Raw genomic sequence first — 57,671 nt, forward strand, 5'->3', positions numbered from 1 at the left:
CATAAGACTCTTCAAAAGATTCTTTCACAATTTTTTCCAGAACTTTGGCAACATGAGGTGTATTTTCTGATGGCTTTAAGATCGCTGTATTTCCCGCAATTAAAGCTCCGATCAGTGGGCTGAAAGTCAGTTGAACAGGGTAGTTGAATGGCCCGATGATGTAATTCACTCCATATGGCTCATACATGATTTTACTAATGACTTCAGCTCCAGATGGATGTGGCTTTGACGGTACAGGTGTAGGTTTTGCCCATTCATCTATATTTTCCAGAAAATAATCAAGCTCACTGATGACAATTTGAATTTCTACATATTCAGCTTCTTTTCGGCTTTTCCCCAAATCTATAAACAAAGCTTCACAAAGAGCATCCGTATGATTTAAAAATACCTCACGGAATTTTCTTAGCTGGGTCTTTCTGAATTCAATATCTTTCGTTTGATTGGTTTTGAAAAAGGCTTTCTGCTGCTGAAAAACTCCTCTTATTTTCTGTTCAGATTCTTTATTCATTTTTAATTTATTTTGATGATTAAAACAAGCTAAATTCTTAGTGTTAATTTAGTTTAAAATTATAAATGCAAATGTATTTCCAAAAATTAAATTGTGTACAATTTAATTTTAAATTTATTCTAATTAGATTATTGATGTTTCCTATAATAGGGTTTTGAGTACCTTAAAATGTATATAAAGGATTTTTATGACAGATTAAACAGACTTAATTTTATAAATTGAGATAAGATTTTTTATCTTTGGAACATGAATTGGGAGAATATCGCCGGACAGGAGAACCTGAAAAAACTTCTTAGAGAAAGCATCACCGAAAACAGAGTGAGCCACGCCCAACTTTTTGTAGGAAAAGAGGGATACGGAACATTACCCATGGTGTTGGCCTATGCTAAGGAAATTTTGAACCAGGAAAATGAACATGCCGCTTCAAAAGTGGAGCACCTTAACCATCTTGATCTTCACTTCAGTTTTCCGGTTTTTACAGATAACAAAAATTCATTAAGCAAGAATAAGTTCGAAGAGTTTAGGGAAATGATTTTAGCATCTCCCTATGCAAGCTATGATGACTGGACTGCCTTTTTGGAATCTGAAAACAAGCAGCTTTTCATTTCAGCAGATGAGATTGATGACCAGAACCAAAAATTTGCCCTAAAAAGCTTTGAGGGAGGAACCAAGATGCTCATCGTCTGGAGAGCTGATAAAATGAATGTGGCTGCCTCCAACAAGTTTCTAAAGTTTCTGGAAGAGCCACCGGCAAAAACCATCATTCTTCTTACCGCAGAAAATACCAATGATATTCTTCCCACTATTCTTTCCAGAACGCAGATCGTAGAGGTCCCAAGGATTAATGATGAAGACCTTGAGAATTATTTAAAAAAGAACTTTTCTGTTTCTGAGGAAAAAATAAAAGAGATTGTTCATGAAGCCCAAGGAAATCTGAATGAAGCGATAAAACTGCTGAATTCCGGGGACAAAAGCAATGAGTTTGAAAAACTATTTGTACAATGGGTTCGCGATGCCTTTATGGTAAAAAAGAAACCCGAATACCTTAGAAGTATTATTTTCTGGGCAAGAGAAATTGCCGGCTGGAACAGGGAAAAGCAAAAGAATTTTTTAAATTACTGTTCTGAGATCTTCAGACTGGCGCTTCTTCAGAATTATCAGTCAGAAAATTTGGTATATAAAAAGATCAACGCCAATGGATTCAATTGGGCCGGTTTTTCAAAATTTATTAGTGGAGCCAATATTGAAAATATTTTGGAAGAAATCAATACTGCAGATCTACATCTTACCAGAAATGGAAACCCTAAAATAGTATGGACTGATCTTGGGATAAAGCTATCGAGATATATTCATAAAAGTACATAATAAAAACTCCGGATAATTTCCGGAGTTTTATTTTTCTGTATAGTATAATAATTTTAAGCTGTCTTTTTTTCCTTTACCGTCTTTTTATCTTTTGCCTTTGGAGTATTTTCTGCTGTTTTCATTTTGGCATCACAGCCTTTATGATGAGCGTCAGAACATGCCTTTTTATCTTTTACAGAGCATTCTTTCTTATCTTTCCCTGCACAACATCCGCTTTCCTTAGGTTTTTCCTGAGCATAAGTAAATGCAAATAAACCGATGGCTAGAATTGAGATTATTTTTTTCATGATCTAAAATTTTTAAAGTTGATAAAAATAATATTTTTTTTGAATTGTTTTAGAATATTTAAATAATCTTTAAAATTGTATTCATTATTTCTGTAAATTTATCCTTTCTATATGACTTCCTTATTCTTTCATAGAAGCTGTCTTTTATTCCCGATAAATTAAATCAATCTTAAAAAATCAATCAATCGTTTGATTCAGTTAAAAACTTGTGTAAATTTGCGCCCTGAAAAATGGACACTGACATGATTTCAAAAGAAGAAAATATATTGTTTGCAGCTGAAAAGCTCTTTGCAGAAAAGGGTTTTGACGGAACTTCCACCAGAGAAATTGCAAAAATGGCTAATGTAAACATCTCTATGATTTCGTATTATTTTGGTTCTAAGGAAAAACTCTATGAAAAATTGGTTGAATACAGGATGAATGAGGGACAGTTTTTTTCAAAGGATATTGTAGAGAGAACTGACCTTAATGAATGGCAGAAAATTGAGAAAATAATAGACCAGTTTTCCAATAGAATAAGAACCCAAAAATGCTTTTACAGGATTATGCAGAGGGAACAGCTTCATGCAGAGAATCCACAGATTTTAGAGTTTTTAAAGGAAACTAAAATGTCATTCCTTTCCATGTATTCTCAAATATTAGCACGTGGACTGGAGAAAGGAATTTTTACTAAAAATCCTCCAATTTATCTGTTTCATTCAACGATTAGCGGAACTTTATTTTATGCATTCAATGCTAAAGATATGTACAAAGAATTCCTTAATGATACCGCAGAAGATGATGTTTTTGACGAAAAATACTATACCGAACTTAATAAACATATAAAACATTTACTAAAAGACCTTTTAGGTTATGAAGAGAATAAATAACTCAGTGATTGCATTATCACTATTCCTAGGAATAGCAAATGCAAATGCTCAGGAGAAAAAAAATCTTTCTCTTGACGAAGCTGTGCAGCTGGGAATCCAGAACAGCAAGAATCTCAAGATCGATGCAGCCAAGATCGAAGAGGCTACAGCTGATCTTCTGGAGGCTAAAAACAGACAACTTCCGGAATTGAAAGTTTCAGGAAGCTATATGTACCTTCCGATAAAGCCCAATGTAGACCTTAAACTTCCGGGAGTATCAGGGGGAGCAGGAGGTCCGGAAGTCCATCAGGTACTTTATGGTTCCGCAAATCTTAGTGTACCTATTTACAGCGGAGGAAGAATCAAATATGGTATTCAGTCTGCAAAATACTTGGTAGAAGCTTCAAAATTAAGTACGGAAAATGATAAGATTGCCATTGCTTATAATGTAGCTCAGGCTTACAACAATTTGTTTAAGGCGAATCAGTCTATTAAGGTTTTTGAAGAAAATCTTACCGCTTCACAAAAGAGAGACGAAACATTCCTTAAAATGGAAAACAATGGATTAATTGCCAGAAACGACAGGTTAAAGGCGAATCTCCAGACTTCAAACATTGAACTTCAATTATTGGAAGCCAAGAATAATTATAATATTGCCAACATCAATATGGACCTGTTATTAGGACTTCCTGAAACTACAGAAATTGATGTAGACCAAAATTATATTGAAGAAGGTTCTGAGGTAAAACCGATTGACTTTTATGTGAATGAAGCCAGAGAAAACCGTAAGGATCTACAGGCTTTGGCACAGCAAAGAAAGGCTGCAGAATTGGGAATAAAGTCTGCAAAGGCAGAGAATCTTCCATCCTTGGCATTTACCGGAGGATATGTGGCAGCAGATATTCCTAAGTTTCTTACGATTTACAATGCTGTGAATGTAGGTGTTGGAATCTCTTATAATTTGTCCAATATCTGGAAAGAAAATTCATCATTAAAGCAATCTCAGGCTAGAGAAAAGCAATTAGCCGCTACAGATGAATTATTGAATGATAACATTAAGCTGGATGTAAACAGAGAATATCAAAATACAGATTATTCTAAAAAGAAAATTGCTGTTTTTGAAAAATCTGCTGAGCAGGCTAATGAAAACTTCAGAATCACAAAAAATAAATATGATAACGGTCTGGCTACCATGACGGAATTATTGGATGCAGATGCCGCTCAGATTTCAGCAAATGTAGGAGTTATCAATGCAAAAGCAGATGCCGCATTAGCCTACAGAAAACTATTACAGACTACAGGAACTTTAACAATTAAATAAACTTAAGAACGATACCAACAATGGAAAATAACGATACAAAAGCGGCTGAACCTAAAAAGAAAAAAAGTTTAGTCTTTCCAATAATTTTGGCGGTTGTTTTAATCGGTGGAGGAATCTACGGTTATAGAGCGTACTCTTACGGACAATATCACGAAGAGACTGATGATGCTCAAATCGCTTCAAATATGTCACCGGTTATTTCTAAAATTTCAGGATATATAACTGAAGTTAAAGTAAAAGATAATCAATTTGTAAAGAAAGGGGATACTTTGGTTATTTTAGATAACAGAGATCAGAAAATGGCTCTTGAACAAGCTCAAGCAGCCTTGTCTACAGCTAAAAGCAATATTTCAAATGCCGAAGCTTCTACCACTGCTACTTCAAAAAATATAAGCTCTTCTGAGGCAGCGGTAGTGACTGCTAATGCACAGATAGAAGCCGCAAAAGTAAATGTTTGGAAAACCTCCCAGGATTTGAAAAGATATGCAAATCTTGTGAAAGACCACTCAATTACAGAGCAACAATATGAGCAGGCTTTAGCTGCAAAACAAACAGCAGATAAGCAATTACAGGTTTTAGTTGATCAAAGAAATCAAATTGCACAACAAACTAATATTGCATCATCTCAAACAGCTGCCAGCTCTCAACAAATCAGTGTTGCAGGTTCTGTGGCTAAACAAAGAGAAGTAGATGTTGAAAATGCAAAATTAAACTTATCATACACCGTAATATTAGCTTCTGAAGATGGATTTGTTGGAAAAGTTCCTATTCAGGCCGGACAATATTTACAAGCAGGATCACAGTTGTTTTCTTTAGTTAAAAATGATCAGAAATGGGTGGTTGCCAATTTCAAAGAAACTCAGGTTCATAAAATGGTGGAAGGGCAAAAAGTGAAAGTTGAAATTGATGCTTTTCCTGATAAAGAATTTGATGGAGTGGTAAGTTCATTTTCTCCAGCTACAGGTTCTACATTCTCTATTCTTCCTCCAGATAATGCCAGTGGTAACTTTGTGAAAGTAGTACAAAGACTTCCTGTTAAGATTGATTTTGTAAAATTGGATCCGGGCATTGCTAAGAAATTAAGAACAGGGATGAACGTGAAAGCAGAGGTTTCACTGAAATAGTACTCTATGTATTGAGGTAAAATGAACTTATGACTGGTTTGAAATTAATGGCTTTAGCCAAACTTTAAATCATTCATACATTTTACATTGTACATTTTACAAAATTTTCACATCAATACATTGTACAAAAAATTATGCAAGATTCATTAGTAGAATATGGAGCCCGAAGAGTGATTATTACGATCACAGCTATTCTTTGTGCTTTGCTGGAAATTGTGGATTCCACGATTGTGAACGTTGCCTTGAACGAGATGAAAGGTAACCTGGGCTCTACACTTTCCGAAGTGGGATGGGTAATTACGGCTTATGCCATTGGTAACGTAATTATTGTGCCAATGACAAGCTGGCTTTCCCAGCAGTTTGGACGACGAAATTACTTTGCAGCCTCTATTATCATTTTTACCGTATTTTCATTTTTATGTGGTAATGCAGATAATATTTGGGAACTGGTATTTTTCAGATTGTGTCAGGGGATTGGAGGTGGAGCCTTATTGGTAACATCACAGACCATCATCACGGAATCATACCCGGTTGAAAAAAGAAGTATGGCTCAGGCTATTTATGGTTTGGGAGTAATTATTGGCCCTACATTAGGTCCGCCATTAGGAGGTTATATCGTAGATAATTTTAGCTGGCCCTATATTTTTTATATTAATATTCCTATCGGGATTGCAGCTACTTTAATGACCTTACAGTTTATAAAAAGTCCGAAATATGCTGAGAAACGTAAAGCCTCAGATGTAGACTGGTTAGGAATTGCGTTACTGGCTGTAACAGTGGGTTCATTGCAGTTTATTTTGGAAAGAGGGCATGAAGAAGACTGGTTTGAAAGCGGAATGATCGTAACATTTACGGCGACGGCAATATTAGGATTTATATTATTCCTCTGGCGAGAACTTACTTTCAAATATCCTATTGTAGAGCTTAGAGTTTTAAAGAACGGAAATTTACGGATCGGAACGGCGATGTCTTTCGTACTAGGATTTGGCTTGTACGGGTCAACATTTATTGTTCCTTTATATACCCAGAGTATTTTGGGATGGACGGCTTTAGAGTCGGGGGCCTTGATGATTCCGGCTGCATTGACAACCGCCTTTATGATGCCTATTATCGGTAAGTTGCTTTCGAAAGGAGTAAAACAGCAGATTCTGGTTTCTTTAGGATTATTTACATTCTTTGTTTATAGCTTCTGGGGGTACAAAATTCTGACTCCAGATACCAGTAAAGAAGCATTCTTCTGGATGTTGATGGTAAGAGGAGCAGGATTAGGATTGCTATTTATTCCGATCACATCTTTATCACTAAGTACACTGAAAGGTCAGGAAATTGGACAGGGAGCTGCATTTACGGGGATGATGAGACAGTTGGGGGGATCTTTCGGGATCGCTGCAATTACAACATTTATTGCAAATGCGAGCCAAAAATACAGAGTCAATTTGATTTCTCATTTAGATTCTAATGACTTTGATGTCCAGCAGAGATTAAATGCATTAAAAGCAAGTTTTACGGCTAAAGGGATGACTCCCGATGCTGCAATGAATGCTGCTTATAAAATGCTGGATCTTACCGTTACTAAACAGGCAACAGTGCTATCCTATATGGATGTTTTCCTTTATTTAGGAATTGCATTCTTAGTTTGTATTCCGTTTATCTTATTTATAAAAGAAAGAAAAAGTAAAGAAAAAATAGATTTGAGTGAAGCCATGCACTAAATTTTAACACAAAAAAACCTCCGAAATTTTCGGAGGTTTTTTTGTGTTAAAACTTGATGAAATAGGTTTATACTTATTTCAATGGATTGTCATTTTAATCCAACATATCTTTTTTATAAATTAATATCACTTGTTGGAGAATTTATTTATTTTTTTTAGCTTTACACTACCAAATGAAAAAATATGAATAGATTCCCACACCCTTATTGTACCTTTTCAAAAGGTAAAGATTGGAATGTAATATTCCTGCCCTATTTATAAATCAAAATCCAGATTGTACCATAGCTTTTCATAAGCTAAACTATTTGTTTTTATGTAAAAGTAAAGATGTATATTCCTCATCTCCAAATCTATACAGTGGAGTAGGAAACTGTACTTTTTTTCTATTGGCAGGATTTTATTATAAAAATTTTAATAATTGAATTTCATTAAAATGATACTGTATTTTATGATTTAAACCATTTTACATCAACTAATAACCAAAACTTTATAAAATTTAAATATGAACCGAACACAACTGCCGGAAACCTTTAGGGCTCTGTCAGATTTTAGGAAAAATGATAGTTATCTTCCCGAGATGGATCAGGCTCAGATTATATCAGACCTTTTTCCTGAAACCTTTACAGAATTGACTCAGCGTCTTTCGGACATTACAGGAGCCTTTTATGGAGGTTTGCTTAAACAAGCCGGAAGACTATACGGTTCCGAAGCTATTGAACAGCTTTCCAATACCTTTATGTATGATTTAGGATCAAGAATGACTTTGAAAAATCTGGAAACAAAACCCAATCTACAGCCAGGAATTCCTGCAGTAGCAAAAATACTTATAGGAGCAATTTTTACATCCAGTCCCGAATATAATTTTGAATTTAAAGAATTAAATGACCATAGAGTTGAAATGTTGATCAAAGGGGTTGATCGTTACCATAAAATCACACAAAGTCTTCAGATCGCAGGACTGCTGAAATGGCCGGTCATAAAACCCTTTGTACAAGGAATATGCGATACTATGGGACTGGATGTTTTACTTGAAATAAAAGTCCTGAAACTGGACCCGGATAGTTCATGTATGTATCAGGTAAGTGTGACAGAGAAATAAGATGTTTAAAAAATTAAATGATTAAAAATTAGGTCATTAAACATCGATAGGAGCGGACTTTAGTCCGCTTTTATAATTACAATATCATCCATATGGCTTTAGCCAAAGCTTAAAAAACACCCGAACATCATATCTTCTACCATTTTCTGTTGGCAAACGCAAAGACGCAATTTTTTTTCTCCAATCACTATGTACAAGACATCATTTTATCGAAGATAAATCCCTAGTGTCTCACAATAGACAATAGGTAAAAAACTTATTTTACGTCCTTGCGTATTCCCAACAAAGTATATCATCAGATTTAAATCTATTTGATATTTTCTGTCCATTCAATACCACTGATATCAATCAGTTTCAAGGCATGAATCTCTTCCTTTTGAAGAATATCATGAATACTGATGCTGATATCTGCCTTGGCTCCCAACGGAATTATAAGACTGTGTTTTCCTGGTTTTACCTTGGCTACATAATGATTCTTGATACTTTCCTTAGATAATTTCGATAGCTCTTTTTGATCCAGTTCCTTTAAAATATTTCCGTTTTTATCCAAAAAATGGATGCCGATAAGGAAAGAACCATAGACATCTGCACCTTCTGTTCTGTACACCTCAAATTTTAAATCCGAGTTATTGTGCGAAATATTGGAGATTTCAAGCTTTGGCTTTACAGACTTATTATGCAGTGTTCCCCAGACCCCACCATGAAAATACTGATTGGTGTAAAGGGTAAGGCTAAAGATAATTAAAGAACCAGCCAGCACAAGGACTTTTGGATTTGATACAGGGAGATTCCCGGAACCCAACCATTGAAACCAGTTTCTTTGAGTGAAACTCTTATTTTTCTTCATAAAATAATGATCCATAGAATAAGGACCACTTCCTGAAAGAAACAAAACAAATCCTCCTGCGACTCCCAGAACGCCAATTTGCCATTCATCAAGACACGTAGTTCCCAACCAACCTGAGCCTAACAAAATTCCCAATGCAAGACTGAAGATCCCAATGCTCATCAATCGGGTAAAAAGACCAAGAATGATTAATAATCCAACAATACCTTCGATAATGGTGAATATGATCATAGATCGCTGCAAGGCATCCGGATGAGTAACAAGATATTCTATGACAGGCTTAATTCCTAAGGCATTGGGTAAAAAATGATTGAATTTTTCCCCGATATATCCCTTTTCATCCGGAATAAGCTTGTTTTCAAGGATAAGTCTGCGCCAAAAAGCTGAAAAATAGGTCCATCCGATTACCATGCGGAGGGATAAAGTATATAATCCGGCCATATCATAAGACTGGCTGTTTGTAGTATGTTTCATTGAAATTAATATTGTATTATAAAAAACTTGAATTAATGCATTTAAAAAAAAAATAAATCATGCTTAATTTCAGTCTTTTAAATAAAATATATTTCGGAGGGCTGTTACCTGTAGTGTGCCCTGAGTATTCATTGAAAAATATTTTTTCTTCTCCGATATTGCTTGTAGTAGAATCAAAAGCGAAAAAGAATTTTTTGTAGCTAATCTTAGCTTCGGTTTTTGAAACAGAAGTTTTAGAAGAAGTGTTAGCTATATCACAATTTTGGGAAAGTCCTGAGGTCGTTTTTACCTTATTTAATCCGCTGATGTATTGTATGTCAAAAATGTCCAGAACATTTCTTTTAACAGAACATGGGGATAATGAAAACACCAGTATAAGCATCGTAATGATGGCTCTGTAGGTCTTCATATGAACTTTGGTATTTGACATTGTTACAAAACTACACTTTATTTTAATTTTAACTCAATAAATTTTAAAAATTCATCCTGCTGGTCTACAAATAAATAATGGGAACAGTTATCAATAAGTTTGAAGTTTTCTTTTCCGACAATATTGTTAAGGTTATTGAGCTGTTTATCGGAGAATATGCCGTCATTTTTCCCATATACTGCATACAAGGGAATACCTTTTCTTTTGATTGTTTTTAAAATAACGGTATTATCAAGGTTATTCAATCGTTCATTTTGGTAAAACCTGATGGGAGAGTTGGCATTTCTGATATTGTTTGTATAGAATTCACCCGCTTGATATTCTTTTCTTACATTTTCACTTTCCAGTGTTGGATTGGGCATGTCAAAGAAGCCAAGTTTGCTGGCCATTTCGTAGCATCTCTTTCGGTAGGCAGCCGAGTTTTTATCAAGATTTTCTATTTCAGAAATCTCTTTTAATTGAGTTGGATCATTTTTGAAATGTTCACTGGCTTGTTTTAAAATATGATCATAGGTTTCCTGTTGGGTAAATAAGGCTCCGGCAAGGGTAAGCGATTTCACTTTTTCAGGAAACTGACTGGTAAATAATGTTCCGATAATGCCTCCGAAGCTATGGGCAAGAATATGTGCTTTTTTAATCTTATAGGTGTTGTAAACCTGTTTTAAATCCTCAAAACTTTCCTTGAAAGTCATTGTTGCATTCTCATCTTTGGATCGACCTTCTCCGCGTCTGTCATAAGCAATAAGGTAAAATCCTTTATCAGCCAGCTTTTGAGCAGTAGTTCCTTCAAATAAAGTCGCGTTTCCACTTGGCCCGCCATGAATAAAGATTATGGGTGGATTTTTTTTGTTTCCATAAGCCTTGGAGTATATATTTTGAGCATTTACGGAACTTAGAAACAAGGAAAACAGAATAGATATGAGAAATTTCATCGTTGAAGTTTTGAAAGGCCTAAACTACTAAATATTTTCAGCAAAGTATAGAATTGAAATCAGTTTTTACCATGATAAAAAAATAAAAAGACTTCTCTACTGACTAACAGTTGTCACAATCCTGCCTTATCTTTATATCCTGAATTTTTACATAAAAAAACAAAATATGGAGACGAATAATTTTGATAAAATCATAAAACGTTCCTTGGATATCAGAGAAAAGTATCATCAACTGGAAATAAAAGGTAACAGAACCCAATGGACATTGGAAGAAGATGCTCTTGCTTATCTTACGGATGCCGGATTGGTCGGGAGAAATGTAATGTCTCATGAGAAAACATGGCTTAAAAAAGATTCGGCAGAAGAGTTGGAACATAAGTTAGCCGAAAATATATGGTGGCTGATTGTTCTGGCAGACCGTATGGATATTGATATTAAAGAAGCCCTGGAGAAATTCTTAACTAAAACAGAAAATATATTCTAATGAGTTATTGTTTAGCAATAGAGAACATGCAGCCCGAAAGCAGAAAAGAACTGCATAAAAATTATCACGACAACTATTACGGGTTCCCCATTCATGATGATAATGAATTATTTGGAAGACTGATTTTGGAAATTAATCAGGCAGGTTTGAGCTGGGAAACGGTTCTGAAAAAGGAAGAAAGCTTCAGAAAGGCATACGACAATTTTGATATCAAAAAAATAGCAGCCTACACAGAGCAAGACCGAGAAAGATTATTGAATGACACCGGTATTATCCGAAATAAACTGAAAGTGAATGCGGCTATTGAAAACGCCAAAACCATTATTGAATTACAAAAAGAAATGGGTTCATTTGAAAAATGGCTGGAGCATCATCATCCTAAAACATTACAGGAATGGATGAAGCTTTTTAAGAAAACATTCAAATTTACAGGAGGAGAAATTGTTAACGAATTTTTGATGAGTACAGGATATCTGAAAGGAGCACACCATGAAACGTGCCCTATTCATGCCAAAGTTTTAGAACAAAAACCTTTGTGGAAATAATTTGATACAATATAAACATGCCGACTGATTTCCTGTCGGCATGTTTTTTATCTTAGATTTCTTACGGAAACATCAGGTTTTTCACCTTGAGGAACAATGAAAATAGCATTGTCACTAATGCTATCACCAGGATCAAAATAATAACTTCCGGTTACAGGAATCGTGCTGGTCGTAAATTTTCCGGATTTGTCATAGGCAGAATAGGTGACATTGATGATCTGAGCTTTCATCTTCAATTCAATCTTTTTAGAAGTAAGCCTTGCTCCGGTTGCATTAATGCAGTCTAGCTCAATAAGGTTAATATTGCTTACAATCTGTGGAAATGCAGACAATCTGATATTGTATGCCTTATCCGAAGTATTTTTCACTGTTGCAGATACTTTATAGCGGTCATACTGCTTTCCTCCGGATTCAATACTTTCTTTGTTGAGAATGTTGAATGTGACATTCATTCCATTGACTTCCAGAGTCTGACCGTCGGAAATTTTTTGGGCGCTTAAGGATGTTCCCCAAAAAATAGTAGTCGTGAGGGTAATTAAAAAAGTTAAGTTTTTCATTTTGTTAATTTGTGAGTTTAATGAGTATTAAATGTACGTAAAATAACAAAATGAAGAATTATTTACTTTCTTTTGTAAGTTCTTTATGTTCTTTCCCCCATTTTTCAAATTCAAGGATAATGGGTTTTAGTTTATAGCCAATGTCTGTCAGTTCATATTCTACCCGTGGCGGTACTTCTGCATATACCGTTCTTGTAATGATTTTGTCTTCCTCTAATCTGCGGAGTTGAAGAGTCAGCATACGTTCTGTAATGTTTTGAAGACGTTTCTTTAATTCTCCAAATCTCATTTTACCATTAATCAGATAGCAGCAGATGGCAAGTGCCCATTGTCCACCGATAATATTGGAGGCATAGATCTCCGGACATTCATCAGCAAGAGCTTTTTTATTCGCGAAATTGGTTGAGGTTTCCTTTATTTTAGTCATTACTTACATTTTTTATAGTACCATACAATAGGTTGCTAATGTACAAAATGTACGTTACGTATTGTAATTTTGCAATAGAAATTTAAACATAATGAAAACATTAGTTATTGTCACACATCCTGATATTGAAAAATCAATCATTAATAAAAGATGGATCGAGGAATTAGCCAAATATCCTGAAAAATATACCGTTCATCAATTATACAAAGTTTATCCAGATGGTAAAATTAATGTGGCCAGAGAACAGGAGTTGATGGAATCCTATGATAAAATTGTATTTCAGTTTCCTTTCTATTGGTTCAGCAGTCCGCCCATGTTAAAACAATGGCTGGATGAGGTTGTTTTATATGGCTGGGCTTATGGAAGTAACAGTGGATTTAAACTGGAGGGAAAAAAAATGTCATTGGCTGTCACTGCCGGAATTGATAAAGAAGGCTACAGCGAGTCAGGAGAATATAAGTACACGATGAATGAGCTTTTCCGTCCCTATGAACTAACCTTTGATTATATTAAAGCGAAATACGAAGAACCTTTTGTATACTACGGTATAGAGCGTGATTCTTCTGAAGAGTGGATTGAAAATAGCATTCCGATGTATCTGGAGTTTCTGGATCAGTTATAAAAAATAAAAGTAAAGTTGGACCTCTGGGTTCAACTTACTTTTGAATGTATTCAAATGGTTCAACATCCCAATTTTGAGCATATTTTTTCTTTTCAATTAATGTACTTTTCATTAAATTTCTGTAGATCTAATGCTTGTTCTAGAAAATAATCTTTAAACTTATCAGAAATTTTTTTGTCTTTAAACTTGACAATAGTGTATCCACTGTCAATAGCAATAATTTCCAGAATGGATTCCGGGACTGAAAAATGATTGACGTTCCAAACGTTAGTATCCTCAACGGATAAATTAGAAAGCAGTGCTATATCAGGATTAGTATTATTGGGAACAGCAGCAACTATACCCCAGATGACCTGAGGATTACTTTTATATAACTGCTCAAATTGTTGATGATCTAACAAAAAAAAATCTTCATCAAAATTAATTGGAATTAGTTGTTCATTAGAAACAAAATCCAGATCGGTCAAGATCTAGCTATAAGCAGAGAGATCTTCCCAAATAGGTTTGAGAACTTCTTGAAGATTTGTGTGAAATTTTACCTTTTTTGTACTTCTAATAACCCAGTTCATTGATTATTTTTTTCAGCTAAAATAATTAAAAATCGTTATCCCACAGTTGGGGTATCTTCTTCTTTCAGTATTTTTTTCTCCTTCATGGTAAGCATCATCCTCTCGTATTTGTATTTTTCCCAGTCAAATAGGTTAAGGAAGTCAAGGGCAGCCTGAAACCCTCTGTTGAAGAGATCTTCTTTCTCTTCCTTTTTCATAAAGAAGTTCAGCCAGCTGTTTGTACCACAGTTTACAGATTGTATGCTGTATAAACGGTAGAAAGTATGTTTGGTAAGAAAGGTCTTATCATTAAATCCTTTTAGTGTGCTGATGATATTTCCTGCATAGCTGAAAGGTGTTTTAAGAATTTCCGCACTTGTTTTTCCCTTTTCGGAAAGAATATCAGAATCACTCGTCAGTTGAACCCCGAAAAGAGGCATTCTCGGATAAAAAACTTCATCAGCATGAAACAGATCAATAGGAAAATTAGAAATACTGCCTCCATCTATGAAAACACCAACGGGATTAATGTCTTCCTGTTTAGTATTCATCCAGTATCTCCATGCATATTTTATGGAGCTCTCCGTTTTATCAATTCTTTTTTGAAAAGGTTCAAAAAAGAAAGGAACAGACATAGAAGCCCTTATAAACTCTGCAGGACTGGCATGTTTCAATTCCTCTTCAGACCAGTATAAATTGGCCATTGTGGGAAGTTCAACCTTTATTTTAGCATTAATGTCTGTGGTAATGACAACATACTCAGACTGAAGCAGGTAAAACGGATTGTTTTTATAATAATCATTATTGACAACACTGTCATAGAAAATCTTATATCTTGTCAGATCAATATGTTCCTGGTTCTTGGTTTTAATCTTTTCAATACTGTTTAAAGCCATTGTATAATATTCCTGACCGTTCCCGTAACGATAGCTGAGGTTAAGATCCCACTCCTTTTGAATGAATTTTTCATTGAGATGAGCCACGGTTTTTATTCCAAAATCATCCAGAGCTCTTTCCATGGTATTCATGAAAATATTTCCCGGATTAAGTCCGCTGTTTTCCTTTCTGAAGTTGTTGTACAATTTTTTGACACAAAAAAATAGAATAACAGCCGGAACAAGAGGAATCAGAAACATAAGCTTGGCATTCAGTATGGTTTCTGAGGATACTGCAAAAGGAATACTCACCAGAATAATGAAGAAAACTGCCGCAATAAGAGCATTGATTTTGAAAAAGTCCTTATTATTCAGCATGGCATGGAGGGTTGTTTTTACATACGTTTTCCCATCCATAAAATCGGCGAAGTTCCAACTAAAAAGAATATCCTTAATGAGTCTGCTCTTAGGCTCTTCCTTAGTTTTACAAGCCGCAATAAGCATTGTGTTGATTGCTCCGGCGCTGGTTCCTGCTACTTTCAAAAAACGGATCCCGAAAGTTTCGAGACCATAAAGGTAACCTACCAGCGCACTTCCCCAAACACCACCTCCTTCTTGTACAAATTCTATATACTGGTTCCCATGCCGATCCAGAAGATCAGAAAATTCCTTGGCAGAAATATTCTCATGCAAGGCAATAAGCTTATCCTTGGATGCCTGTGAAAGAGAGCCATCTCCCAGAATGGTATTGAGATCTTCCGTTTTCATGTATTTTGTTTTTGGTGGTGCTGAAAAATTGAGCTTTTCTATCTTTCAACGATGGTGGAAGTTTATTCCATACTGATTCCAGGATGTTACCATTGTTTACGTCTTACATAAATAAATGTACTGACAACAACCGTTAACATTACACCCATCGTGATGAAATAACCGTATTTATGATGAAGCTCGGGCATATTATCAAAGTTCATCCCATATACTCCGGCAATAAAGGTGATCGGTAAAAAATAGACGGAGTAAATCGCTAAAACTTTCATTACCTGATTGGCTTTCTGATCAGAAAGAGCTAAAAACATTGAAATAAGGTTGGTTATCTGTATATTCAAATGATCAAAATCTGCGACTACATCCTTGTGTTTATCCTTTAAATCCACAATTTCTGAATCCTGTAAATTCAAAAGCTTGAATTTGTCAATAGCATCTGTAGAGATCACCAGCACACGAGAGTTCAGCCCTGATTTTCGCTTCAGCTTATACAATCTTCGGATCTGACTTGTATGATTGGTATTTTTAAGGAAAATTTCATTTTCAATATTGTCCATAGTCTCCAGCAGGCTTATGGACTCGTCATCAAAGCTCTTCATGATGAGTATGGCAATCATCAGGGCAATTTTTTGAGGGGTTGCCTCTTCTTGTACTACTGAAAGTTTTTTTTTCGTTTCAGAAATACTTCTGGTTTTCATCCTATGGATGGTAATAATGGTTTTATCCAGTATGAAAATTGCAATCTTTGTACTGATATCACTTATCGTATTCAGGTTTTTCCTTTCCAGCTCTGTGCTTTCGCGGAGAAGGAAGAACTTTACATTTCCGTCTTCTTCATATTTTGGGAGGTGATTAGGGTCTATAGTATCTTCCAGAAGAAGATTGTTGATTTCGTATCGTTCATGAAGAAATTTTAGGTCTTCTGCAGTAGGAGCCTCTACATCTACCCATTCGCAGTGGGTGCTTCTGTATATCGTATCAATTGGCATAAAGTAAAAATACTAATATTTTGAAAAAGTATGTGTTAAATAAGTTTTATCTTTGCCAAAATTAAAAAACTATATGATTAAAAGTACAATAAAAGGAGTTGGATTTTATGTTCCAGATAATGTTGTTACAAATGATGATTTAGCAAAATTAATGACCACCAATGATGAATGGATTACGGAGAGGACAGGCATCAAGGAACGAAGACACAGAAAAAATAGAAACGATTCTCAGGAAACAGCAGCTTACCTGGGATTCAAAGCTTCTGAAAAGGCCCTTGAAAAAGCAGGTTTAACAGCTAAAGATATCGACTACATTGTTTTTGCAACGCTTTCTCCGGATTATTATTTTCCTGGATGTGGAGTCTTGCTTCAGGATATGCTGGGATGTGATACCATTGGAGCCTTAGACGTGAGAAACCAGTGTTCAGGATTTGTATACTCTATGAGTGTTGCCAATGCGTTTATAAAGTCTGGAACCTATAAAAATATCCTTGTTGTAGGAGCAGAAGTTCATTCATTTGGATTGGATTTTTCTGATGAGGGAAGAGGGGTTTCTGTTATTTTCGGAGATGGAGCAGGAGCGGTTGTACTTTCTGCAACAGAAGATGAAAATGCAGGAGATATTTTAGCCGTAAATATGCATTCTGAGGGTAAATATGCTGATGAACTTTGTACTCAGTTCCCTGGTTCTAAGTTTGGATGGAGTGATAGAATGAGAAAAGAACCTGAAAATGTAACGAATAAGGAAGTATACCCAATCATGAACGGAAACTTCGTATTTAAACATGCGGTAACAAGATTTCCGGAGACGATGATGGAAGCTTTAAATAAGGCTGGAAAAACTGTTGAGGATCTTGACATGTTTATCCCACATCAGGCGAACCTTAGAATTGCTCAGTTTGTACAGCAGAAATTTGGTCTTCCGGATGATAAAGTCTTTAATAATATTCAAAAATACGGAAATACAACGGCAGCTTCCATTCCCATTGCATTAAGTGAAGCCATTGAGCTAGGCAAAATTAAAAGAGGAGATTTAGTCCTTCTTTCTGCCTTTGGAAGTGGATTTACCTGGGGAAGTGTTCTTTTTGAATACTAATGGGAGCAGAAAAGAGCTATCAACAGGATACAACATAAAAAAAACCGCAGAACAATCTGCGGTTTTTTTCATTTTATAGATTACCAATTAAAGGCTTTTTAATAATTTCTCTGTATCAGAAGAATCCTCTCCTGAACTTTTTGCCAGTTCAATGGATTTTTCGGCCCACATTTTAGCATTTTTTTTGTCACCCATTTTATTGTAAAGATTAGCAAGAGTATCTGTATTGGCAAAGTTCTGATCTTTCTTTACAGACTCCTGTGCCCAAGCTACTGCTTTTTCTAATGAAGACTTATTAGTGATGTTTTCAAAAAAGTTCCAGGCCAGTGAATTGAGCTCGCCAGAGCTTGCCGAAGAATAATCCTGATAGATTTCCAGAGCCAATTTTTCATAAGTAGGAATATCTTTGTTTTTTAAAGCTCTGCTGGCTTTTGCTCTTTTTAGAGCCTTTTCAGCATCTTCCTTACTCATCAGTTTTTGAGTTTCTGTTATGAAATAATTGTCATTCCAGGTTTTTGTATCTGCATTGTAAGCCTTTTTAGAAATAGTATTCAGTTTAATACTTTTGTCAAACTTTTCATACTTATCTTCCGGGAAAAATTTTACAATCTCATTCTTTTTTTGCTGAAAGATTTTATACAAAGGACTTTCTGTACTTTGCGTTCCTGCAAGAAGTATTTGAACGTCATCCTGATCAAGCTCCTTTTTTTGTGCAAAATAACGGTCCAGTACTTTGCCTGCAAACTCAGCATCATTGTACATCGTAAGTCCGGCAAGGTTTTTTAAGAATTCAGGATCTTTCTCCCCCTTTTCAAACTGCAGTTTCAGAGAAGTAAGTCTTTTGTTTGGGTCCTCAGCATCTTTTGCAAACTGAATGAAGTCTTTTTCTTCAACATAGCCCAGTGTTCTGTGTACAGCTTCACCATTACCATCAATGAATAAATAGGTAGGGAAAGCCTTTACATTATATTTTTTTGCAATATCTACTCCCTCACCTTTTTCCATATCAATTTTAGCATTGATGAAGTGAGCGTTGTAGTAGTCACCTACATTCTTAAGTGGGAAAACATTTTTCACCATAAGTTTACAAGGTCCACACCATGAAGCATAGGCATCTATAAAGACCAATTTGTTTTCTTTTTTAGCCTTGGCAAGGATAGAGGCAAAGTTGCCCTCCTCGAATTTGATTCCCTGCGCCCACGCAAGAGCACCTATAAATAGAGAAGAAAGTATCGCTAATTTTTTCATAAAAACTTTTTATTCCCTGCAAATGTAATAAATATGATGACATTTAAGCAGTTCATATTGAAAATAATTATCAACGAACTTTGTTTTTAATATAGGTATAGGCTCATATGAAAGAAAATCATCTATTGTTTTAGACTTATTGTTAAAATTAATGTAAAATGAGATTTTAGTTAAATGATTAAATTTCAGAAGAATATTTCATTCAAAAGCAAAATATTGCTAATTTTGTAAAAAACAAAAAGACACCTCGTGAAAAAATGATGAATTATTATAGAATAATAATTTGTTTTTTTATGTCTAATAATCTACTGAGAATCTTGTTTTTGCTGATTACAGCAATCCCCATATTTGCCCAAAAACAGAACAGCTTCGACCAAGCTTGTGAAAGAGCTTCCTCCATCACTGCCTATAAAGATTTAAGCAAGGCGATCAAGACGGCTGATTCGCTCTATATGGCTGCCCAAAAACCGGAAGAGAAAGTAAAGAGTCTTTTTCTTTCCTCAGAGCTTTATCACCATGCAGGAGAAATTAAAAAGGCAATATGCTATAGTGAAAATGCCCATTCACTAATCAATCAGATGAATGATGCCGAATGGATGGCCCGTGTAAGCAGATTATTGTCGAGACAATATAGACAGGTAGGGTTATACGAAAGAGCGAAAAAATACATTTCTAAAGGACTGGATGCGTCCAGGCAAATTTCTGATTTTCAAAAAAGCAATGAAGTGGAAGGACTGTTGAATCAGGAGATGGCTTTCTATGAAATGGAAGTTGGAAACTATGTAAATGCTATAGAACATATTGAGTTTTCCTTAAAGAATTTTGAGAAAATAAACAGTCAGAATGAAGACCGTACCTTAGCCGCTTCCTATCAGTTATTAGGAGATATTTATTTTAAGCTTAACGATTATGATGTTTCTGAAAGCTATTATAAAAAGGCTGAAGAATTACTTAAAGAGGGGAGCTGTACCCTGGGGTTGGTCTATAACGGGTTGGGTGGGATTCGTCTGAAACAGAAAAATTGGAAAGATGCAGAACTCTATCTGAAAAAAGCAGAAAAAATAGCAGATACTTCCAGAAGCCTAAAGCTTAAAAAAGCTGTATATTCTAATATCAATGATTATTATGAAGGGACAGGAGATAACTTTAAAGCTTCCTTATATGCCGTTAAATATGTAAGGGCATATGATAGTATTGCTGCCCGTAATCAAGAATTTGTAGGGAAAAGTAATGTGTTGGCAGGTAAAACAAATAAAGGGAACAGGCAAATGAGTATAGCCAAAAATGTTGCAATTATTATCTTGTTTGTTTCTTTGGTTGGTTTGATTATATTTTTCAGAACAAAGCAAAAAAAGCAACGTTCAAAACTTAGGAATATCATAAGAAGCCAGGTGAATATGATTAGCGGTACCAGAACTAAGATTATAAGGCAGCCTGAGGATGCTGAATTTTCAAATATATCTGTAGAAGAAATTGAAGAAAAGGACAGCGAAGCAGACAGAAAAAGAAATGATTCTCTGATGACCTCCGAAACAGAGGCCAAGCTACTTGAACTGCTTGAAGGATTTGAAAAAGGAAATCTTTATAACAATAAGGGAATGTCTCTTTCTTTTCTGGCAGGTGAACTTAATACCAATACAAAATATCTTTCTTATGTAATTAATCAGCACAAAAGTGCCGATTTCAAAACTTATATCAACCGATTAAGGATTAATTATATTGTAGACAAGCTGATTAATGATGAAAAGTACAGGCAGTATAAAATCAGTATTCTGGCTGATGAGTGTGGTTTCTCTTCACACAGTAAGTTTGCTGCTATATTCAAGGCGGTTACTGATTTTTCTCCATCATCCTATATTAAATATCTTGATGCTGAAAATCAAACAAGTAAAGGTGTTCATTTTCGCGAAAATGATTAAAAAAGAATGTTTTTTTTCATTCTACCTTACCGCTTTTCGTGAAAATGGATAACCTATTATTTTATGTAACCCTGCTGCTATCCTATCTTTGCGACAGTTTTACGGGAATGAATACAATCATCATGCAACTCATTAATCTTATTTTCGAAGCCATTCTGTTTCTTCTGAAATAAAAGCTAAGATAAATTCTCATACGCTACAAGCCAAACCATAAAACTTTAGATAGGGAATACATGTATATTTCGTTGTTATGAGATCATCACTATTCCTCTTTTATCTGCTAAAAATTTCCTATTCTGACAAGGAGTAGGGATCATACAATATAATCGGGGTTGATTGCCCGGTTTTTTTCAGTCAAGTTTTTTTAAGTGCAAATCCACAGATCATCTGTGGATTTGCGATTTATTTAGCTTTTGTACTGTCGGTTTTTGCTTTTGAAGTATCTATGGGGGCTGGCTCAGAATTTGCCACAGCAGAATCTCCCATTCTGTTTCTCAGAGAATCCTTATCATGGGCATCCTTGAATTCCTCTCTTTTTTCTTTGTTTTGAGCACAGCTTCCAAGGAAAAGAAGTCCAAGAATTGCTCCGATCCATAATTTTTTCATACAAATACTTTTTAATGTTTGATGTTAATCAAATATAGTGATTTTTGTAAAAGATTAAAAGATCTTAATATTAAATTTCACTAGGAGTGGACTTTAGCCGCTTTCATTGTAAATACAATGGTCATTTGGCTTTCATCAAAAGTTAAGATCAAAAAAAATCTGCAGCCATTTTATCTACAGATTTTCAATTTTAAATTAAACACGTACCGTCCTATTTGACAGGAGATGTTGTTGCTGAATCCATTTTCACTTTGATACTGTCCGGATTCGTCTTTTTTGTAGCCATGGTATCAGTAGTAGCGGATGATGCTTTTTGAGCCTTATCGGCTGCTAGTGAATCACTGTTACTTGTTGGCATGGACGACTCCTTGGTTCCACAGCTCACTGCAAATAATCCTACGCCGATAGCTGTTAGCAATAACTTTTTCATACTATTTTATTTTGGGGTGTAATCGTAAAAAATCAATAACTATTCCTAACAGGGGGTATGAAGTGGTAAAATATAGGTAAAGTTTGTTAAAAGATGTTAGATAAGTAGGGAATAGGTAATGGGACGGTTTTGAGTGTTAGAGTATTAGGGTATGGTAGAAGCAAAGTTCTTTTCTGATTGTAGTTAACTTTAAACTTTGAACCTTGAACCTTGAATTTTTAAGGTATTTTCATAAAAAAGCCCCGAAACCGAAATTCCGAGGCTGTATGTAAAAAACAGACAATCATTAGTTATTGCCTATTATTCATTATTTATAAATTATCCTAAGTATGGATATTTGTAATCCTTTGGAGAAACAAAAGTTTCTTTTACGCTTCTTACAGACGTCCATCTTAGAAGATTCATTTTAGAACCAGCTTTATCGTTAGTTCCTGAAGCTCTACCACCACCGAAAGGTTGTTGTCCTACTACAGCACCTGTTGGTTTATCATTGATATAGAAGTTTCCTGAAGCATTTTCTAAAGCCTTGTAAGCTTCATTGATGGCGTAACGGTCTTGAGAGAATACAGAACCCGTTAATGAATAAGGAGAAGAAGAATCAACTACCTTAAGAGTCTCTTTCCAGTCCTTATCTTCATAAACAAATACAGATAAGATTGGTCCGAAGATTTCCTCTACCATACTTTCATATTGAGAGTTTGTAGTTTCAATTACAGTTGGGTGTACAAACCATCCTTTAGAATCATCACATGTTCCACCAATAGCTACAGTAGCTTCTGATGATGCATTCGCTCTATCGATATATCCTTTACATTTTTCGAAAGAATTTTTGTCGATTACAGCATTCACAAAGTTAGAAGTATCTTCCGGAGTACCTACTTTAATAGTACTCATCTGAGCCTCCATTACCTTTTTCACATCAGCCCAAAGAGACTTAGGAACATAAGCTCTAGAAGCAGCAGAACATTTTTGTCCTTGGTATTCAAAAGCTCCTCTTACCAAAGCAGTAGCTACAGCTTCTACGTTAGCAGATGGGTGGGCAATGACAAAGTCTTTACCACCAGTTTCTCCAACAATTCTTGGGTATGTTCTGTAGTTATGGATATTGTCACCGATCATTTTCCACATTCCCTGGAATACTTTTGTAGATCCTGTGAAGTGAAGACCTGCGAAATCTCTGTGAGCCAATACCTTTTCAGCAGTATCTTTTCCATCCGTGAAGATCATGTTGATTACCCCTGCAGGAAGACCAGCTTCAGTTAATACATCCATGATTACTTTAGCAGAATAAACCTGCTTGTCAGACGGTTTCCAAACCACTACGTTTCCTAACATTGCCATACAAGTAGGAAGGTTTCCAGAGATTGCTGTAAAGTTGAAAGGAGTTACTGCAAAGCAGAATCCTTCCAATGGTCTGTATTCTACACGGTTCCAGATTCCGTTGTCAGAAACTGGTTGCTCAGAATACATTTCTGTCATGAACTCTACGTTGAATCTTAAGAAGTCGATGAACTCACAAGCCGCATCAATTTCAGCCTGGTGTACGTTTTTAGACTGCCCAATCATCGTTGCTGCGTTGATAACATCTCTGTAAGGACCAGCTAATAGATCAGCTGCCTTTAAGAAAATAGCTGCACGTTGTTCCCAACCTAGCGCGTTCCATTCTTCTTTAGCTGCCAATGCCGCGTTGATAGCGTCATCCACATGCTGCATACCACCTTTGTAATAAAATCCGAAGTCATGAGCATGATCTTGTGGAGACTGAAGCTGTACTTTTTCGTCAGTTTTTACTTCTTTTCCGTTGATGATCATTGGAATTTCAACCTTTTCAGCCCACATTTTCTTGTAGGTATTGATAAGGCTTTTAACTTCTGGAGATCCCGGTACATAAGAATTTACCGGCTCATTTACCGCTAATGGTACTTGCGAAATTGCTTTTGACATATTACGTTTTATTATTTTTATTAAAATTAAATAAGTAAGTTGTATACAAATTTACGATAATTATAAGGAAAGAAAAAAATACCGTATGTTTTTATGAAATAAACTTTTTTGTTAATCAATAAGCAGTAAATATTATGTATTTGAAAATAAAAGATAGTAATGTTTTATAATTTCATTGAATGTTTTGAAGAGAATAAAATAACAGTAAAAATGTTGTAATTATATGAATAGTGACAAATAAATATTTGTCATAGTTGTTTTTTTATTCTTAATTATTGTAATAAAGGTAGTTATGAGTAAATGTGGATTTTCATTAAAATTGTATTTGTTGCGATTTTGAACATTTTAAATAAATTTTTAGATAGCCTGCCTTTTAAGATTACTCTAATTTTACATCATTATTAACAGGTATGAAAAAAAGAGTCATATTTTTCTCTTTTGTAATGTTTTTCTCAGCTTTATGTGTAAGTCTTTTTGCACATAAAGGGAAAACTCAACCATACTCTGATGTCTTATCAAAAATCCATCTTCTCCAACAAAAATCGGATCAGCAGACCCAGACTGAAATCTATAATTTTTCAGATGCACAGGATCTACAGGATTCCAATGATTGGGAGAAAGTAAAATTTGATTATTCAATACTTGCAGAACAATGGCTTAATTATTTTTTTGCAGATTATTCTTATAATACTCAGGTTGCGGCTGTTCAAAGCGGGACCTATATTACAGCACCCAGATACATTCTGTATCATGCCCTGCAGATAGCAGGCTGCTAATCCTTTTTTAATTTAATGATGAATTATGGTTTGTATTAATGTACAGATCTATAGAAGTCATTTCTCAATTTTAATTTTCTGAACACTTCTTATTTGCCTTTACAACAAGGCAGACCAGATACTGTTTGCCCAATTTTAAATAAAAAATACTATGCACTTAACACCGAGAGAAACGGAGAAGCTTATGCTATTTCTGGCAGGAGAGCTTGCTCTAAAAAGAAAGGCAAGAGGCCTTAAACTAAACTATCCAGAATCAATAGCATTGATCAGCCATTTTTTGCTTGAAGGCGCAAGAGACGGAAAAAGAGTAGCTGAACTGATGCAGGAAGGAGCCAACCTTCTTACTAAAGATGATGTGATGCCGGGCGTGGCAGAAATGATCCACGATGTTCAGATAGAAGCCACATTTCCTGATGGAACAAAGCTGGTAACCGTACACAATCCAATCCGTTAATCCCTATTGATCATGATACCAGGAGAAATTTTTGTAAAAGAAGGTACAATTATCTGCAACGAAGGCAGAGAAACTGTAAAAATAAAAGTAACAAATACTGGAGACCGTCCTATTCAGGTAGGTTCACACTTTCATTTTTTTGAAGTCAATAAAGCTATGAGTTTTGCCCGCGAAAAAGCTTTCGGAAAGAGACTGAATATTGTAGCAAGTACTGCAGTTCGTTTCGAACCGGGAGAGGTAAAGGAAGTAGAACTGGTAGAAATAGGAGGAACCAAAAAAGCAATGGGCTTCAATAACCTTGTTGACGGGCAGGTAGATTCTGAAGAACAGAAAAAAACAAGCCTTGCAAAAGTTGAAGAGTTAAACTTTAAAAATCACTAAGATGAGCTTACACGTAGACAGAAAACAATACGCCAATATATTAGGTCCAACAGCAGGAGATAAAATCAGGCTTGGTGACACTGAAATTATCATAGAAATTGAAAAAGATTTCACCCATTACGGAGACGAAGCCGTTTTCGGAGGTGGAAAAACCGTGCGTGACGGAATGGGACAAAATGTAACGGCAAAAAGAGATGAAGGGGTTTTGGACCTTTGTATCACTGGGGCAGTAATCATTGACCATTGGGGAATTGTAAAAGGAGATATCGGAATAAAAAATGGTAAAATTGTAGGAATCGGAAAAGCAGGGAATCCTGATACGATGGACGGTGTATCTCCTAATATGATTATCGGAGCCTCAACCGAAGTTCACGGAGGAAAAGGGTATATTGTAACAGCAGGAGGTATTGATACCCATATTCACTATATCTGTCCACAACAAATCGAAACCTCTTTGTATAGTGGAATCACCACAATGATAGGAGGAGGAACAGGTCCTAATGACGGAACTAATGCTACTACCGTTACTCCGGGTAAATTCAATATGCAGAAAATGCTTGAAGCAGCAGAAGAATATCCAATGAATCTTGGGTTTTTCGGGAAAGGAAACTGTTCTGCAGAAGGGCCCATTGAAGAGCAGGTGGAAGCAGGTGCTTTGGGAGTAAAGATTCATGAAGACTGGGGTGCAACTCCAGCAACGATAGATGCAGCCTTAAAAGTAGCAGATAAATATGACGTTCAGGTGGCTATCCACACTGATACTCTAAACGAGGGAGGTTTCCTGGAAGATACTATGAGAGCAATCAACGGAAGAGTAATCCACACATTCCATACGGAAGGTGCTGGTGGAGGACATGCTCCTGATATCATTAAAGCAGCAATGTATCCCAATGTACTACCGGCTTCTACAAACCCTACACGACCTTACACAATCAATACAATTGATGAACATTTAGATATGTTGATGGTATGCCACCACCTGAGCAAGAATATTCCTGAAGATGTGGCATTTGCAGATTCACGTATTCGTCCTGAAACGATTGCTGCTGAGGATATTCTTCACGATATGGGAGTTTTCAGTATTATGAGTTCTGATTCTCAGGCAATGGGAAGACCGGGTGAAGTTATCACAAGAACCTGGCAGACGGCCAGTAAAATGAAAGAGCAGAGAGGTGATTTAGCGGAAGATAAAGATAGCGGGAATGACAACTATCGTGCAAAAAGATATGTTGCAAAATATACGATTAACCCGGCAATTGCACACGGTATTTCAGAATATGTAGGATCTCTTGAAGAGGGAAAATTAGCAGATTTGGTTATTTGGAAACCTGCATTATTTGGAGTGAAACCTGAAATGATTGTAAAAGGAGGATTTGTAATTGCTGCTAAAATGGGAGACCCGAATGCATCTATCCCGACACCGCAGCCAATTATCTACAGAAATATGTTTGGGGCCCACGGAAAAGCTAAGTTTGGTATTTGTGCCAACTTCGTTTCTAAGGTATCTATCGATAATGGAACCATTGCTTCTTACAAATTGGAAAAAATGATTCTTCCGGTAAAAAACTGTAGAAATATTTCCAAGGCAGACCTTATCCATAATGATAAAACTCCATTAATTGAAGTGAATCCTGAAAACTATAAAGTAACGGTAGATGGTGAATATATCACTTGTGAACCGGCAGAGAAACTTCCTTTAACACAGTTGTATTACTTGTTCTAGAATAAACCTGACTGATCTTATAGGCTTCCAATGCCTATAAGATTTATTCAAGCAGAATTTAAAATAATTATAGAACTAAGTTTAGAATGAAATATTTAAATAAAACAGTTTTTTCTCTTGCAATAGCCGGATTGTCTATCCTTTCAGGGAATATAAATGCTCAGTTTTTGGGCGGACATAGGCTTAAAAGTGATGAAGAAGGGCCAAAAGGACAGTTTATGGTCTACGGTTCATTGGATTATTCTAAAGTTACTACCCCATCCAGCAGCAGCAGTACTGTTTCCAGCGCGCCACTTGGAGTAGGGTACTTCATCAATAATAATGACCTTGTCGGAATCAATTATGCCTATTCTCAAAACTCTGTTAATCATGATGTGGTTTATAAACAAAATGAAGCAGGAATCTGGTATAGTCCCTCATTAATGCTTGGGAAATATTTTGTATTGATAGGGCAGGTGGATGCTCATTATGTTTGGGGACAGCAGGGAGCAGGAACAGCAGACTCTATGCAGAATTTTACAGGATTTCGTCTCCGTGCCTATCCTTTAATCGGGATATTGCTTGGAAGTGGATGGGCCTTGAAATTCAAATTTGCTGAGCTTTCCATGCTTCAGACCAAAGTAAAAGAGGTAGGCTGGACCAAAAGCTATGTGGCAGGAATCAGTGGTTCAACATTCGGAGTAGGCATTTCTAAAAACTTTGACTTCAGAAAAAAATCGAAAAAAGATGATAATTAATCAAACCATAGGCAATCTAACTGAAAACCCTACAGAAAAAATTATAGATTATCTGGATCTGGAATGGTTTGAAACCACCAAAAGGATTCAACGTAAAAAAACAAGACAAGGAACGGATGTTGCCATCAAGTTTCTTAAGGAGGGACAACGTCTGCGTGAGGGTGATATTCTTTTCGAGAATACAGAAAAAGTAATAGCCATCAATGTTTTGGAGACAGATGCTATTGTAATGGAGCCGGGTTCTCTATTAGAAATGGGAACCGTATGTTATGAAATAGGGAACAAGCATATTCCACTTTTTATTCAGGATGATAAAGTGCTGCTTCCTTTTGAAATGCCCATGTTCAGATGGCTGGAGGCAAGTGGCTTTAAACCGGAAAAACAAACCGTAAAGCTGTTGAATCTTCTTAAATCCAATGTAGAACCTCACGGACATGGAAGTCTTGGTTCAACCATCTTCACCAAAATCCTAAAAATGGCAGCCCCAAAAGATGAATAATACTATGAATATCAATTTTTTGTCAAGTCTGCTTCATCTTGCAGATCCGACACTTCCGATTGGAGGATATACCCACTCCAACGGTCTGGAAACTTATGTACAGGAAAGAATTGTACATAATCTGGAAACTGCAAAGGAATTTGTGCAGAACATGCTTCAGTACAATCTTAAATTCAATGACGGAGCTTTTGTAAAACTGGCCTATAAAGCAGCAGAAAACAATGATCTACACTTATTGTTAAAGCTGGATAATGAATGTAATGCCATAAAATGCCCAAAGGAAATCCGCCAGGCCAGTCAAAAACTGGGTTTAAGGCTGATCAAAATATTCAAAAGAAGGGATACTTTTCCTTTTATGGAGGCTTTTGAAAAAGCAGTGCAAAACAAGGAAGCCAATTCTCATTACTGTATCGTATTCGGGGTATATGCTTATTTAATGAAAATTCCTTTATACGAAGCATTATTGGGCTTCTATCATACCTCTGTTGCTGGAATGATCACGAATGCCGTAAAACTGGTTCCTCTGGGGCAGCTTGACGGGCAGGATATTCTGTTTTCCCTATATCCTGTAATGGAAAAAACAGTCTGGGAAACGATGGAACTCGATAGGGATATGGTAGGACTTTGTAATACCGCTTTTGATATCAGATGTATGCAGCATGAAAGACTTTATTCCAGACTTTATATGTCGTAAAGAAGCGAATAGATGAAAGGTTTTTTACCAAGTAAAATATTTTAAAAACCTTAAAGTAGCCTTAATTAAAGAAAACCTTAGCACTTCTGGCGTTAAAAAATAAAATAAAATTTAGAAAAAATGGAAAATAGAAAATATATAAAAGTAGGGGTAGCAGGACCTGTAGGATCAGGAAAAACTGCATTACTAGAACGTTTAAGCAGAAAATTATTCGGGAAATATGATCTTGGAGTCATTACCAATGATATTTATACCAAGGAAGATGCCGAATTTATGGCTAAAAACAGTCTTCTTCCACATGACAGAATTATCGGAGTAGAAACAGGAGGCTGCCCTCACACTGCCATTCGTGAAGATGCAAGTATGAACCTTGAAGCAGTAGATGAGCTGGCTGAACGTTTTCCGGATATTGAACTGGTTCTTATTGAAAGCGGCGGTGATAATCTTTCTGCAACATTCAGTCCTGACCTTGCAGACGTTACCATCTTTATCATTGACGTTGCAGAGGGAGAAAAAATTCCTAGAAAAGGAGGCCCGGGTATTACAAGATCAGACTTATTGATCATTAACAAGATTGACCTTGCCCCTTATGTGGGGGCGAGTCTGGAAGTAATGGAAAATGATGCCAGAAGAATGAGAAAAGGAAATCCATTTGTATTTACCAATCTTAAAACAGATGAAGGGCTGGATAAAGTAATTGGCTGGATTAAAAAATATGCCCTTTTAGAAGAAATTGAAGAACCGAACCTCGTAAGATAAATGGATAGTCGTTTACATATTATCGCAGGATTCAAGGGAGGAGAGTCATATGTGAAAGATCTGTATGTTTCACTTCCTTTCAGAGTTGTTTCTGTTGGACAACGAAAAAGCGATAAAAAACTGTATCAGATGATCATGAGTTCTTCTCCCGGTATTTTGGATGGAGACCATTATCACCTTGATGTAGTCCTTGAAAAAGGAGCATCTCTTCAGCTGCAGTCACAATCGTATCAGAGGCTTTTCAATATGAGAGATAAGGCACTTCAGGAGCTGAATGTTAGCATGGAGGATGAAACTTCCTTTGCCTATGTTCCGCATCCCATTGTTCCTCATGAAGATTCCAATTTTAAAAGTAAAACAAATGTTCAGATCTGGAAAAACAGCCAGGTCATTATGAGTGAGATTATTACCTGTGGAAGAAAACATTATGGAGAGGTTTTCAAGCTGAAACGTTTTCAAAATCTTATGGAAATCTACCATCAAAATAAACTGGTAGTGAAAGATAATGTGGTGATTCAGCCTGAAATAATTCCTATCAGCAGTATTGGAAATCTGGAACAATATACCCATCAGGGAACTTTGATATTCTACAGCACAAAGGAAAATGTAGACAAGAATGGCTTAATAGAAAACATTGTAGAGGCGGCTGCAGTGCACCTTGAAGAAATGGAGGTTGGCGTTTCTGCTATGGAAGATAATGGCTTTGTAGTAAGAGCTTTGGGACATGGAGGAGAATTGATGTACAATTTCTTTCTTCATATTCAGGAAATGCTCTGGTCTTTGGAATAAAAAAATTAAAATGATTCTTATGTAGGTTGAGAGTATCGTTGAATATTAAAAAAAACTGTAGGTTGATCAGATTAAGCAGACAAAGCATTGAATTCAAGCATAGTCATCTGCGAAACCTCCAAAATCTGCGAGAAAAATATTCAATGGAAAAAAGATTTACCCAAAACTTAAAAAAGAATCAGTAATAACAGAATAAATAGAAAATGGATAGTACAGTTTGGGCACTTCTTCTGAGTGCCGTTTCAATAAGTTTTATACATACAGCATCAGGACCGGACCATTACCTGCCGTTCATTGTGATCTCAAAATCCAAAAAATGGAGTGGGGTGAAAACCGCAGTCTTAACTGTTGTTTGCGGGTTAGGACATGTATTAAGCTCTTTGGTTTTAGGCTTTATTGGTGTGTTTCTGGGATGGCAGCTGAATAAAATATCATGGTTTCAGGATATCAGGGGGAATTTTTCAGGATGGGCACTGCTTATCTTCGGGGGAGTTTATCTGGTTTATGGGCTGATTCAGGCTATCAGAAATAAACCTCATAAACACTTTGATGTAATGGGAGATGACGTGTATGTGTATGAGCATAATCACAGTGAAGTGGTAATGCCGCAGAAAAGAATAAAAGTAACGCCACTTGTCCTTTTTATGATCTTTGTAATGGGACCCAGTGAACCTTTGATTCCTTTATTATTCTATTCCGGAGTAAAACACTCCATGTCTGAAATAGCAGTACTAGTTACTTCATTTACAGCCACTACGGTACTCACCATGCTTGGAATGGTTCTTTTAGGACGTTATGGCTACTCAACACTATTCAATACCGAAAAACTTGAAAGATATATGGGAGTAGTTAGTGGAGCCGTAGTAACGGTTTGCGGAGTCGGAATGGTATTTCTGGGCTGGTAAGTGAGTTGGAGTGTTTGAGAGTAGAAGCATGGTAGAGTGTGTGAGTTGTGGAGTGATCGTAATTAAGAACAATCATTTATACCTATAAATTACAACCTCCAACCTGAAATCTAACTTCTAATATCTAACCTCTTATTATACAAAATAGATTATACAAAAAAACTATGGACGAATTTTTTAAAAAAATACCTTTTATAGACAATGTTTTAAAAGGAATCGGGCAGATTATGCTTCAGGAGAACAGATGGACCGGGCTTTTGTTTCTCATAGGAATTTTTATGGGAAGCTGGCAGGGAGGTGTTGCGGTATTGCTTTCAACGGCAGCCGGAACTTTTACAGCCATGAAGCTTAGATATGATCAATCCCAAATCAATGCCGGATTATACGGTTTCAGTGCAGCGCTTGTAGGAGTAGCATTGTCCTTTGTATTTCAAACCACCTTGTTGATCTGGGTACTTATTGTATTGGGGGGAGCCTTGGCAGCCATTATTCAGCATTTCTTTATTCAAAAGAAGATTCCGGTATTTACTTTTCCTTTTATCATCATTACCTGGGTATGTGTTTTTGCATTACATCAATTGACACAGATTCCGCCTTCAGCAGCAGTTGCTGCTAGCATAGAACCTGTTGATTATGATGATTTCCTTACCTGTACCAATGCCTTTGGTGAAGTTATATTTCAGGGGGGTGTACTTTCGGGAGTCATTTTCTTTATTGCTGTTTTTATCAGTTCGCCGGTTGCTGCTTTGTACGGTTTTTTAGGAGCTATTTTGGGATCTTATGTCTCTCATATGCATGGTGAGCCTATTGATAAAATCCACATGGGACTTTTTGGTTTCAATGCCGTGCTTTCGGCCATCGTTTTTTCAGGGTTCAAAAAGATAGACGGAATTTGGGTTTTCATGGCTGTGGTATTAACGGTACTCATTGATGATTATCTGGTGGATAATAATACGTTGAATGCAGTAGGCGGGGTGCTTACCTTCCCATTTGTTGCAGGAACATGGATTACACTTTTACTCCAAAAGGTTTTTATAAAGGTAAAAGGATGATGCCCGATTTGTGACTTATTAGACGGAGACTTTACTAATACAGCCCAATAAGAACTGTCTAAGAAGACATTCATAAATGAAAAGATTAAAATTATATAAAAAATTAACAAACTTAATGTACAATAGCTCTAAAGTGTGTTTAGAATCATAAATACATTCTACATTGTACATTTTCAAAAAAAGATTAAAATGAAGATAACTAAAATAGCAGCCGTATTTCTGGTCATGGCATTCAGTGGTAAAACAATGGCTCAGGAAACAGAAAAACAACTGTTAATAAAAGATGCAGATGACAAATTTCCCATTGCAGATGCCCTGGTAAAATACGACCACGGAAATAGCCATACCCATACAGGAACAGACGGTACCTTCGCTATTCCTGTTAAATCTCTACCCGATACGCTGGTGATTAGCCATCAGGGATACGATGAGGTGAAATGGGTAGTTACCAAAGATGAAGATAGAAGTAAGGTTATTTTTTTACAGCATAAGCCATTTCAGATCTCAGAAGTAGCCATTAATCACAGCTCATTTCTGTCGGCTATCACCAAGGTTGATCTGAATAAATTTCCGGTTAATTCAGCACAGGATTTGTTGAGAAAAGTACCGGGATTATTCATTGCACAGCATGCCGGAGGTGGAAAGGCGGAACAGCTTTTTTTAAGAGGATTTGACGCAGATCATGGTACAGACGTAAGTGTGAATGTAGACGGAATGCCTGTAAATATCGTTTCTCACGCCCATGGACAAGGATATTCTGACCTACACTTTGTGATCCCGGAAACCGTAAATAATATTGACTTCGGAAAAGGAGCTTATTATATGGACCGTGGAGATTTTAATACGGCAGGATATGTCGATTTTCAGACCTATAACGGATTGAAAAATAGCATGATCAAGCTGGAGGGAGGTTCATTTAATTCCAAAAGAGTATTAGGAATGTTCAATATTCTGCATGATGATCTTGGGAGAAAGAATGCTTATATCGCTGCAGAATACAATTATACAGACGGACCTTTTGATGTAAAACAGAATTTTAACAGAGTCAATATTTTTGGAAAGTATAACCAATGGCTTACCGATAATGATTATTTCAATATTCAGTTTTCAACATTCAATTCTTCATGGAATGCATCAGGACAGATTCCTGAACGTGCCGTAGACGAGGGAATCATTGGCAGATGGGGAAGCATAGATCCTACCGAGGGTGGTAAAACTTCCAGAACAAACCTTCAAATGAATTTTAAGCATATCATTTCTCCCTCTGAGCAGATAGATGCCATGGCTTTTTATTCAAAATATAACTTCAACCTCTATTCCGATTTTACCTTTTACTTAAAAGATAAAGATCATGGAGATGAAATTCAGCAGACAGACGGAAGAAATATCTATGGGGCAGAAGTGAAATATACCAAAAGCTTCTCACTTCCCAATAGCTCACTGAACTGGACCTCAGGAATAGGATTAAGAAATGATGACATCAATACATTACAGCTTAATCATGTTTACCACAGAGATCTATTGCTCAACAGAATGTCAGACGTAAACGGAACGGAAACCAATCTTCATGCCTACACAGGGTTAGTCTGGAAAACAGGAAAATGGACAATCAATCCTGCATTGAGAGTAGATCATTTTATTTTCAATATGCATAACCTTTTGGATGCAGAACAATTACCGTCCGGACAGTCAAAAGAAGCAACAAGGCTAAGCCCTAAATTAAACTTCTCCTATGCACAGAATGATAACGTAATGTGGTTCCTGAAAACAGGAATGGGCTTCCACTCCAATGATCTGAGAGTAGTGGTGCCCAATAAAAATGAAAATACCCTTCCTTATTCTATTGGTGCCGATTTTGGGGTAAGATTACATCCTTTCAAATCGCTTATTATTACTCCTGCCGTTTGGTATATGGATCTGCAGCAGGAATTTGTATATGTAGGAGATGATGCCGTAGTAGAACCATCCGGAAAATCAAGACGTTTTGGAGCAGATCTGGGAATTCGTTTTCAACCATTGGAAAACTTTTATTTGAATGCCGATATCAATTACTCTCACGGAAGATTCCTCGAAGAAGAAAAAGGTCAGGATTATATTCCATTAGCACCGGTAGTGACCAGTACAGGATCTGTAAACTGGGACTTCCTGAACGGTTTTTCTTTAGGACTTCAATACCGTTACCTTGGAGAAAGACCAGCAGTGGAAGACAATAGTATCAAGACAAAAGCTTACTTCGTAAATGATCTGATGCTTTCCTATAACCGTCAGAAGTGGGGAGCGAATATTCAGGTTAATAACCTTTTCAATGTAAAATGGAATGAAGCCCAATTTGCAACAGAAACTCAATTGAAAGGAGAGGCAGAGCCTATCACAGATCTTACTTACACACCAGGAAGCCCGTTTGGGGTGAGAGTAGGCGTGTACTATAAGTTTTAAGCAGAATGTCGGATGTATACTTTTTACATCCGACATTACACAAAACAATCAACATATTCAATTTCAGCATTAAATTTGTAATAATCAATTCATCATGGAAGTATTATCCAATTTTCAATACAAAAAACTGTTTCTCCCGAATATCGCAGAGAAAATATTAGTCAATAATGCGGATATACAGCTCTATCGGATAGAGGATTACCTTAAAGGGATTCTGATGCCGGTAATTCCGTACCGCACAACTTTTAACTTTATTATTTTCGTTACCAAAGGAAAAATTAAACAGTATCTTGAAAACAAGGAATATCATGCTGAAAAAGGAGGAGTAATCTTTATTAAACAAGGAACAATAACTGCAACTGTAGAATTGTCAGATGACATTGAAGGATTTTTTCTTGCCTATGAAAATAATATTCTATCCGAACAGGAACTCCCCAAGCATAAAAGCAGTATTTTCTTTATGACGCCTTTCCTGAACCTGGATAGCCTTACTTATGGCACCATAACGCAGCTTCTCCTCATTATGGAACAGGAATTATGGCTCAGTAATCTTAACGTAAATGATGTGGTAGTCACCATGCTTCACCTTATTCTGATCAAAATGCTGAGTACAGACTCAGATACCCACCACAAGTCTGCTACACGTCCCATGGAATTGTCTCTTCAGTTTCGGGATCTTTTGTTCAAATATCATGTGGGAGAAAAGCGGGTGGCATACTATGCTGATAAACTATCCGTAACGGAAAGCTATCTGAATAAATGTGTAAAAAGCGTGACGCAGAAATCACCGAAACAATGGATCAATGAGATTGATATCAATTACAGTAAGGCACTCCTTCATTCCAGTAAAGATATTGCAGAGATTGCTTATGAACTGAATTTTCATACCGCCTCCCATTTTACTCAGCTATTCAAAAAAATTGCAGGCATTACCCCTAAAGAATATAGAACTCAGTTTTTGACAAATAGAGTTCCTAAGTAAATATAATGTTAAACGATCTTTTCATTTTCCAGAATCTTAAGAACAAGCTTTTCTACTTTTGTCAGGTTGGCTTTTCCGTCGTTTTCTTCAATAATTTCTAATTCGTCAAGATATTTTTGGATCCTATTGTTTTCATAAAGGTTAATAACTAAGGGATGTACATAATATTTCCTGCAAACGGCAGTCGTGTTTCCGAGATGTTCTGCAACAATATCCAATGCCTCCTTTACATTTTTTTTATATTGAGTATCATTTTCTGCATATCCAATCTCCTTAAAGGCCATCAATGCACTTACAGTTCCGGACCATGTCCTGAAATCCTTGGCCGTAAAATCATCGCCACTTATTTCCCTGATGTAGTCATTTACCATTCCGGAATCTATAGAGTTTCTGTTTCCCTCTTCATCAAAATATTGAAAAAGCTCCTTTCCGGGAATATCTTTGCATTTTTGTACCAGCCTCGCCAATCTTTTACTTCTCATATCCACCTCATGTATGACACCTTTCTTTCCTTTAAATGAAAATGTTATTTTTTGTCCCTTGATTTTTACATGCTTATTCTTTAGTGTAGTAAGGCCAAAAGAACCATATAGTTTTTCATAGACATTATTGCCAATACGAATATTGGTTCTTTGCAATAGGCTCACAATTAGCGCAAGGGTTTTTCGTTTTTCAAAGGACCTCAATGCTAGATCCTGCTCTATATGAAGTCGGATATCAGGCAGTGTATATCCGAAGTGCAGCATTCTATAGAATTTTGTATGATTTCTCAGGGCACTCCATAAAGGGTGATAGCGATATTGTTTTCTTTGCTTAGCATCAAAACCTGTTGCCTGCAGATGACCATTTTCCAACGCACAAATCCAGACGTTTTCCCAGGCTGGGGGAATCACCAGTTTATTAATTCTGGTGATCTCATCTTTCTCCTTTATTTTTTTACCATCCTTGTAATAAGAAAATTTTGTACCGTTTTTTTTACGTGTAATTCCGGTATTTTCTGCATCGGTGGTATATACGAGATGTACCGCCTTTGCAGAAGCTTCCGGATCCTTCATGATTTTCACAATCTTTGATGGCTTCAGGTGAGAGATCTTCTCTAAATCTGTATTCTCCTCCATAGAAAATGGTTAAGAGTTTTTACCCTTCGAAAAAATCAGTAAAAGAATCACTACTATTACACAGACTAAGAGGATTCCCCACCACATTCCAGCCTTAAAAATTGTTTCAACCGCTCCACAGCTTGTTAAAGTCAACAAACTGAATATCGTTATACTGTAAAAGATCCACTTTTTCATAGCTATATATTTTACGGGTGTATTACACTCTGAGTTGATCGGCTTTCCAGTTTTTAATGGACCTTTTGATCTCATCCCCGGAAATGTTTTCATGGAGTGCCTTGTATAAAAGGTCCTTAAATTCCTCATCATACGTAAATCTTAGGGCAGCAATCTGGTCAAATCTCAATTTTTCAACCGTTTCATCAGATCTTTTATTGAAAATCTCAAAATATCGTTGCCTGAACTCAAGAATAACCATACGATTCTGCAGTCCTAGCGCATAATGCTGCCTAGTCATAAACGCAAGATAAAAAAGCAGAAAGATCACTATGGAAAACAGGCTCCAGATCAGTTTATTATCAGGATCATTCCCTATTTTGTAGATTCCAAATATTTCCAATATGATCAATAAAGGAAGATAGATAAAATGATGAGGTGGATAAAACTTCCTGTGATTTTTATAATTCTGCTGTTTCATATCGTAGAATACAGCAATAATCTTTCCAAAAGCTTATTGTTTTAATAATTAATTAGGTTTTATTTCATGAAATATGTTTAGTTATTTGTTTAATTTGCTGAAAATTTTAAAGTTTTAAAAGAAAAATAAAGAAATAACATGCAATAGAATATACTGGTTGCCATTTGTCATAAAACGCGTAGCATTTATATGAAAATTAGATCTGTGAGCCTCAAATTTTTTCAAATTCAATGATGAGACCTATCAATGAATGTCGTCGACCAGGATTAATTAAAAAATAATAGATTATTAAGGAAAATAGGAGATTGATTTCACGCTCTGACTTCAAATTTTTCGTAACTTTCGGTGTTTAAAAATGAAAAGAATGACTTCAAAGGAAAAAGTTGCTGCGCTTCGTGAAGAAATGCAGAAAAATAATGTTGATGCATTTATAGTATATTCTGCAGATCCTCATATGAGTGAGTATCTTCCTGAAGAATGGCAGGAGAGATCTTGGCTTTCAGGATTTTTAGGTTCTGCCGGTTTTGTGGTAATTACCAAAAATAAAGGTGGACTTTGGACAGACGGAAGATACTTTACACAGGCTGCCATTGAATTGGATGGTTCAGGAATCGACCTTTTCAAGGACGGACTAGAGGGAACTCCCAATTATATCGATTGGATCATTTCTGAAATTCCTGCCGGTGGTAAAGTGGCTGTAAATGCCTTAGCTGCTTCTAATGCCAATTGGGAACTGCTTTCTCAAAAATTTAATTCAAAAAATATTACCCTTGCTGATATCCCTCTTTTAAAGGAGGTTTGGAAAGAAAGAGGAACGCCATCCACTAACCCGATCTTTGTACATCCTGTAGAAAGAGCCGGTAAATCTGTGGCGGATAAACTTTCTGCTATCCGTCAGAAGATGGAAGAGCAGGAAGCAACCGTTCATATCATCTCCAGTCTGGATGATGTAGCATGGACCTCTAACCTCAGAGGAAGCGATGTACAAAGCAATCCTGTATTTTTAGGGTACATGGTCATCACTAAAAATGATGCGGTCCTATTCACAGGTTTAGAAAAACTTGAGGTAGCAGCCAGAAAACAAATGGATGATTCTTTCGTGAAAATGATGCCTTACGAAGAATTTTATAACTATCTGAAAGAATTCAAAAATAAAAAAGTATTGGTTTCTCCAAACAGTAACCAGCAGATTTTTGAAACATTAAAGGCCGATAATCAGTTTATCAAGGCTCCGGTTCCTGGAAACCTGATGAAAGCTCAGAAAAATGAAGCAGAACTGGAAGGTTTTAGAAAAGTAATGGTAAGAGATGGGGTAGCCATGGTAAAATTCCTTTACTGGTTAACGCACAATGCCGGAAAAGAAGCCATGAATGAATATTCCATCGGTGAAAAGCTGAGAAGCTTCCGTGCTGCTGGAGAGAACTTTGTAGGAGAAAGCTTCGGTTCCATTATAGGATATAAGGATAATGGTGCTATCATGCACTATTCTGCAAAGAAAGAAGGAAGTAAAGAGGTAACCAACGAGGAAACGATCCTTGTAGATTCAGGAGGTCAGTATCTTGAGGGAACTACAGATATTACAAGAACTTTTGCATTAGGAAGACCATCTGAAGAGTTCAAAAGAAACTCTACATTGGTATTGCAGGGCTTAATCCGTTTATCAATGGTGAAATTCCCGAAAGGCACAAAAGGAGTACACCTTGATGCCATTGCAAGACTTCCGTTATGGATGGAAGGGAAAGACTTCAACCACGGAACAGGACATGGAGTAGGAAGCTTCATGAATGTTCACGAGGGACCACAAAACATCAGAAAAGATCTGAACCCGCAGGATCTTCTTCCAGGAATGGTTTGTTCTAACGAACCTGGATATTATCTTGAAGGACAATACGGAATTCGTCATGAAAACCTTATTGCGGTGAAAGAAGCAGAGAAAACGATTCACGGAACATTCTATGAATTTGAAACATTAACATTCTGCCCATTCTTTAAAGATACTGTTGTTAAAGAAATCCTTTCAGAAACAGAAATTGAATGGTTGAATAGCTACCACAAAACTTGTGAGGAAAAAATAGGTCCTCATTTGGATGGAGAAGTTAAAGAATGGTTCTTACAATTGGTAAGCCCGCTTTAATAATAAGGCATAAAATCAGAATTAAACATTAGATTCTGATATTCAGCCTTAAGCTCTCAATTTTAAACAAGATAATTGTTAGATAAGAAAAGTCCTGTAAGTATTTCTTGCAGGGCTTTTTCATTTATACAACCGTATTTTTACGGATAAAACTTTAGGGATTCCCCTGATGGAAGAAAATTAGACTGTATTTATCTTTGTGACAACAAAAACATCATTCATATCTTCATACAATAACTTAGTAAATTCAAAACGGTTGATCATCCCACTCTGGGATGATTTTTTTTATTTATTTTCGCCGTATAAGAAACTTGAAACAATGGTACATGATTTTTTTCGAAGCTTTAATCTATTTTCAGAAAGCGAGATTGAGGAGTTTTTACAACTTTTTGAGCTTAGAAAAGTAAATAAGAATGATTATTTCATCCACGAGGGCGAAAGATGCAGGGAAGTAGCCTTTATTAAGTCCGGTATCTTCCGTTCTTTTTATCTTTCAGACGACGGTAAGGATATGACCTACTGCTTCAGGTTTCCTAATACGCTTATGGCGGCGTATTCATCATTTATTTCCGGATCTCTCAGTAAAGAAAATATGCAGGCCATTACTGATGCAGAGCTGTTGGTTCTCAAAAAAGAATCAATGGATACAATTGTACAGGATAATCTTAACTGGGCTAAGTTTTTAAAAATTATTGCGGAACAGGAATATCTTGAGCTCGAAAATAGATTTTTCCAGCTTCAGAGGGACAGTGCCTCCCGACGTTATGCAGCCCTTCTGGAAAATTATCCGGACTATATTCAAAAAATTCCGTTACAGTATCTTGCATCCTATTTGGGAATTACCCAGCGGCATTTAAGCCGTATCAGAAAGGAAGTTTCTTTTTAGACATTTGTCCTGTTTATTGGTTTCCCAGCTCTATAATTTTGTAAAAAAAAGATATGGAGCACAATATTCTCATCATTGGAGGAAACGGACTGGTAGGCAGGACAATTGCACGGATATTACAATCAAGAAATCCTCATTCGATTATTTTTATCGGAGGAAGAAAAGGAGGGAAGACAGAGTGGGATTTGAAAATTGACGTAACCGATCCTGCTTCTTTTCAGGTTATTTCTGATAAAAAAATAAAACTGATTATTCTGTCAGTGAATGATAAGTCTGATCAGGTCCTGCGATATGCGATCAAGAATGCTATTGATTATTTAGATATTACAAAACCAACTCCCGATCTGGCAAAGGCCTATGACATTGCAGGGAAATCAGACGTAAACAGCAGAATTGTCTTCAGTTCCGGCTGGATGGGAGGCATTGTACCAGGGCTGGTTAATACCATTTCACAGGATGCGGATACCATTCAGCAGGTGAAGCTTTTCGTATATTATTCTGCTAAAGATCTGGCAGGGGAAAGTTCTGCTCATTTTATGGCAGAAAATGTAGCGGTTCCTTTCCATGATTATAAAAACGATCAACCTGTTTCTATCAGACACTTTTTAAATACCGAAACTTTTGATTTCTCCTTTGGAATCGGGAAAAGAAATGCCTATAATTTTGATGTTCCGGATCTTTATATCCTCAACAAAATAGAAAGAGTACCTAATGTAAGTGTTAAGATGACTTATAACTCTAAGTTTATTACCTGGCTGCTCGGGAGTTTTCAGTATCTAAGGATCTTTAATATTTTATCTTTAAAGGAAAGAAAAATGATTTTCGGATCCAGTGGAAATGGAGATCAGGCCGTCTTTGAAATTATTGTAAAAGACAAAAAAGGGAATAAGAAATTAAGCCTGCAAAGTACAAAGGGACAGGCGGAACTTACTGCATTATCTGCGGTTCTGCATGCGGAAGAGCTAGCACGAAATCCTCATGAAAATAAAGTGTACTTCAGCCATCAATTGCATGAGCCATTGTCATTATTGGCACAGCTTAATGCCTATGAAACGATTAACATCAATTTAGCACAATGAAAAAAATAGCCATTATCAACGGCCATCCCAATAAAGAGTCTTTCAATGTTGGAATAGCCTCAGCCTACAAAGCAGGAGCCATGGAATCAGGTGTAGAAATAAAGGAAATTATCATTGCGGATCTCAATTTTAATCCTAATCTACAGTTTGGATATCAAAAAAGAATGGAGCTGGAACCTGATTTAATAAAAGCCTGGGAAATTATCAAATGGGCAGATCATTTAGTTTGGATACATCCAGTGTGGTGGGGAGGTCTGCCTGCGCTTATGAAAGGTTTTATAGATCGGCTTTTTCTCCCCGGATTTGCTTATAAATACAGAGAAAACTCGGTGTGGTGGGATAAACTTTTAAAAGGAAAAACAGCACATATCATTACAACCCTAGATCAGCCGGGTTGGTATTATTGGCTTATGTATGGAAAACCTAGTGTCAATCAGTTGAAAAAATCAACCTTAGAATTCTGTGGGGTAAAACCGGTAAAGGTGACTTATCTAGGAATTATCAGGGATTCTAAAGAAGAGCAACGGACAAAATGGCTGGAAAGGGTGAGAGGATTGGGAAGAGGCTTAAAATAAAGCTTTTTACAGAGGAGATTGAGCTAAAAATAGTCTGCGATTCCTACATCCTTACCTTGATAAGTTGTAGGAATCGGACTTGTTTTTTATAATCCTTTCTTTCCTTCTATCCAGTAAGCCTGTGATTTAATGCACTTCGGAGACACCTCCTTAGCCTTAAGGAACTTTCGGATCAATGACATTCTTTCTCCATTTCCGGTAAGATAGAAAATAACATCATTGTTGTATACCGCCAGTTTTTCTTCCCTTAGAAAGTCGCTTAAGGCCTCTATAATACCCATTGTATTATTTTTAGGAGCATGGTAGCCATATAAACTGAGTGCCTCCAAGGCTGTTGGTTCCTCAAGCTCATGAAGACATATGTAGGAACAGGTAGATTTCTCTGCAGCCTCTTTAATGGAAAGAGAGCTGCCCAATGAAGTTTCATCACCTATGGAGAAATGAATTTTAGCATTAGAATCAAAAAAATGTTTACCTCTGGGCATCAATATTTTGATAGGATCTCCAATGGATAATCCGGTGATAAAATTACTTCCTACTGCATTGGTATCATGAAGATGAAAAACAACATCGAAAGTACCCGTTTCCCTGTTAAAGTTGAAAGGGGAATAGTTACGGAAATCCCGATCGTTAATTCTTATTCCTATGGCATAGGCCGGCTCGAAGTGAACATCCTCTAAGTCTGTTGCAAAACGCATTCTACGAAGATTATGGGAAATATTTTCTATATGGATAACGGTGCAGGTTTTAAATTTTGAGGACCAGACATTTTCTATTGTGTCATTGATCCATTTTGGTAAACTTGACATAAATATTTTTATTGCAAAGGACGTTGCAAAATTGAAATATACCGATAGCCGTTTCAGGGAATTGGTTGGACTATTCGTGGTTTATTGTTTATGTTGTGTTTTTGCTCTGAATTCTGATGGTGAGATGTTTTCCAGTTTTGAAAATAAGCGGCTGAAATAAGTATGATCACTGTATCCCAATTCATAGGCTATTTCTTTTACCGTAAGATGGGTAAAAGCCAATAGTCGTTTTGCTTCCATTAAAAGTTCCTGATGAATCCAGTGTTGTGCTGGTTTTCCTGTCACTTCACGAATAACCTCTGTAAGATAACCTCTTGAGATATTTAAAGTCTCCGCATATTCTGATGGACTTTTCAGGGTTTTGAATTCTTTTCTTACTAATATTTTAAAGGCTCTTGTCAGTTGTAAGGCTCTACTTTCACCGGATACCTCCGAATAGCTTTCACAAGAATAAATAAAAGAAAACATTCCGGTAAGGGCATTAAGCAACGACTGGATAATTAAAGATCCCTCCTTGGAAGTAGTTAATGCTTCATCGGTATAAGAAGCATACAGCAGATTGGCAATGCTATTCAGTTTTTCAATCCAGCTTGTATCAACTGAGAGTGGCTGAATGATCTCCAGAGATTCCTCAAAGACAGAACGTACTGCATCCGGAATAAGATCTGCGTTAATCGCTATAAACCACCCATAAACATTCTCCATTAAAAGTCCCTGATGCACCTGTCCGGGTAATACACAGAAAATGGTAGGATCCTGGGCTTCCATAGTATTAAAATCCACCATCATTCTTACATGTCCGCTTTCCATACAGGTGAAAATATAATGATTATCGCGATGTATTCCTTTATCCAAAAGCTTATCTTCCGAACTGTTGCTGCGCTTTTCCATTCTTTCAATAAGAAAGGAGTGTTGGGAAATATCACTTAAATCGTAGGTGGGAATAGACTGCTTCATCTTTTTGAATGGATGTTGTAAAATTTAAAGTATTATTACTTAGCCTTTGAAAATGCCATTTTCACCGCCAGATAAGTCAGTATACTGGCCATAAACCACTTTTGTACTTTAATCCAGATCGGGTTATGGGAAAAGAATAGTGCTGCTCTTGCTGCCGTAAGAACAATCACAAAATTAATACTAAAGCTTACAAATACCTGAACGATACCAAGCTCCAGACTTTGAGTGAATACAGAGCCATATTCGGGCTTGATAAATTGCGGGAAAAATGATAAATAAAAAACAGCGACTTTTGGATTGAGTACATTCGTTAAAAAGCCTACTGTAAAAAGCTTTTTAGGACTGTCATGTGAATTGCTTTGCTCAACATCAAAAATATTTTTACTATTGGGCTTAATGGCCTGATAAGCCAGATATAAAAGATAAACCGTTCCTAATACTTTAAGAACTGTATATGCAAACGGAACAGCCAAGAGAACAGCAGTTAAACCAAATGATACCATAACAATGTGAAACAAAAAACCACAGACTACTCCTGCCAGCGAAATAAAACCGGACTTCTTTCCCTGAGTAATTGATTTTGAAATCAGGTAAATCATATTAGGTCCCGGGCTAATTACTAAGACAAGTGCGGCCAGAACAAAAAAGAAGAGTTCATGAAGAGGTATCATTTCAATTAATTTTTATACAAAGGTCTTATTAATTAAAACAAGGAGCAATACTCTCATCAATATTTAATGAAAATGATACATGTTTATGGCTGAGGGAAAAACGTTTACAAACATTATTATTATCATTGATTAATAGAATAGAGTTCTTTCCATTATCCTGTGTTTTTAATTTTTGAAAAAGCTGTAAATTAGCCGTCAGAAATTAATTAAGAATACCTCTTTTTTAGAATATATTAAACTATGTCCAAGCTAAAAACGGCAAGAGAACAGAAGAATCTTACCCAGGAAGAATTGTCAGAGAAATCCAAGATTTCTGTAAGGACCATTCAGCGGATAGAAGCAGGAACAGAACCCAAGGGACATACCTTAAGGGCCCTTGCGCAGGCATTGGATATAGAAGAAAATTTGTTACAGGATATAGCAGCAACTTCTGAAATGGGTGAAGTAATAGATGATCAGGTAATCGCCGAAGTAAAAGAAGAACAATCTGATATCAATTATTCCCAGATTAAAATAATTAATCTTTCGTCATTGCCATTCATTCTTTTGCCACCATTGAATATTCTCGTTCCGTTTCTTCTGATGTTTACAATGAAGCAGAGAAATACCTTGGCCAGACAAATTATTTCAGTTCAGATGATATGGACGGTTATGGCGCCTATTGTATTTATGTTGGGGATCTTTTTAAAGCTTGGAAGACAGTTTACATTGGTATTGATGATCCTTATTGTGCTTTCCAATGTATTTATTATCCTTCGCAATGCTGCAGAGATCGACCGAAATAAGAAATTATATTATAGATTGAAATTCAGTATGATATAGTTCTTGTCAGGGTATTGTCGGGTTTTTGTCGGGTTCATTTTGAGTCAAAAAATACTTGAAAATATAATCTTTGTCAAAAAAAACAATGACAAAGTCTGCTCAGTGTATTCTCTTTTTCTTTATTCTGTTTTTTGGCAGTATTCATGCACAAATCGAAAAAGCAGATCCTCTTTACAGAACAATTATCTCGAAAGATAGTTTACTTTTTTCAGTAGGATTCAATACCTGTAATATAAAACAGACCGAAGCCGTGCTAAGTGATCGGCTTGAATTTTATCACGATAAAGATGGCTTTTCCGATAAAATAAAATTCATGACTGATTTTAAAAATGGATTATGTAAAGATCCGGATACCTATCGAGCCAAAAGAGTTCTGGTGGATAAAAGCACTCAAATTTATCCGTTGTATAAAGATGGAAAAGTCTATGCTGCCATTCAGAATGGAGACCACATCTTTTATGAAAAAGAAAAAAATCAAGCTGAAAAATTAGTGGGAGGAGCCAAGTTCACCAATCTTTGGACCTTGGAAAATGGAGACTGGAAGCTGACTCGATCGCTGAGCTTTGATCACCATGCCAAGGAGGCTAATGATCAGCAAACAGTTTTTGATAACGACCAGGAAATTGAAAACTGGCTAATTGAAAATAAAATCCCAACACTTGGATTAGGAATTATTGATGGGGGAGAATTGAAGCAGGTAAAAGTTTTTGGTGAAATAAAAAAGAACGTTCCAGCACCTTATAATACCTATTTCAATGTGGCTTCCCTTACCAAGCCTGTAACCGCAATGGTTGCATTACGTCTGATAAGTCTGGGAAAATGGAAACTGGATGAGCCTCTCGATATCTATTGGATAGATCCGGATATTGCCAATGACCCGAGACATAAAAAGCTGACGACCCGACTTATTCTGACCCATCAGACAGGATTTTCCAACTGGAGATGGATGAATGCCGACAAAAAACTGAATTTCCAGTTTGATCCGGGAATAAAATATCAATATTCAGGAGAGGGTTTTGAATACCTTAAAAAAGCTCTGGAAAAGAAGTTCAAAAAACCATTGGAACAACTTGCTCAGGAACTTATTTTTCAACCGATGAGAATGAATGATACCCATTATATCTGGGATCAGAATACTGATGAATCAAGGTTTGCTATTGGATATAACGAAAAGGGAGAACCTTACCCGACAGAAAAGAATAAAACAGCCAATGCTGCCGATGATCTTCATACAACGATAGAGGATTATGGAAATTTCATGGTCAATGTTATGAAAGGAAAAGATCTGAAGCCGGACGTATTTCAGGAAATGATCAAAAAACAGTCGAAAATAAAGGAAGATCTCTATTTCGGATTGGGACTTTCAGTATACGATCTTGGAAATAGAGATTATGCGCTGTCTCATGGAGGGGCTGATAAGGGAACAAGATGTATTGCCTTTGTATTGCCAACAAACGGAAAAGGGATTCTGATATTTACCAATGTGGATGATGGCTATAAAGTATATGAAAAGCTGGTTCTTCATTATCTGGGAGCGCAGGGAAAGAAAATTATTGATATAGAAAACAGATAATGGTAAGATTGATAAAAAAATGTCTGCTCCTCAAAACGAGAAGCAGACAATTTTTTTATATTTTATTTCAAGGCAGAGGTTTCTACTTCACCTTTTCCAAAAGATATAACTTGGCACCGGAAAAAGCCATTTTAGGCATCAGATTTCCCTCCAGAACCATAGTTTTGCTATTTACATCAATAACTGAAATATAATTATTGGAGTTGTATTCAATATAATTCTCCTTTTCCTTGGTTATAGGATTTTTTCCAAATTCCAGAGAATATTTTACCCAGTCTTCCTTGTCAGAACTGCAATGTACAGGCTTGAATTTGGATTTATTAGCCTTAAAAATAATCTGATCAAAACTCTCTGTACAGTCTGATGTAAAAGAACCGTCAGGGTTCTGATCTTTAGAAAAATCTTCAAATGAACCACGATAAACGCCTACCACTTTCCAGGTTCCATCCAATCGGTCTTCATCTATTTTCCCTTTGGCTTTGCTTACAGCCCAGCTGATTCCGTTTACCGTCCCTTTTACCGCTTTATATCCTATACTTACTGCCCCTGAAACTACTTTTGTAGCAGTTCTTACCACACAAGAATGTAAAGTAAGAAGAGCAAAAGCCAGAAATATTATTTTTTTCATTTTGTCAAATTTTTTACGAAGATAATATTTTAAGATGAGTCTTATCCATAATACTGCTTTGTTGTACAAATTGAAAGATAAAATATAATAGGCTTAAAGATCTGATCAAAGCATACATGGAAATGATATAGATGTTTGTAGTTAAGAGATTTTGACTTAAAAATACTAGGAAGTTTCAAAAAGTACGGAAATAACAATTTTTTTTAATAGGTTCGCCTTTCAGGAAATTGAAATACATTCACCAGCCAATTATTAGTATTTAAAAGAATGATATGTATATAGCACTTATTTTTTTCATCATTATCGTTGTCTCCGCAATATTCTTCTTTGTATTTATTTCCAGATCGGGGCAAAGAGGAGAATTTACCGGATCAGATTCCTCAAATCAAATGTTGGATCAGATCACTATTCAGAAACGGGAAGATTATTTCATACGTATGAAAGCGCGGCAGCGTGCAGTAAATATTATTTTCTTAGTCTTTATTGCTATTGTATTTTCCTTTCCCTTTTTTTTGACTCTCTTTGATACATTGAGTTTCCAAGGCAAATTGGATGCAGAACGTTATGATGCCCGAATGAAAGACAGTTATCTCTTGTTGGGAGGGATGGCAGGATTGGGAATGTTATTTTTTTTCCTGGTTTCCTGGCTGATGAATAAAATGACACAGAATTACCGAAGGGTTATATTGAGTCTGGATCAGGCACATTTCGAGAAAATGATTGATGTAAACCAGTCTATGAATATGGTGGACGGTTTTATGCTGGCTCCGCCTTTTATCATTGGCCAATCCTCTATATATGTATTTAAACTGGGTAGGGTATTGGCATTTCCATGGACGGATATTACAAATATTAAAATTACAAGTGCTCCCCGCAGCGGCTTTTTTGTAAGAATGAAAGTTTGGGAGAAGATTTATTTCTTTTCAATAGGGGACCGCACCATGATGAATATCCTTGAAGCAGAATGTGTACATCGTGGAATACCAAGATCCTAACCAATTGGGCTTTATTATGAATCTATTGTACCCAACTGCGAACTTTCTCAAAGAAGAAATCATACAGTTTCTTATCGATGTTATTGTGATCGTAGAGTGAAATGTTTTGTTCAGAAATATTTAATAACAGGGAAATTTCATGTTTTTTGGAGATTATTCCTGATTGAAAAATACTACTTTGAGACATGGTCTCTACATATTCCCGGAACTGCTCTTTGGTAAGCTTCTTATTTTTAATGTGGGCCATTGTATGCTGAGATTTGTCAGAGGAGTACAATACATAGCGAACAGTACCATCTTTTTTTACCGTTATTTCTTCACTTTCCCAGGTATCAGAATTCACACGCCGAATGTATAGGGAGTCTGCTTTTTCAAAATTAATTTTATGGTATTTCGCTTTATTATCCTGTCGGGTAAGATAATCCATACCATGATCAGCATGTTCTTTTCTAAACGTTGCCTCTGAAAGATCAAAATGAGTATTAATGGAGTCCGGCTTCAGGGAAACCACACCCTGTGCCAGCTGAAACGTTCCCGTTGCAAAATCCTCGGTAGTATAATCTCCCTGATCATTTTGATGATACATACTGAAAGTTTGATCTTCGTTTAACCGCATTATTTCCGTATTGGCACAACATCCATTGACCTTTGGAAGCATTTCCGACTGAATAATATAGGTTCCTGAAACCTGCTTGGCCTTGTTGCAGCTACTGAAAATTATAGCTGATAAAAGGGTAATGGCTGCTAGTACTTTCATTGGATTTTGTTCTGGTTATATTTAATTCGTCGTCGGAGGGGTCTCTATTTTTTCAAAGGTATAGGTAAGTTGGTAATAGATCTTACCCTCTTGATAGGTTTTTCCTAAGGGATTTACCTCTTCACCCATTAATAACCTCTTCTTCTCAACCTGGTTTTTCCGATACTTTTTTAAGGTAGGCAGAAGATAAGATACCTGTGTGGTCTTTCCCTGGTCATTATCATTAATAAACAACCATTCATCAAATTTTTTGTTGACATAACAGGCTAAGTTACCACCCATTTTTTTCGGTCCGGAATACTTGAGTTTAAATCCTTTTTGGATTAAAAGACTGTCTGCTTTCGCTCCATTAGACATTATATCATACCAAATGTTGGACGATGTTAGCGTTTGTGCCGATGACAGGAAAATTCCTGTGGTAATGGCTATAAGAATTAGTATTTTTTGTCTCATTTCATTTCTTCCTTTCTCAGCAGTTTTCCTTCCTGACTGAAGTAATAGTAGGCGTCGTCTTTCAATAACTGTATTTCCTCACCGGTAAAGAGCTGTTCAGAATATTCGGCTGGGATAATTGTTTTGAGCTTAAAATCAGAGACTCCATATAATCCGTTTTTTTGAATAATAACGGAAGTGTCAGTAAGCGTGACAAGTTCTGTATTGCTTAATTCTATACGATATTTTCCGTTTTCATCAATCATGCCCCACTGATCTCCAACTCTGACGAGAGCGTGATATTGATTCTTACTTTTTACAAGATGGAAACTATAAACTTCATCATACCGAAACGGAACAAGGATCTTGTTATGAATGTCTATTATCCCTTTCTTACCATTCTTTTTAGCAGCAATAAGGTTGCTGTACATCGGGTCAAGGATTTCATATTCTATGGGGATTAATATTTCATTTTTGTCATTGACAATTCCACTCAGATCATTTTTAGAAACCATTATAAAACCATTTGTAAGCCCTATCATGCTGTAATTATTATCAAAACCAATGATCCATTCTCCCTTTCTGTTCAGAATCCCATACTTTTCCGTGTTGGAAATATGCTCTTCCTTTCTTCTTCCTGATTCATCATATTCATGTTCAGCCTTGGAAACAAGATAATAGCCATCTGTATTATTGGAAGCACTACAAAACTGTGGCGGAACCACAAGGGTGCCATCTGCAAGATAATAGCCAATATAGCCTTTCTTTTTGTCACTTACAGGAAATAATTCAGGATACTTTTGTGCAAATATCAAAAGGCAGGGAAAAGATAAAAGTATTGAAATTATCGTTTTCTTCATCATATTATTAAGTATTTGTCACTCCTTAAATGTACATAATATTGTTTTGACTCTGTTCATCCTATTTTTTGTACTTTTAAAAATAAGATTAATAATAATGAAAACCATACTCAGCTGCATCCTTTTTACGTGTACTGTACAAACTGTATTTTCACAGGCTGATAAAACTCTAAAGAAAGCAGACAGCGTTGCACTTGCCCATCCGTTGTACCATAATTTTAGGGTAGATGACCTTCGGATAGGCCTAAGATATCTGATAAAGGATGAGCCTTATAAGTCTGACCCGACTCTGATACAATATACATCTAACCTTAAGGATAAACTGGAAAGAACCAACATTGCCCATTATATTGAGGAACTGCGCTATTTTGCAGACCTGAAGATTGATGAAAAGTACAAAGATAATTATGATGAGGAAATCGTGAATATCAATCATACGGCATCACATGCTTTGGCAGATGTATTTCTTGGAAAAAAGGATTATGAATAGGCAGAAAAATATTTTCATAAGGCACTTGTAGAACATCAGTTATTCAGTGTGAGCGGAACTACCATAGAAAAAGATTCTCACAGAATTGAGTATGATCTGGTAAAAGTATATCAGAATCTGGGGCGGAAAGATGAGGCTTATGGCTATCTTTTGGCTCTGATTAACTCGCAATGGAACTATTCATTAGGAGAAAAGGGGATTATAGCCATGGCGGAGAATGATGATAAAAAGAAACTGAAGAAAGATATTGATAAGGCATTGAAAACCTTTGTGGTACGCCCTGATTATTTCCTAGAGTTTACTTTTAGGGGAAAGAAAATCCTTTTTTGGAATGCATTGCCTTTGAATAAAGAGTATTTTTCGAAAAATATTATGAAAACAGAATTTTATAAATCATTGAATCTCTATATTTTAGATGGGAATTTAAAATAATAAAACCAAACACCTGATGAAAATATTCTCTTTTGCAATCCTGTTATTGCTTGTATGCTCCTGCTCCCCAATCATTGTAATGAAAAAACATTATAACCTGAAAAACAATCATTCATGATGAAAAAGTACTGTTTACTTTTCTGGATATTTTATATGCCTGTTCATTTTTCTGCGCAGGCAAAAACCATTTATTTTGATTCTCACTGGAAGGAAACCAAAAAATCCACTGCCATCTATTACCGTCCGCTTCCTTTTCCAAAATCTGGAAATGTAGAATTGCTTCGGGATTATTACATGAAGGGAAATGCACTTCAGATGCAGGGGTATTTTGCGGATGGAGATGAAAAAAATAGAATTGGGGAAGTTTTTTGGTTTGATTCAGATGAAGAAGACAGACCAGGACATTCCTATCTCAATAAAACCAAACAGAAAAAACTTACCTACTATTTTGATGATGGTAAAGTCTGGAAAACCGTGGAATATGGCGACAGCCTGAAATCCGGAAAAACTATTGAATATAAACCCGATGGAAGCATTTTGGGAGAAGCCATTTATAAAAACGGATATCTTGAGTCAGGAATCGAAGGATATGGCTATTCCAAAAATGAATATCACAAATACCACAAGAAAGATAAATCTGAAGAACGGGTAAATCTTCCGAAAAAAGAAGAGAAAATAAGAGAATACAAGCATGTATACTACTGGAAGAAAAGTCTGAAGACGGCTGTAGAATATTCATATCAAAATGACAACCTTATTTTGGAAAAGAATTTTGATGAAGACGGCAATCTTATTCAGCAGTTGGATAGTACCTCTTATTTTTATCCTGAAGAAGAAATGAAAAACGGGAAATACTTCTATTACCGAACGCAAAAGAGTGCCATTGCCCAGCCACCTCCTTATATGGAATACAAAAGCTTTCCGTTTTCAGAAGTGAATATGGAGAATGTAAATTTTATGATTCTTTATCGGGGGACAGTTCATTTTCTGGAAAAACATCCAACAGATGATTTGTACAGAGAAATAAGCTATCGTTTTTTTCAGGAGAAAGGAATTCCGTTTATGAGATTGAAGCGAGATTACTCTCATAACAAAATCTGGGAACCGCTAGATGTATATAAGGATGTGGAAGCTACTTTTATTCCGGTTTCAGAGATTGAAGCCTTATCCAAAGAAAAGATTTTTCAGAGGTTTTCCAAAAGAAAATGGAACAATTTATATCTTAAAAACAAGCCGGTTTCAGAACAATTGTATTTTTCATCCCCTGACTTTATGGGAAAAACGATACGGTATTTATCGTCAGGAAAAATAGAAACCAATGACAAGGAATCTGCATTAATCTACATCAGCCTGGTTCCCGGAAAATATATAATTCTTAGGAGAAATGGAGGATATTTCATTCCGAAAAAATCCGTTGACCTGATTGAAATTCCAAACTTTGTTCAGGAATAACGTCCTATTTTAAAACTTAATTATCATGAAATTTTCATTCAAAATATTTCTCACGTTATTATTATGGGTTTCAGTCCATATATTTTCACAGATTCCGGTGCATAAAGAGACTAAGCCTTTAAAAACCAGAATATCAAAACAAAAAATAGATCGTTCAGTCCCTAAAATGTCTTCAAGGGATTCTATTCAGAAAGAGGTTCTGGAAGTCGTAAATGTCTACTATGATTCTGATGATGAGAATATAAGACCGGATAGCGATCAGATCCTGATCCTCCGAAAAAAAGTAAATGAATCAAAAGGGTTGCGTAAGGCCCTTTATCAATATTATCTGGCGAACAAATATGTTTCCTATATCGGGAAGTATGGTTACAGAGCAAAGAAAAAAGACATTACTCCTCTTCATGAGCTTCCCGATGACTATAAAACATGGGCTGTCAATGATTTTTACAGGGAAGCAGACCAATTGTACAGTCAGTCACTTTCCAACAGAGAAATACTGCAGCAGGAAAAAACACAACTTTGGAATCGGCTGATAGATCAATTGGAATTCATAAAATATATGCCCACACTATATGATCTTGTTGCAACAGATTATTTAAAATTTCTACAGGGATTGCCATTTGATTATGATAATACTGCAAAGAAAAAAATAGCAGAGATTAAAAACAATTTACATCAGTTTCATGTCAATGATGATGATAAAACAGCATTGCTTTATTTTAAAAGTACTGAAATAGAGGGTGACGTGAAGAAGCAGTTACAACAGCTGGAAGCTTTAGCAGATGCCTATCCTAAGGAACCATTTTCTGCTTATCTTCTGTTTCAGGCAGCCAATCTGGCAAAACAGGAAATTTCTGAAAACAATTTTCTGAATGCTCATCAATTCTGTCAAAAAGCAATTGATCATATCCCGCCTTCAGATTGGAGCAACCACTGTAAAAGACTGATTAATGGGCTTGAAAGCTCAGAAATGGCGATCGAAATACCCAAGAGAAATCTGCCTGGGGAGTACATTTCATTAGAGACCATTTATAAAAATACAGACGAAGTAAAAATAGAGTTGAATAAAATATCGGGGCGGATAGATTTTGATAAAGAGCCCATTTGGAACAAATACTCTGTGAGAGAAAAATATGCTTATTTTATTAATCCTCAGTTTGCAGATCAGAATTTCCGTTCCGAGACATTTCCACTGCAAAAATTTAATGATTACAAATTACATAAGACCCTGCTTGCTATTCCGCCTCTGGAAGAAGGAATGTATGATATCACTACGCTGTCGAAAGAGGTGAGAAGAACCGACAGAATTGTAGTTTCAGATTTATTTTACGTGAAAAGATTTGAAAATGATGCAAAAGTAACCTTTCAGGCCATGAATACCAGGACCGGAAAAAGTATTGATAATACAGAGTATATGATGTATCAGAATATCAATGAATATGAACATAAATTCAATAACAGAAAGGAAAATAAGCTGATCCAAACCGGGAAAGGCAGTACAGATCGACTAGGAATGTTTTCTTTACCCAAATCAAAAGAGAGAAGGTATTATGGCAGTATTATTTACTTTCCTCAACTGAAAAAATATTTTATCATTGACAGAAATTATGATGAGATCAAGGATATAAAAGAGAATGAAGAGCAATTTCGGGAACCTGTTAATAAGGGCTTTATCATTTTTACAGACCGTGCCATCTATCGTCCCGGCCAAAAGATGTTTTACAAGGGAATTCTGAAGCAGGAGTACTATGACAAAACCATGATTCTTCCCAAGCAAAAAGTAATGGTGAGGATTGTGAACTCAAACTATGAGGAAATGTCCAAGGCTGAAGCTGTAACAAACGAATTCGGAAGTATTACAGGAGCATTCACCCTTCCGTCTTCCGGAACTACGGGAAATTATTCTATCATCATGGAGGCTGATCTTGGAGAAATTCCAGGACAAAAGGAGCATTCTTATGCTAATGAGAGCAAGTCTTTCAAGGTGGAAGAATACAAAAGACCAAAGTTTCGTGTAGCTATCAATCCGGTGAAGGAGGCTTATAAACTGGGAGAAAACGTAAAAGTGAGTGGAAAGGCTGAGGCTTTTTCCGGAGCAGATATTTCCGGAGCCACCGTAAAATATGAAGTTAAGAGACAACGAGTTTATTTCTGGAGAAGCTATTTTGATAATTATTACTCTCCAAATTACAAGGAAAAAGAAACTGATATTGCCCATGGCGAGACTACCACAGACGGTAATGGGAATTTCAATATTTCGTTTAATGCAGAAGCAGAGGAAAAGTCTGATAAAAGTAAAACTAACTACCGCTATTTTGTTTCATTTTATGTAACTGATGTTAACGGAGAATCCCAAAGCAGCCAGGCCGTCATTAATATCGGGGATGTAAAGGCTAAAATCAGTATTGAAAGTTCAGAACAGATGCTTCAGAACGAATGGGAATCCCTGAAAATATCGGTGAGTAATCTCAATGATCAGAAAATAACAGCCAAAGGAAATCTTACCATTAGTAAACTGGAGGAGGAAAACAAGATTCTTCTTCCGAAGTTCATTAGAAAAAACTCAGATAATGGATATAGAGCTGAATATATTCCTGCAAAGCCTTTATCTTACCCATACTATAATAAGGAACTTTTTGATATTTATTTTCCCTATATCAGCTATAATCAAAACGCTAAACCTCAAAAGGGTAAAGCTGTTTTTTCAAAACAATTCAATACTTCAGAAACTGAAAATATTACACTGAATAAAAATCCTGAGCCGGGAAAATATCTTGTGGAAGCAGAATCTATAGTAGATCATGATACCATCAAGACCTTTAAGGTTATTGAAGTTCTTGATAACGTAACCTTTAGAAACGGAAAACCTGCTTATTTTGGAATTCGTACAGATAAAGAATCTTATAAGGTAGGCGAAACAGCTACGGTAACTTTCTATTCCGATTTTGAAGAGGGTTCTGTGAATTACCGCTTTACCAGAAATAACATGAAAGAAGACTACCAAGAGATTAGCCTGAAAAATGGAAGTGCCGATATCTCTTTTATGGTTACTGATACTGATCTGAAAAGAATGCTTTATCTGGATTACGATTTTGTTCATGATAACGATTACGCAAAAGGAACCATCAAGTTTGATATTAAGGAAAATGTTAACAGGAATCTGGAGATTATCACTCAGGTGTTCCGAGATAAAATTCAACCGGGCGTTCCGGAAAAGTGGATTCTCACCATCAAAGGAAAAGATAAAGAGAAGATCAATGCTGAGGTGTTGGCTTCCATGTACGATGCATCGCTGGATCAGTTTGCAAAAAATGAGTATAGTTTCAGTCACTATGTCCCTTATTCCAATGATCACTACAGAGATTATGATTATTATAGCTGGGGAAGAGATAACTTCTTTGATGAATTGGTTTCTTTTGAGACCGTGGGTTTTAGCGCTGGCCGTAGCCGATATTCTATAAAATCAGAGCAATATCCTATACCACAACTTCCTTATTTCCAGTATACCACTATACTGATTTTTGACAGGACTTATTCTAAAGTTTCGGCCATGGAAGTGATGAGCCCAGTAGCCGATGAACCAACGTTACAGGCATATAAAAGAAAGAAACTTAATCCCATGTATGTTGTTGATGGAAAATTAATGGATAAAAATCTTCCTGAAGACGAAATAGCAGCCATCAAAAAACTTAGTCCCACTGAAGCGGCAGCTTTATATGAAGATACTGCTTCAAGAGAAGTTTTTATAGTAACATCTAAAAAAGCAATGAAGGAGGAATTGCTTAACAGTATAAAGGCAAGAACCAATCTGGATGAAACTGCATTTTTCTTACCCAATCTTTACACCGATTCAGAAGGAAGTGTAAAGCTGGAATTTACCTCTCCGGAAGCACTTACCCAGTGGAAACTTATCTTATTCGCTCATACCAAGGATCTGAAAACAGGGTCAGCAGAATTTTTGACCAAAACCCAAAAGGAACTGATGGTAACCCCGAACCCGCCAAGATTTCTGAGACAAGGGGATGAGGTTCAGATTTCAGCAAAAATTGATAATCTGTCAGATAAGGATTTGAAAGGAGATCTCATACTTTACCTTTTCGATCCTGAAACCTCAAAACCTTTAGACTCAGCATTTTTAAATACCAATTCTCTGAAAAAAATGAGTGTGGCTTCCA

The 57,671-nt window shown here is 36.2% G+C and carries 58 protein-coding genes (2 of these 58 cut by a window edge); 35 read left to right on the top strand and 23 right to left on the bottom strand.

Going from position 1 to position 57,671, the window contains the following annotated elements:
- Positions 1-556, bottom strand: the 5' portion of a protein-coding gene (gene mdlD, locus SCA31_RS08700; RefSeq protein ID WP_410696608.1) for an NAD(P)-dependent benzaldehyde dehydrogenase MdlD. Its footprint begins 812 nt before the window's first position; the window shows 556 of its 1,368 coding nt (coding positions 1-556); its start codon is at positions 554-556; the stop codon falls past the left edge of the window.
- A gap of 198 nt (positions 557-754) precedes the next feature.
- On the opposite strand from mdlD, the gene SCA31_RS08705 reads away from it, so the two are divergent.
- Entirely contained in the window at positions 755-1,873 is a 1,119-nt protein-coding gene (locus SCA31_RS08705; RefSeq protein WP_410696550.1) for an ATP-binding protein, read from the top strand.
- Positions 1,874-1,926: 53 nt separating this feature from the next.
- On the opposite strand, the gene SCA31_RS08710 is transcribed toward SCA31_RS08705, so the two are convergent.
- Entirely contained in the window at positions 1,927-2,160 is a 234-nt protein-coding gene (locus SCA31_RS08710; RefSeq protein ID WP_410696551.1) for a hypothetical protein, read from the bottom strand.
- Positions 2,161-2,390: 230 nt separating this feature from the next.
- Between SCA31_RS08710 and SCA31_RS08715 the strand changes: the two genes are divergently transcribed.
- From SCA31_RS08715 to SCA31_RS08735, 5 genes are all read left to right on the top strand, one after another.
- Complete coding sequence (locus SCA31_RS08715; protein WP_410696552.1) at positions 2,391-3,029, top strand: TetR/AcrR family transcriptional regulator; 639 nt, start codon at positions 2,391-2,393, stop codon at positions 3,027-3,029.
- Positions 3,013-4,329: a TolC family protein gene (locus SCA31_RS08720; RefSeq protein ID WP_410696553.1), complete on the top strand. Its 1,317-nt coding sequence runs from the start codon at positions 3,013-3,015 to the stop codon at positions 4,327-4,329. The genes SCA31_RS08715 and SCA31_RS08720 overlap by 17 nt, the downstream gene beginning before the upstream one ends.
- Before the next feature lie 20 nt (positions 4,330-4,349).
- Positions 4,350-5,453, top strand: a complete 1,104-nt coding sequence (locus SCA31_RS08725) for an HlyD family secretion protein (RefSeq protein WP_410696554.1) — start codon at positions 4,350-4,352, stop codon at positions 5,451-5,453.
- Positions 5,454-5,587: 134 nt separating this feature from the next.
- The gene (locus tag SCA31_RS08730; RefSeq protein ID WP_109618596.1) at positions 5,588-7,165 is read left to right on the top strand and encodes a DHA2 family efflux MFS transporter permease subunit; all 1,578 of its coding nucleotides are present in this window, start codon (positions 5,588-5,590) and stop codon (positions 7,163-7,165) included.
- Positions 7,166-7,667: 502 nt separating this feature from the next.
- A complete protein-coding gene (locus SCA31_RS08735; protein ID WP_410696555.1) occupies positions 7,668-8,264 on the top strand; it encodes a hypothetical protein in 597 nt (198 codons plus the stop codon).
- Positions 8,265-8,571: 307 nt separating this feature from the next.
- On the opposite strand, the gene SCA31_RS08740 is transcribed toward SCA31_RS08735, so the two are convergent.
- The 3 genes from SCA31_RS08740 to SCA31_RS08750 are packed head-to-tail and all read right to left on the bottom strand — an operon-like array spanning position 8,572 to position 10,947.
- On the bottom strand, positions 8,572-9,585 hold the full coding sequence (locus tag SCA31_RS08740) for a TQO small subunit DoxD (protein WP_410696556.1): 1,014 nt from the start codon (positions 9,583-9,585) through the stop codon (positions 8,572-8,574).
- Between the two features lie 16 nt (positions 9,586-9,601).
- Positions 9,602-10,015 (bottom strand): hypothetical protein, encoded by a 414-nt coding sequence (locus SCA31_RS08745; protein ID WP_410696557.1) that lies wholly within the window; start codon positions 10,013-10,015, stop codon positions 9,602-9,604.
- Positions 10,016-10,032: 17 nt separating this feature from the next.
- The gene (locus SCA31_RS08750; RefSeq protein ID WP_410696558.1) at positions 10,033-10,947 is read right to left on the bottom strand and encodes an alpha/beta hydrolase; all 915 of its coding nucleotides are present in this window, start codon (positions 10,945-10,947) and stop codon (positions 10,033-10,035) included.
- A 166-nt stretch (positions 10,948-11,113) separates the two neighbouring features.
- On the opposite strand from SCA31_RS08750, the gene SCA31_RS08755 reads away from it, so the two are divergent.
- Positions 11,114-11,431, top strand: a complete 318-nt coding sequence (locus tag SCA31_RS08755) for a MazG-like protein (protein ID WP_410696559.1) — start codon at positions 11,114-11,116, stop codon at positions 11,429-11,431.
- A complete protein-coding gene (locus SCA31_RS08760; RefSeq protein ID WP_106915166.1) occupies positions 11,431-11,976 on the top strand; it encodes a DNA-3-methyladenine glycosylase I in 546 nt (181 codons plus the stop codon). Before SCA31_RS08755 ends, SCA31_RS08760 begins: the two co-directional genes overlap by 1 nt.
- 47 nt (positions 11,977-12,023) lie before the next feature.
- Here the strand turns inward: SCA31_RS08760 and SCA31_RS08765 are convergent, their stop codons facing one another.
- A complete protein-coding gene (locus tag SCA31_RS08765; protein WP_410696560.1) occupies positions 12,024-12,533 on the bottom strand; it encodes a hypothetical protein in 510 nt (169 codons plus the stop codon).
- Between the two features lie 58 nt (positions 12,534-12,591).
- On the bottom strand, positions 12,592-12,960 hold the full coding sequence (locus tag SCA31_RS08770) for a helix-turn-helix domain-containing protein (RefSeq protein WP_332560960.1): 369 nt from the start codon (positions 12,958-12,960) through the stop codon (positions 12,592-12,594).
- 91 nt (positions 12,961-13,051) lie between these two features.
- Between SCA31_RS08770 and SCA31_RS08775 the strand changes: the two genes are divergently transcribed.
- Positions 13,052-13,582 carry an NAD(P)H-dependent oxidoreductase gene (locus SCA31_RS08775; protein WP_410696561.1) on the top strand — a complete coding sequence of 177 codons (531 nt, stop codon included), beginning with the start codon at positions 13,052-13,054 and terminating at the stop codon, positions 13,580-13,582.
- Positions 13,583-13,674: 92 nt separating this feature from the next.
- Here the strand turns inward: SCA31_RS08775 and SCA31_RS08780 are convergent, their stop codons facing one another.
- From SCA31_RS08780 to SCA31_RS08790, 3 genes are all read right to left on the bottom strand, one after another.
- Complete coding sequence (locus tag SCA31_RS08780) at positions 13,675-14,049, bottom strand: hypothetical protein (RefSeq protein ID WP_410696562.1); 375 nt, start codon at positions 14,047-14,049, stop codon at positions 13,675-13,677.
- 137 nt (positions 14,050-14,186) lie between these two features.
- Positions 14,187-15,773 (bottom strand): patatin-like phospholipase family protein, encoded by a 1,587-nt coding sequence (locus tag SCA31_RS08785; protein WP_410696563.1) that lies wholly within the window; start codon positions 15,771-15,773, stop codon positions 14,187-14,189.
- 86 nt (positions 15,774-15,859) lie between these two features.
- Entirely contained in the window at positions 15,860-16,759 is a 900-nt protein-coding gene (locus SCA31_RS08790) for a CorA family divalent cation transporter (protein WP_410696564.1), read from the bottom strand.
- 73 nt (positions 16,760-16,832) lie between these two features.
- Between SCA31_RS08790 and SCA31_RS08795 the strand changes: the two genes are divergently transcribed.
- The gene (locus SCA31_RS08795) at positions 16,833-17,855 is read left to right on the top strand and encodes a 3-oxoacyl-ACP synthase III family protein (RefSeq protein ID WP_410696565.1); all 1,023 of its coding nucleotides are present in this window, start codon (positions 16,833-16,835) and stop codon (positions 17,853-17,855) included.
- A gap of 87 nt (positions 17,856-17,942) precedes the next feature.
- Here the strand turns inward: SCA31_RS08795 and SCA31_RS08800 are convergent, their stop codons facing one another.
- Complete coding sequence (locus SCA31_RS08800) at positions 17,943-19,103, bottom strand: thioredoxin family protein (RefSeq protein WP_410696566.1); 1,161 nt, start codon at positions 19,101-19,103, stop codon at positions 17,943-17,945.
- A gap of 293 nt (positions 19,104-19,396) precedes the next feature.
- Between SCA31_RS08800 and SCA31_RS08805 the strand changes: the two genes are divergently transcribed.
- Positions 19,397-21,022: a tetratricopeptide repeat protein gene (locus SCA31_RS08805; RefSeq protein ID WP_410696567.1), complete on the top strand. Its 1,626-nt coding sequence runs from the start codon at positions 19,397-19,399 to the stop codon at positions 21,020-21,022.
- Between the two features lie 402 nt (positions 21,023-21,424).
- On the opposite strand, the gene SCA31_RS08810 is transcribed toward SCA31_RS08805, so the two are convergent.
- From SCA31_RS08810 to pruA, 3 genes are all read right to left on the bottom strand, one after another.
- Complete coding sequence (locus tag SCA31_RS08810; protein ID WP_410696568.1) at positions 21,425-21,628, bottom strand: hypothetical protein; 204 nt, start codon at positions 21,626-21,628, stop codon at positions 21,425-21,427.
- 211 nt (positions 21,629-21,839) lie between these two features.
- Positions 21,840-22,058, bottom strand: coding sequence for a cytochrome C551 (locus tag SCA31_RS08815; protein WP_410696569.1), 219 nt, complete (start codon positions 22,056-22,058; stop codon positions 21,840-21,842).
- A 318-nt stretch (positions 22,059-22,376) separates the two neighbouring features.
- Positions 22,377-24,002, bottom strand: coding sequence for an L-glutamate gamma-semialdehyde dehydrogenase (gene pruA / locus SCA31_RS08820; RefSeq protein ID WP_410696570.1), 1,626 nt, complete (start codon positions 24,000-24,002; stop codon positions 22,377-22,379).
- A gap of 410 nt (positions 24,003-24,412) precedes the next feature.
- On the opposite strand from pruA, the gene SCA31_RS08825 reads away from it, so the two are divergent.
- The 13 genes from SCA31_RS08825 to SCA31_RS08885 all read left to right on the top strand — a co-directional run bounded on the left by SCA31_RS08825 (position 24,413) and on the right by SCA31_RS08885 (position 36,189).
- Entirely contained in the window at positions 24,413-24,778 is a 366-nt protein-coding gene (locus tag SCA31_RS08825) for a hypothetical protein (RefSeq protein ID WP_410696571.1), read from the top strand.
- Between the two features lie 151 nt (positions 24,779-24,929).
- A complete protein-coding gene (gene ureA / locus SCA31_RS08830) occupies positions 24,930-25,232 on the top strand; it encodes an urease subunit gamma (RefSeq protein ID WP_076352294.1) in 303 nt (100 codons plus the stop codon).
- A 12-nt stretch (positions 25,233-25,244) separates the two neighbouring features.
- Positions 25,245-25,613 (top strand): urease subunit beta, encoded by a 369-nt coding sequence (gene ureB / locus SCA31_RS08835; RefSeq protein WP_410696572.1) that lies wholly within the window; start codon positions 25,245-25,247, stop codon positions 25,611-25,613.
- A 1-nt stretch (position 25,614) separates the two neighbouring features.
- A complete protein-coding gene (gene ureC / locus SCA31_RS08840; protein ID WP_410696573.1) occupies positions 25,615-27,336 on the top strand; it encodes an urease subunit alpha in 1,722 nt (573 codons plus the stop codon).
- A gap of 86 nt (positions 27,337-27,422) precedes the next feature.
- Complete coding sequence (locus SCA31_RS08845; protein WP_410696574.1) at positions 27,423-28,073, top strand: hypothetical protein; 651 nt, start codon at positions 27,423-27,425, stop codon at positions 28,071-28,073.
- The gene (gene ureE / locus SCA31_RS08850; RefSeq protein WP_410696575.1) at positions 28,063-28,572 is read left to right on the top strand and encodes an urease accessory protein UreE; all 510 of its coding nucleotides are present in this window, start codon (positions 28,063-28,065) and stop codon (positions 28,570-28,572) included. The genes SCA31_RS08845 and ureE overlap by 11 nt, the downstream gene beginning before the upstream one ends.
- A 4-nt stretch (positions 28,573-28,576) precedes the next feature.
- Entirely contained in the window at positions 28,577-29,266 is a 690-nt protein-coding gene (locus SCA31_RS08855; RefSeq protein ID WP_410696609.1) for an urease accessory protein UreF, read from the top strand.
- Positions 29,267-29,386: 120 nt separating this feature from the next.
- Complete coding sequence (ureG, locus tag SCA31_RS08860) at positions 29,387-30,025, top strand: urease accessory protein UreG (protein WP_106915183.1); 639 nt, start codon at positions 29,387-29,389, stop codon at positions 30,023-30,025.
- The gene (locus SCA31_RS08865) at positions 30,026-30,814 is read left to right on the top strand and encodes an urease accessory protein UreD (RefSeq protein WP_410696576.1); all 789 of its coding nucleotides are present in this window, start codon (positions 30,026-30,028) and stop codon (positions 30,812-30,814) included.
- Positions 30,815-31,017: 203 nt separating this feature from the next.
- Positions 31,018-31,719, top strand: a complete 702-nt coding sequence (locus SCA31_RS08870) for a hypothetical protein (RefSeq protein WP_410696577.1) — start codon at positions 31,018-31,020, stop codon at positions 31,717-31,719.
- A gap of 164 nt (positions 31,720-31,883) precedes the next feature.
- Complete coding sequence (locus SCA31_RS08875) at positions 31,884-32,771, top strand: urea transporter (protein ID WP_410696578.1); 888 nt, start codon at positions 31,884-31,886, stop codon at positions 32,769-32,771.
- Positions 32,772-32,960: 189 nt separating this feature from the next.
- Positions 32,961-35,207 carry a TonB-dependent receptor gene (locus SCA31_RS08880; protein ID WP_410696579.1) on the top strand — a complete coding sequence of 749 codons (2,247 nt, stop codon included), beginning with the start codon at positions 32,961-32,963 and terminating at the stop codon, positions 35,205-35,207.
- A gap of 94 nt (positions 35,208-35,301) precedes the next feature.
- Positions 35,302-36,189 carry a helix-turn-helix domain-containing protein gene (locus SCA31_RS08885; RefSeq protein WP_410696580.1) on the top strand — a complete coding sequence of 296 codons (888 nt, stop codon included), beginning with the start codon at positions 35,302-35,304 and terminating at the stop codon, positions 36,187-36,189.
- A gap of 8 nt (positions 36,190-36,197) precedes the next feature.
- Here SCA31_RS08885 and SCA31_RS08890 read toward each other — a convergent pair whose 3' ends face one another.
- Positions 36,198-37,307, bottom strand: a complete 1,110-nt coding sequence (locus tag SCA31_RS08890; protein WP_410696581.1) for a DNA topoisomerase IB — start codon at positions 37,305-37,307, stop codon at positions 36,198-36,200.
- Between the two features lie 199 nt (positions 37,308-37,506).
- Positions 37,507-37,944, bottom strand: a complete 438-nt coding sequence (locus SCA31_RS08895; protein WP_410696582.1) for a DUF6526 family protein — start codon at positions 37,942-37,944, stop codon at positions 37,507-37,509.
- 364 nt (positions 37,945-38,308) lie between these two features.
- Here SCA31_RS08895 and SCA31_RS08900 point away from each other — a divergent pair, with 364 nt between their 5' ends.
- The 4 genes from SCA31_RS08900 (at position 38,309) to SCA31_RS08915 (ending at position 42,618) form a co-directional block, all read left to right on the top strand.
- Positions 38,309-40,078 (top strand): aminopeptidase P family protein, encoded by a 1,770-nt coding sequence (locus tag SCA31_RS08900; RefSeq protein WP_410696583.1) that lies wholly within the window; start codon positions 38,309-38,311, stop codon positions 40,076-40,078.
- Between the two features lie 319 nt (positions 40,079-40,397).
- Positions 40,398-40,964: a Crp/Fnr family transcriptional regulator gene (locus SCA31_RS08905; protein ID WP_410696584.1), complete on the top strand. Its 567-nt coding sequence runs from the start codon at positions 40,398-40,400 to the stop codon at positions 40,962-40,964.
- A 53-nt stretch (positions 40,965-41,017) separates the two neighbouring features.
- Positions 41,018-42,043, top strand: a complete 1,026-nt coding sequence (locus tag SCA31_RS08910; RefSeq protein WP_410696585.1) for a saccharopine dehydrogenase — start codon at positions 41,018-41,020, stop codon at positions 42,041-42,043.
- The gene (locus tag SCA31_RS08915; protein WP_410696586.1) at positions 42,040-42,618 is read left to right on the top strand and encodes an NAD(P)H-dependent oxidoreductase; all 579 of its coding nucleotides are present in this window, start codon (positions 42,040-42,042) and stop codon (positions 42,616-42,618) included. The genes SCA31_RS08910 and SCA31_RS08915 overlap by 4 nt, the downstream gene beginning before the upstream one ends.
- A gap of 86 nt (positions 42,619-42,704) precedes the next feature.
- On the opposite strand, the gene SCA31_RS08920 is transcribed toward SCA31_RS08915, so the two are convergent.
- From SCA31_RS08920 to SCA31_RS08930, 3 genes are all read right to left on the bottom strand, one after another.
- A complete protein-coding gene (locus SCA31_RS08920) occupies positions 42,705-43,427 on the bottom strand; it encodes a siderophore-interacting protein (RefSeq protein ID WP_410696587.1) in 723 nt (240 codons plus the stop codon).
- Between the two features lie 81 nt (positions 43,428-43,508).
- Positions 43,509-44,384: an AraC family transcriptional regulator gene (locus SCA31_RS08925; protein ID WP_410696588.1), complete on the bottom strand. Its 876-nt coding sequence runs from the start codon at positions 44,382-44,384 to the stop codon at positions 43,509-43,511.
- 35 nt (positions 44,385-44,419) lie between these two features.
- Positions 44,420-45,055: a LysE family translocator gene (locus tag SCA31_RS08930; RefSeq protein WP_410696589.1), complete on the bottom strand. Its 636-nt coding sequence runs from the start codon at positions 45,053-45,055 to the stop codon at positions 44,420-44,422.
- A gap of 240 nt (positions 45,056-45,295) precedes the next feature.
- Here SCA31_RS08930 and SCA31_RS08935 point away from each other — a divergent pair, with 240 nt between their 5' ends.
- Both SCA31_RS08935 and SCA31_RS08940 read left to right on the top strand, forming a co-directional pair.
- Positions 45,296-45,877 (top strand): helix-turn-helix domain-containing protein, encoded by a 582-nt coding sequence (locus SCA31_RS08935; RefSeq protein ID WP_410696590.1) that lies wholly within the window; start codon positions 45,296-45,298, stop codon positions 45,875-45,877.
- A gap of 85 nt (positions 45,878-45,962) precedes the next feature.
- Positions 45,963-47,450 (top strand): serine hydrolase, encoded by a 1,488-nt coding sequence (locus tag SCA31_RS08940; RefSeq protein ID WP_410696610.1) that lies wholly within the window; start codon positions 45,963-45,965, stop codon positions 47,448-47,450.
- 82 nt (positions 47,451-47,532) lie between these two features.
- On the opposite strand, the gene SCA31_RS08945 is transcribed toward SCA31_RS08940, so the two are convergent.
- Entirely contained in the window at positions 47,533-48,078 is a 546-nt protein-coding gene (locus SCA31_RS08945) for a hypothetical protein (RefSeq protein ID WP_410696591.1), read from the bottom strand.
- 272 nt (positions 48,079-48,350) lie between these two features.
- Between SCA31_RS08945 and SCA31_RS08950 the strand changes: the two genes are divergently transcribed.
- Complete coding sequence (locus SCA31_RS08950; protein WP_410696592.1) at positions 48,351-49,073, top strand: hypothetical protein; 723 nt, start codon at positions 48,351-48,353, stop codon at positions 49,071-49,073.
- 22 nt (positions 49,074-49,095) lie between these two features.
- On the opposite strand, the gene SCA31_RS08955 is transcribed toward SCA31_RS08950, so the two are convergent.
- The 3 genes from SCA31_RS08955 to SCA31_RS08965 are packed head-to-tail and all read right to left on the bottom strand — an operon-like array spanning position 49,096 to position 51,122.
- Positions 49,096-49,830 carry a hypothetical protein gene (locus tag SCA31_RS08955; protein WP_410696593.1) on the bottom strand — a complete coding sequence of 245 codons (735 nt, stop codon included), beginning with the start codon at positions 49,828-49,830 and terminating at the stop codon, positions 49,096-49,098.
- A gap of 21 nt (positions 49,831-49,851) precedes the next feature.
- A complete protein-coding gene (locus SCA31_RS08960) occupies positions 49,852-50,283 on the bottom strand; it encodes a hypothetical protein (protein ID WP_410696594.1) in 432 nt (143 codons plus the stop codon).
- Positions 50,280-51,122 carry a WG repeat-containing protein gene (locus SCA31_RS08965; RefSeq protein ID WP_410696595.1) on the bottom strand — a complete coding sequence of 281 codons (843 nt, stop codon included), beginning with the start codon at positions 51,120-51,122 and terminating at the stop codon, positions 50,280-50,282. The genes SCA31_RS08960 and SCA31_RS08965 overlap by 4 nt, the downstream gene beginning before the upstream one ends.
- A 97-nt stretch (positions 51,123-51,219) precedes the next feature.
- Between SCA31_RS08965 and SCA31_RS08970 the strand changes: the two genes are divergently transcribed.
- The 4 genes from SCA31_RS08970 to SCA31_RS08985 form a co-directional block, all read left to right on the top strand.
- Positions 51,220-51,612, top strand: coding sequence for a hypothetical protein (locus tag SCA31_RS08970; protein ID WP_410696596.1), 393 nt, complete (start codon positions 51,220-51,222; stop codon positions 51,610-51,612).
- A gap of 48 nt (positions 51,613-51,660) precedes the next feature.
- The gene (locus tag SCA31_RS08975) at positions 51,661-52,044 is read left to right on the top strand and encodes a hypothetical protein (protein ID WP_410696597.1); all 384 of its coding nucleotides are present in this window, start codon (positions 51,661-51,663) and stop codon (positions 52,042-52,044) included.
- A 117-nt stretch (positions 52,045-52,161) separates the two neighbouring features.
- Positions 52,162-53,496 (top strand): hypothetical protein, encoded by a 1,335-nt coding sequence (locus SCA31_RS08980; RefSeq protein ID WP_410696598.1) that lies wholly within the window; start codon positions 52,162-52,164, stop codon positions 53,494-53,496.
- Positions 53,497-53,521: 25 nt separating this feature from the next.
- Positions 53,522-57,671, top strand: partial view of an alpha-2-macroglobulin family protein gene (locus SCA31_RS08985; protein WP_410696599.1) — the 5' portion only. It continues 1,949 nt past the right edge of the window; only the first 4,150 of its 6,099 coding nucleotides appear in the window; its start codon is at positions 53,522-53,524; its stop codon lies off the right edge, out of view.

Source organism: Chryseobacterium sp. SIMBA_028 (assembly GCF_046535285.1).
Lineage (GTDB): Bacteria > Bacteroidota > Bacteroidia > Flavobacteriales > Weeksellaceae > Chryseobacterium.

Excerpts from the sequence above, each read along its gene's own strand:
- SCA31_RS08760 (WP_106915166.1), top strand. The coding sequence starts at position 11,431 with ATGAGTTATTGTTTAGCAATAGAGAACATGCAGCCCGAAAGCAGAAAA.
- SCA31_RS08880 (WP_410696579.1), top strand. The coding sequence starts at position 32,961 with ATGAAGATAACTAAAATAGCAGCCGTATTTCTGGTCATGGCATTCAGT.
- SCA31_RS08930 (WP_410696589.1), bottom strand. The coding sequence starts at position 45,055 with ATGATACCTCTTCATGAACTCTTCTTTTTTGTTCTGGCCGCACTTGTC.
- ureC (WP_410696573.1), top strand. The coding sequence starts at position 25,615 with ATGAGCTTACACGTAGACAGAAAACAATACGCCAATATATTAGGTCCA.
- SCA31_RS08905 (WP_410696584.1), top strand. The coding sequence starts at position 40,398 with ATGGTACATGATTTTTTTCGAAGCTTTAATCTATTTTCAGAAAGCGAG.
- SCA31_RS08875 (WP_410696578.1), top strand. The coding sequence starts at position 31,884 with ATGGACGAATTTTTTAAAAAAATACCTTTTATAGACAATGTTTTAAAA.
- SCA31_RS08890 (WP_410696581.1), bottom strand. The coding sequence starts at position 37,307 with ATGGAGGAGAATACAGATTTAGAGAAGATCTCTCACCTGAAGCCATCA.
- SCA31_RS08795 (WP_410696565.1), top strand. The coding sequence starts at position 16,833 with ATGATTAAAAGTACAATAAAAGGAGTTGGATTTTATGTTCCAGATAAT.
- SCA31_RS08805 (WP_410696567.1), top strand. The coding sequence starts at position 19,397 with ATGTCTAATAATCTACTGAGAATCTTGTTTTTGCTGATTACAGCAATC.
- SCA31_RS08825 (WP_410696571.1), top strand. The coding sequence starts at position 24,413 with ATGAAAAAAAGAGTCATATTTTTCTCTTTTGTAATGTTTTTCTCAGCT.
- SCA31_RS08785 (WP_410696563.1), bottom strand. The coding sequence starts at position 15,773 with ATGAAAACGGAAGATCTCAATACCATTCTGGGAGATGGCTCTCTTTCA.
- ureB (WP_410696572.1), top strand. The coding sequence starts at position 25,245 with ATGATACCAGGAGAAATTTTTGTAAAAGAAGGTACAATTATCTGCAAC.
- SCA31_RS08740 (WP_410696556.1), bottom strand. The coding sequence starts at position 9,585 with ATGAAACATACTACAAACAGCCAGTCTTATGATATGGCCGGATTATAT.
- SCA31_RS08735 (WP_410696555.1), top strand. The coding sequence starts at position 7,668 with ATGAACCGAACACAACTGCCGGAAACCTTTAGGGCTCTGTCAGATTTT.
- SCA31_RS08900 (WP_410696583.1), top strand. The coding sequence starts at position 38,309 with ATGACTTCAAAGGAAAAAGTTGCTGCGCTTCGTGAAGAAATGCAGAAA.
- SCA31_RS08710 (WP_410696551.1), bottom strand. The coding sequence starts at position 2,160 with ATGAAAAAAATAATCTCAATTCTAGCCATCGGTTTATTTGCATTTACT.
- SCA31_RS08940 (WP_410696610.1), top strand. The coding sequence starts at position 45,963 with ATGACAAAGTCTGCTCAGTGTATTCTCTTTTTCTTTATTCTGTTTTTT.
- SCA31_RS08955 (WP_410696593.1), bottom strand. The coding sequence starts at position 49,830 with ATGAAAGTACTAGCAGCCATTACCCTTTTATCAGCTATAATTTTCAGT.
- SCA31_RS08755 (WP_410696559.1), top strand. The coding sequence starts at position 11,114 with ATGGAGACGAATAATTTTGATAAAATCATAAAACGTTCCTTGGATATC.
- SCA31_RS08745 (WP_410696557.1), bottom strand. The coding sequence starts at position 10,015 with ATGTCAAATACCAAAGTTCATATGAAGACCTACAGAGCCATCATTACG.
- SCA31_RS08935 (WP_410696590.1), top strand. The coding sequence starts at position 45,296 with ATGTCCAAGCTAAAAACGGCAAGAGAACAGAAGAATCTTACCCAGGAA.
- SCA31_RS08895 (WP_410696582.1), bottom strand. The coding sequence starts at position 37,944 with ATGAAACAGCAGAATTATAAAAATCACAGGAAGTTTTATCCACCTCAT.
- SCA31_RS08705 (WP_410696550.1), top strand. The coding sequence starts at position 755 with ATGAATTGGGAGAATATCGCCGGACAGGAGAACCTGAAAAAACTTCTT.
- SCA31_RS08845 (WP_410696574.1), top strand. The coding sequence starts at position 27,423 with ATGAAATATTTAAATAAAACAGTTTTTTCTCTTGCAATAGCCGGATTG.
- ureE (WP_410696575.1), top strand. The coding sequence starts at position 28,063 with ATGATAATTAATCAAACCATAGGCAATCTAACTGAAAACCCTACAGAA.
- SCA31_RS08775 (WP_410696561.1), top strand. The coding sequence starts at position 13,052 with ATGAAAACATTAGTTATTGTCACACATCCTGATATTGAAAAATCAATC.
- SCA31_RS08720 (WP_410696553.1), top strand. The coding sequence starts at position 3,013 with ATGAAGAGAATAAATAACTCAGTGATTGCATTATCACTATTCCTAGGA.
- SCA31_RS08810 (WP_410696568.1), bottom strand. The coding sequence starts at position 21,628 with ATGAAAAAATTATGGATCGGAGCAATTCTTGGACTTCTTTTCCTTGGA.
- SCA31_RS08950 (WP_410696592.1), top strand. The coding sequence starts at position 48,351 with ATGTATATAGCACTTATTTTTTTCATCATTATCGTTGTCTCCGCAATA.
- SCA31_RS08750 (WP_410696558.1), bottom strand. The coding sequence starts at position 10,947 with ATGAAATTTCTCATATCTATTCTGTTTTCCTTGTTTCTAAGTTCCGTA.
- SCA31_RS08915 (WP_410696586.1), top strand. The coding sequence starts at position 42,040 with ATGAAAAAAATAGCCATTATCAACGGCCATCCCAATAAAGAGTCTTTC.
- SCA31_RS08725 (WP_410696554.1), top strand. The coding sequence starts at position 4,350 with ATGGAAAATAACGATACAAAAGCGGCTGAACCTAAAAAGAAAAAAAGT.
- SCA31_RS08980 (WP_410696598.1), top strand. The coding sequence starts at position 52,162 with ATGAAAAAGTACTGTTTACTTTTCTGGATATTTTATATGCCTGTTCAT.
- SCA31_RS08855 (WP_410696609.1), top strand. The coding sequence starts at position 28,577 with ATGAATATCAATTTTTTGTCAAGTCTGCTTCATCTTGCAGATCCGACA.
- SCA31_RS08790 (WP_410696564.1), bottom strand. The coding sequence starts at position 16,759 with ATGCCAATTGATACGATATACAGAAGCACCCACTGCGAATGGGTAGAT.
- SCA31_RS08870 (WP_410696577.1), top strand. The coding sequence starts at position 31,018 with ATGGATAGTACAGTTTGGGCACTTCTTCTGAGTGCCGTTTCAATAAGT.
- SCA31_RS08770 (WP_332560960.1), bottom strand. The coding sequence starts at position 12,960 with ATGACTAAAATAAAGGAAACCTCAACCAATTTCGCGAATAAAAAAGCT.
- SCA31_RS08945 (WP_410696591.1), bottom strand. The coding sequence starts at position 48,078 with ATGAAAAAAATAATATTTCTGGCTTTTGCTCTTCTTACTTTACATTCT.
- SCA31_RS08960 (WP_410696594.1), bottom strand. The coding sequence starts at position 50,283 with ATGAGACAAAAAATACTAATTCTTATAGCCATTACCACAGGAATTTTC.
- SCA31_RS08970 (WP_410696596.1), top strand. The coding sequence starts at position 51,220 with ATGAAAACCATACTCAGCTGCATCCTTTTTACGTGTACTGTACAAACT.
- SCA31_RS08910 (WP_410696585.1), top strand. The coding sequence starts at position 41,018 with ATGGAGCACAATATTCTCATCATTGGAGGAAACGGACTGGTAGGCAGG.
- SCA31_RS08715 (WP_410696552.1), top strand. The coding sequence starts at position 2,391 with ATGGACACTGACATGATTTCAAAAGAAGAAAATATATTGTTTGCAGCT.
- SCA31_RS08730 (WP_109618596.1), top strand. The coding sequence starts at position 5,588 with ATGCAAGATTCATTAGTAGAATATGGAGCCCGAAGAGTGATTATTACG.
- SCA31_RS08885 (WP_410696580.1), top strand. The coding sequence starts at position 35,302 with ATGGAAGTATTATCCAATTTTCAATACAAAAAACTGTTTCTCCCGAAT.
- ureG (WP_106915183.1), top strand. The coding sequence starts at position 29,387 with ATGGAAAATAGAAAATATATAAAAGTAGGGGTAGCAGGACCTGTAGGA.
- SCA31_RS08865 (WP_410696576.1), top strand. The coding sequence starts at position 30,026 with ATGGATAGTCGTTTACATATTATCGCAGGATTCAAGGGAGGAGAGTCA.
- SCA31_RS08965 (WP_410696595.1), bottom strand. The coding sequence starts at position 51,122 with ATGAAGAAAACGATAATTTCAATACTTTTATCTTTTCCCTGCCTTTTG.
- SCA31_RS08925 (WP_410696588.1), bottom strand. The coding sequence starts at position 44,384 with ATGAAGCAGTCTATTCCCACCTACGATTTAAGTGATATTTCCCAACAC.
- pruA (WP_410696570.1), bottom strand. The coding sequence starts at position 24,002 with ATGTCAAAAGCAATTTCGCAAGTACCATTAGCGGTAAATGAGCCGGTA.
- ureA (WP_076352294.1), top strand. The coding sequence starts at position 24,930 with ATGCACTTAACACCGAGAGAAACGGAGAAGCTTATGCTATTTCTGGCA.
- SCA31_RS08815 (WP_410696569.1), bottom strand. The coding sequence starts at position 22,058 with ATGAAAAAGTTATTGCTAACAGCTATCGGCGTAGGATTATTTGCAGTG.
- SCA31_RS08800 (WP_410696566.1), bottom strand. The coding sequence starts at position 19,103 with ATGAAAAAATTAGCGATACTTTCTTCTCTATTTATAGGTGCTCTTGCG.
- SCA31_RS08920 (WP_410696587.1), bottom strand. The coding sequence starts at position 43,427 with ATGTCAAGTTTACCAAAATGGATCAATGACACAATAGAAAATGTCTGG.
- SCA31_RS08765 (WP_410696560.1), bottom strand. The coding sequence starts at position 12,533 with ATGAAAAACTTAACTTTTTTAATTACCCTCACGACTACTATTTTTTGG.